Consider the following 57671-nt stretch of genomic DNA (forward strand, 5'->3'; position numbering starts at 1 on the left):
AACTTATATTTAACTCACCTTGAATATATCGATCGCTCCTGCTAGTGGTCTGCGATCAATTATTCAGCAAACCCTATGATATGATAGAGAGTCTGTCTATAACTAAAACAGATCGTCCCATCTCCAAATCCCCCCCTCAGCCGTCGCTCTCAAAAAAATCAAATTTAGGAAAAAAAATTAAGGCAGAACTCTACATATAGAGGCAACAGCGCAACAGTTACTGCTATCAGTAGCGTTTCCAGCTTGTACCCGCCTAAATTTTAAAATTAAGTAGAAATTTCCACATAGTAATTTTTAGCTCAAAGGATTAGCATATAAGGGTGACAGAACATTATCATCCCCTAAACTCATTAAAAGATGGCCATTGGTTCAAGCTGATCTGTGGGGCGAGCTTTCAACACCTGCCTGCTGTACGGAATCTCACCTTGGCTTACACCTTAGCAGGCGCTGACTGTATCGATGTCGCGGCCGATCCCGCCGCCGTCGCCGCAGCGAAAGAAGCCCTACAAGTGGCCAGCGACTTACAGGCAAGAACTCAAAACCGCAGGTTTGGCGGCAAAGGGTTGCCGTTGCTGATGGTGAGTTTAAACGATGGGGAAGACCCGCATTTTCGCAAAGCCGAATTCAACCCAGCCGATTGTCCGGCGGACTGCTGGCGGCCGTGCGAAAAAATATGTCCAGCCGAAGCAATAGTTTTTCAGAGTGCTGGCAGTGGTTTTTCCGGGGTGATAGACCAGCAATGCTATGGCTGCGGTCGCTGTTTGCCGATTTGTCCGAGCCAACTGATTTATACTCGTTCTTACGTGTCTGCTCCCGCCGCGATCGCACCTTTAATCTTGCAATCCGGTGCGGACGCCCTAGAAATCCACACGCAAGTAGGCAGAGAGGCAGATTTTGCGCGACTTTGGTCGAGTATAGCTCCTTGGGTCGCTCAACTCAAGGTAATAGCAATTAGTTGCCCGGATGGAGACGGTTTGATTGATTATTTGCGGACACTGTATCAACTAATTTCCCCCCTTCCTTGTCCCCTAATTTGGCAAACAGACGGTAGGCCAATGAGCGGAGATATCGGAACAGGAACTACTAGAGCCGCGGTCAAACTCGGTCAAAAAGTTTTGGCTGCCCAGTTGCCGGGATACGTGCAACTTGCAGGCGGCACTAATGCTCACACTGTCAGCAAATTGAGAGCCGAGGGACTGATCGGGGAGCATGGGAAAAATTTGTCAATTCCTGATGCCCCAAAAATTGCAGGTATAGCTTACGGCAGCTATGCCAGGGTTTTGCTATCGCCAATTTTAGAACAGTTAGAAACAATGCAGACCGATCGAGCCTATGCCGTTCCGGTGGCAGTGGCGCGGCCAGGAGCCGGAGTTCAAACATCTCGGCTACCTCAGCTCGAAGCCGTCCCAGAACTTCTCTCACAGGCCGTGAGTTTAGCTTGTTCTCTAGTTTCCCAGCTCAAAGAATTTTAGTCCGTAGTCATTAGTCAGTAGTTAGTGGTTAGTAGTTCGTGGTTAGTAGTTAATTCCAACAACAACTGGCAACTGACACATAACAACTGGCAACTGGCAACTGACAACTGACCAACTGACTAAAAAGTTGAAAACGTCACCGAACACATCGAGGCGAATGCAGATTACAGACGACCTCAACAGATTATTAGACATCGTGCCAGATGAGATCCGGCAGCCCTTAGAGCAGCACCCGCAGCGCAACAATCTCATTGAGATTGTCATGGATTTGGGCCGCCAACCAGAAGCTCGTTTTCCATCCTTGGCCGAACCTCTTTCTCAAACGCCAGTTTCCAAGGCAGACCTCAACTATTGCATCGAGCGAGTCGGCCACTTCGGCGGCGACAATCGAGCCGGTATCGAGCAAACCCTGCACCGAATTAGCGCCCTTCGCAACCGCAGCGGCGAGATTATCGGCTTGACTTTGAGGGTCGGCCGCGCTGTGTTCGGGACGATCGGCATTATCCGCGATTTAGTGGAAACCGGTCAGTCAATTTTGATGCTCGGCCGCCCTGGGGTTGGCAAAACCACGGCCCTGCGGGAAATTGCCCGCGTCCTCGCCGATGACTTGGAAAAACGGGTGGTAATCATCGACACCTCCAACGAAATTGCCGGAGATGGAGATATTCCCCACCCAGCGATCGGTAGAGCTCGCAGAATGCAAGTTTCCCGTCCCGAACTCCAGCACCAAGTCATGATCGAAGCAGTGGAAAACCATATGCCGCAAGTGATCGTGATTGACGAAATCGGCACGGAACTCGAAGCTTTGGCGGCTCGGACGATCGCCGAAAGGGGCGTGCAGTTGGTCGGTACCGCCCACGGGAACCGGATCGAAAACTTGATGAAAAACCCGACTCTGGCAGATTTAATTGGGGGCATCCAAGCGGTGACGCTGGGAGATGACGAAGCAAGACGGCGCGGTTCTCAAAAGACGGTTTTGGAGCGCAAAGCACCGCCAACTTTTGAAATTGCCATCGAAATGCTGGAACGCCAGCGCTGGGTAATCCACGAGCGAGTTGCAGATTCGATCGACACTCTGCTGCGGGGACGCGAACCGAGCCAGCAAATCAGAAGCGTCAGCGAGACTGGAGAAGTAATTATCGAGCAGGAGTCGGCCACTCCCCCCGTCCGGTTTCCGGGGATGGCAGCTTCCAGCGGCCCGGCTGCGGTATCGGCAATCCGGCCCGTCACACCGATCTCAGGGTGGCGGAGTGCTGGCAAAATGGTGCCGATGCCCGCTCCCAGCGAGAACTTCGCTGCTAAAAGCGCGCCAGTTTCTGAGACTCGGTATTTCGAGCAACTGCTCGAAGAATCCCTGTCCGTCGAGCCGGTACCTAAGCCCGGACGTTTTTCCCAGAATGTCGGCCCTAACGGCGAAGATTTGCCCCTCCACGTTTATCCTTACGGCATAGCTCGCCACCAGCTCGAACAGGTGATTTCTACCCTGAACCTGCCGGTGCTGCTGACGAAGGATATTGAGAGCGCTGACGTGGTTTTGGCTTTGCGATCGAACGTTCGGAACCAGTCGAAATTGAGGCACTTGGCCAAAACTCGCCAAGTTCCCCTGCACACAATTAAGGCAGGCACTATTCCCCACGTAGCGAGAGCTTTGCGGCGGCTGTTGGACATGGATGATCCGGGTACCCCGGAAGTGGCAGACCTCGCCTTATTCGCCCGCAGCGGTTCTTCTGACGAGCTCGAAGCTCTCGAAGAAACCCGCTTGGCAGTCGAGCAAATTGTCATTCCCAAGGGACAGCCGGTGGAACTCCTGCCTCGTTCTCCCAACGTCCGAAAAATGCAGCACGAACTTGTGGAACACTATCACCTGAAGTCCCACAGTTTTGGGGAAGAACCCAATCGCCGCCTGCGGATATATCCAGCTTAAAGTTGGAGATTAGTGCCTTTGAAGGCAGAAGGTAGAAGGCAGAAGGGATATTCTTTTCCTGGCTTCTACCTTCTGCCTTTTGCCTTTTTCCTTTAAGTAGCTGGCAAGTTTCTGATATGATGTGGTGTAACACTGTTCTTGTTAAGGCGATCGGCTAAATTCCCGATTTATAATTCCCAATTCCCCAATTCCCCATTCCCAATACTTCTACTACACGAGCTTACAAGTTCCCCAATTTCCAATAGTTCAGCTACGCACTTCCTTCTGCTCCCTGCAGCTTTGCGAACTGACGAGCCGCAGGCTAGCAGCTATCCTCAGCCCAAACTCAGCACCAGCTCAGTAAAAGTTTCCACTTCCCAAATTATTAAATGAATGATTCCATAATTCAGCTATTTATTAACTTAATTACTACCGAAATTGGTGTGCGAATTAGAACCCAAGATCGGGCTGGTTTGTCTCATAAAATCATGACTCGAATGAGAGAAAAAAAAATTGCAGAACCCGAAAAATATTATCAACTTTTAACCGCCAAAACTTTTGAAAGTATAAATGAATGGGCAAAATTAGTATTGCTATTAACAACAACTGAAAGTTATTTTATGCGAGATAAAGGACAGTTTGCTCTGTTAAAAAGAGTAATTTTTCCTGAATTGATAGAGCAGAAAAGAAAGTTGCACAAGACCTTGGGAATGCAGCCGACACTGCGAATCTGGAGTGCGGGCTGCTCCACCGGTGAAGAACCTTATTCTTTAGCTATTGTTTTAAAACAATTGATTCCCGATTGGGAGCAATGGAAAATATTAATTTTAGGTACAGATATCAATGAAAAAGTAATCAAAAAAGCCCCCCAAGGAGTTTACAGTCATTGGTCGTTTCGCTTGGTTGAGCCGGAGATACAAAAGCAGTATTTTCATCAGAGGCAAAATGATTGGGAAATTAATCTAGAATTGCGCGAAAGTGTCAACTTTAGCTGTGTAAATTTAATCAAAGATGAGTTTCCTAATATTTACCAAAATCTTTATAACATAGACTTAATTTTGTGTAGAAACGTTTTTGTGTATTTTGAACATAAGTATATTTCACTGGTACTGCAAAAATTTTCCAAGACACTTAGACCTGGAGGATATTTAATGACCGGTCACGCTGAAGTTTACGGTCAAATTATGAACGAGTTTGAACCCAAGATTTTCCCGGAGTCGGTGGTGTATCAGCGTCGGGATGCAGTAATGGAGGAAGGCTCTCAAAAAGAGTCTAGGGTGGCAACGGTAGGGGAAGCCAACTCGGCATTTCGAGAATTCCCGAAAGCAGATACTATGGGCGATGATAGTGGTGAGTTGCTAACAGGGGAAACGATGCCACCTCGTTTTACTACTAACAGCAATTTTCCAGAGATAGAGATGCCGCCCGTATTAAACATAAGTAATCCGCTGGGGAAGATGCTGCCCTCTCCCTATCTGGAGGGCGGTTTGCCGAAAACTGCCGTGTCAGTTACAGAAAAAATAATAGCAGAAAATACTCAAACTAAAACGCCTCAAATGCTAATTTTAGAGGCTAAAAAATCCTTTAAAAATAAAGATTATGCTGAGGCTATCAACAAGGCACAAGAGGCAATAGACTTGCAGGGGCATAATTTTGATGCTTATTTTTTAATCGCTCAAGTTCAGGCAAATGCCGGCAATTATTCTCAGGCAATAGAATACTGTAATCGAGCTAGAAAAGTAGAGCCTGGATCAGTATATACTGATTATTTACAAGCTCAAATTGCTGAAGAACAGGGTCAATTAGAAACAGCAAAGAATTTATTAAAGAGGACTATTTATATGTGTCCATCTTTTGTTTCAGCTTATATAGAGCTAGGGAATATATACAATAAAGAAGGCCAAGTAAAAAGAGCTCTTAAAATGTACCATTCATCTTGTGAAATCCTGAAAGCGCTGCCGCCAAACACTCCCATAGATTCCCAGGGAAAAATGACAGCTAGTCAAGTGCTGATGAATGTTAAAAAAAAATTGTTAAAATTATACAGTAAAGAAACTGTACACTAAAATATGGAAACTAAACCGTATCTTATCTTTGAACAGAACGGTTTTCTCTGCGGTATAGAAGCCTGCTACGTTCGGGAAATTTTCTTTCTGCCGGAGTTGACAGCAATTGCAGAAGCACCTCCAGATATTGTTGGGGCGATCGACCTTCGGGGCGAAATTCTGCCCGTGATGGATCTGAATCTGCGTTTTGGATACGCTTGGCAGGAGTATGCTGTGACAGATAGTACGATCGTCATAGAGTGGCAAGAATCGAAAGTTGGTATAATTGTCAATCAAGTTCGCGAAGTTAAGGAACTCTCAGAAGAGGCCATTACTCCGCAGCTATCTTACGGGCGAGAGAATTCAGAAGCCTCTCATTATTTTGTAGCTGGACTAGCCCGCAGCGAAGCCGATATTATCATGCTGCTGAATCTCGATCACTTAATTAGATATTCTCCCGAAAAGGGAGAGGAAAGCTGGCCTGTTTCTCCAAGCAATGCAGGTAGTGAAGCAGCAGCAGGTGAGGCAGAGACGGAAAATTTACACGGGCAAATAAGTTCAAAATTGTTAGGTAAAAATCCTAAAAATTGGAGCAAGCGTCACGTTTTTTGCCCGCAGGCTACCCCGGAAGAAAAAGCAACTTTTAAATCGCGGGCTAATAATTTGAGGCTGCGAGGCGAGGGGGAAAATGATGCTGCAATTAATATGTCCCTGGCGGTTTTTGTTTTGAATAGCGAATACTTTGGTATTCATTTAGATCTAGTCCGGGAATTTACTGATATCAACCAAGTAACTCCGGTTCCTTGCACTCCCGATCGCATAGTGGGAAATATAAATTTACGGGGAGAAATTGTGACGCTAATTGATATTCGCAGTGTTTTAAATATGTCTTTAAATATGTCGGAGACTGCAAATTATCTCTCTAAGGCGATCGTTGTTGAAGTGGCCGATTTTGTCGCTGGTATAGTTGTTGACGAAATATTAGATATTATATACTTAAATGTGTCGGAAATTGCGGCTGTTCCGGCAGCACTGCATTCTGCCAACCGCGAATATCTACGGGGGACAGCTATTTACGGGGAAAAAATGATGGCTATTCTCAACTTGCAAAAACTGCTGACAAAAGGAGGAGTAGTTGTTGATGAAGAGGTTTGAATCCAGAACAGGACTTACGCAAAGTATATCTGTCATGAGTGCAGTGAACCATCTGGCTTGATACTTCATTTCCTTCGCAATCCCGATCCAACGCAGAGATCAAGACTGGTAATGAGCGGGACTTAGCATGAGAGAATTATCTTGAAATGCGTCCAGGACTAAAGAAGTTAGTTATACCACAATACGCTTGGGTTAAGCTCGATCTCCCTAACGAGCGGGCGGGCACGGGGGCACCGCCCCTACTAAGGCGGGGACAAGAACTTACTCAAAGTCCTAGCAACGATGCGGGGGATGCTGCAAGGAATCTCTGAGGAATAAATAGTTTTAACCCAAGCGTATTGAGTTATACCAAATCCGCTTTTCAAGCGAGATTTGACTAAGCAATCTAATTCGTGTATCTACTTTCTTAAATTAAGGAGAGAAATATGTTTTCTAATTTAATAAAATTAAATATTAGAAATAGGATGCTGCTGGCTTATGTAGCACCAGCAACTATATACTTGGGTTTTCCCGTCCTAGTTTATACAACTACTAATCAGGTTTTGAATAATTTTGCAGAAGTAGAAAGGATCGAAAATGTGATCAGACACACAAGTGATATGTCCGCAGGTGCTGAACAAATGGTACGGGGAATGCGCGGGTATTTAATTAATAAAAATCCGCAGTTTTTAAATGATTTTCAAACAGGTGGAGAATTAGCTCGCCAGTCGGGTAATAGTGCGGAGTTGAAGATGGAAAATCCTGAACAGAAAATTCGTTTAGAGAAGATGCTACAACTCTGCAACGAATATTATGATGGTTCTAACCAAATAGTTGTTTTATTACAACAAAATAAGAGAGCCGAAGCATTGGCTATATTTAATACAGGAAAACAGACAAAATTTGTGGATGAATTTGTGGAAGTAAATAAGCAATTTCGCGAAGTAGAAGTAAAAGCGATTAAGCAAGCTACAGAAAAAACGAAGCAATCTTTAGTTTTTTTGATATCGGCATTGGTATTTGGTTCCGTGTTTTTATTGGTGTTAGGTGCGGTTATAGCTTGGCTGATTTCATCAGGAATTGCCCAAACTATCGATCGGGCAATTAGCTCGATCGCCACTTCTTCCACTGAGATTGCAGCCACCGTGGAAGAACAGGAACGCATGGCAAGTCAGCAAGCAGCTTCCGTAAATCAAACTACTACTACAATGGACGAATTGGGAGCCTCTTCCAGGGCGACATCACAGCAGATAGAAACAGCCGTGGTTCAAGCAATGCAAGCTTTGAATTTAGCTGGAGGTGGCACAAAAGCTGTAGAACAAACTTTAGAAGCAATGGCAACTCTGAAAACTAAAGTTCAGGATATCCAAGGACAAATTATAGAGTTGAGCGAACAAACAGATCACATTGGTAATATCTCAAGTGTAGTTAGCGAGTTGGCTAATCAAACTAATATGTTAGCACTCAATGCTGCTGTTGAAGCAGTGCGGGCAGGAGAACACGGCAAGGGGTTTGGCGTGGTAGCCTCAGAAATTCGCAAACTTGCCGATCGCAGTAAAAAGTCAGGAGCGCAAATTAATCTATTAGTTGCTGATATTCAAAAGGCGATTAACTCAACGGTAATGGTGACAGACGAAGGAACTAAAACAGTGGAATCGGGCGTGAATATTGCCTCAGAAACCGCAGCGGCATTTGCAGGAGTTGCCAATGCCATTAACAATGTGGTTTTGAGTTCTCAGCAAATTTCGCTGAATGCCAAACAGCAATCGATCGCGATCGAACAGGTAGTGCAAGCTATGAACTCTCTCAATCAAGCCGCAGCCCAGACCGCTTGCGGTATAAGTCAAACTAAAGTCGGTACTCAAAAATTGAATGAAGCAGCCTTAGATTTGAAAGCAGTTTTGTAGGAGAGCAATGAATTATGAGTAGTTCCCCAAAAAGGTCAAATATATCCTTAAGAATTAAAACAATTGCTTTGGCGATCGACCTCGCTACAATTCCAGCGATATTAACGGGAGTAATAACTTGTTTATGGGCAAATGCAAATAAAAACCTAATATCAAATCAGTAGTGTAGTGAGTTGTGAGCTATTATTAGGGAGTTGTTATTTTTTCTTTATTACCACTTCCCAATCTTCAATACTTCTACTACCCGATCATACAATTTTCCAGTTCTCTATACTTAGACTATGCGAGCGTACAAGTTACCAGTAACCGATTCCCAGTAACTAATGATTAACAATTTTTTCCAAAAAATGCAGCATCGACTGTTGCTACTCCTAATTTTAAGTACCTTGATTCCCGTATCTATTGTTGGTTGGTATGGAATTTCTTCTTCAACAGAAGCACTGCAAAATTTAGCATTAATAACCCTTAGTGACAGTGTTAATTCCACCGCCAATCAAATGAGTAACAAATTGGAAAATCTGAGAGCCGATATTTTGTTTCTCCGCAAAACTCCCCCTGTTCAGGGAATGATTAGAGCTAGAGAAGGAAATGGATTAGACAAACAAACTAATTCAACTTATAAAGATTGGGTTTATCGAATGCAACTCACATTTTTATCCATGATGGAAGCCAAGCCATATTATATGCAATTGCGTTATATAGATAACAGTGGTAAAGAGATCGTGCGCGTAGATTCTGACGGCACAAATATCAAAGTTATTCCAGATTCTCAACTACAAAATAAAGCAGACACAGATTACTTCTCGGCAACTATGAAGCTAAAATCAGGAGAAGTCTATGTGTCTTCCTTAAATCTGAATAAGGAAAGGGGGAAAATAGAAATTCCTTATAAGCCAACAATTCGCTATGCCACTCCAATTTTTAATCCCAAAGGAGAAAGACAAGGCTTTCTCATTACGAATGCTCTGGGTAGCACTCTGCTCGATATGGTTAAAAATTTCAATCCTGAACTATCAGACAAATCTTTTATCTTAAATCAAGATGGGTATTATCTGGCTCATCCCAATCCTAAAAAAGCATGGGGATTTGAACTTAAAACTAAGGAAAATGTCAAAAATGATTATTCTGCAGACATTGTTGCTAAAATACTCTCAGGTGGTCAGGGAAATATTGATAATAGGGAGCTAGTGATTAGCTATAATACAGTTTTCCCCAGCAAACAAAATACAAATAATTTTTTAGTAATTGTGGATAGTTCACCCAAAAAGTTGCTATTTTCTTCCATCGATTCTCTTCAAAAAATAGCAGCCCTGATTGCTATTGTTTCCCTGGCTGTGGTGCTGGGATTGGGATGGTTTTTTTTGCAAAAAATTGTTGCTCTCATTCGGGGGTTGATTTACCAAATATCGTCATTTTCACTGCAAATAGAATCTAATATGAACCGACAAGAGCAAATAGCAAATAGACAATTTGTCTCGGTTAATCAAACAACTATAACTCTAGAAAATTTGGGCCGATCTTCTCAGCAAACAGCCGAGCAAGCTGAGTCTGTTGCCGTTGCTGCTCGCCAAGCTTTAAATCTAGCCGAAGAAGGTACTAAAAAGGTAGATCAAACTCTCAATCAAATGCTGAATCTTAGAGAAGCTGTGGTGGCAATTTCTAAGCAAAATCATCGACTCGACGACAGCACGAGTCAGATTGGCAATATATCGACTCTCGCAAGTTTGGTTAGCGATTTAGCTAGCCAAACTAATATGCTGGCTCTCAACGCCGCTGTTGAAGCAGTCAGAGCCGGCGAGTACGGTAAAGGTTTTGCGGTGGTAGCAAGCGAAATTCGTAAGTTAGCAGATGAAAGCCAACAAGCTGCACAAAAGATTAATGGTATTATTCCAGAAATTAAGGGTGCGATCGACTCCACGGTGAAAGCAACTGAAGATAGTCGCAAAACGGTTGCAGAAGGGGTGAAAACAGCACAAGATACGGCAGAAGCTTTTACGGGTGTGAGGGAAGCTTGCAATCTGGTGTTTGCTAGCAACCAGCAAATTTCATTTAATGTTAAACAGCAGGCGATAGCAATTCAGCAAGTAGGTGATGCCATGAGTTCTATGAAGGAATCCGCGTCTCAAACAGTCAGTGGCATTACTCAAGTTAAAATTGGTACTCAACAACTCACAGAAGCTGCATTTAATCTTAAAGAAGTAGTGTAGTCATGAGTCATTAGTAATGAAGGGAGGAGTTAACGAATTATCATTACCCTTAAGCCATAACCAATCAGCTATTACTTAATAACCTATATGATGATTGAAGATCAAGAACTTCGAGATGTATTTAAAGTAGCTAGTCAAGAACACTTACAGAAACTCGACGACGGATTGCTGTACTTAGAACAATATCCGAGCGACTTAGCTAAGTTAGAACAATTGTTGCGGGAAACCCATTCTCTTAAAGGTGATGCTGGGATGCTGGGAGTAAAAAATGTAGCATCTTTAGCTCATCAAATGGAGCATATTTTGGGAGCTGTCAAACGGGGAGAAACTCAACTGAATTCGGATATTAGTGATCGACTTTTGCAAGGTTTAGACGCCATGCGGAAACTCGTTAACGAAGCCGTTACAGGCGAAGATTCCGGCGTTAATACTTTTTACATCCTCGCTAGCATGATGGGTGCTTCTAGTCAGCCACAGCCACACGCTGCTGCCTCAATAGTAGATCCCTCATCTTCACAAGAATCAGAACAACCCTTGGTAGAAGCGCAATTTACTGAGCCTTCTACCAAAGAACTAGAAACAAATGTTGAAACTTCTGAAGTCCTTAACTTAGAGAAAAATTTTTCTTTTTTACCCCTACAATCCAAGCCAGAATTGCTACTGGAAGCTCAAAACTTGCCTGCACCTTCTGGGCCCGCCACTGAGTCGGCTTCGCAGTCGGCAGTTACTGCATCCTCAACCTCATCTTACCGCATTGAAACCATTCGCGTTGCTACTCAAAATTTAGACGATTTAATGACTCAAGCAGGGGAACTTACTGTCACAAAAACTCGGCTAGGACACCGAGTTGCAGATATCGAACAAATTACAACTTTGTGGGAAGAGTGGAGCAGAGAATATTTTGTAACGAGCTTGACTGTTGATCGGATGCAAATAGATGAAAACGGTATTAAAGCCAGCGGTAAATTTAGCCAATTGCAGGATTACTATCAACGTACAGAAGAACGTTTAGAACGTCTCGGAACTTTAGTCAACCGCTTGAGAAATCGAGTTTATGAAGATACTGCTAGACTCGAATTAATCACTGAGGCATTAGAATCAGGAATTCGCACTCTGAGACTTCTGCCTTTGTCTACTATTTTTAATTTATTTCCTCGAACTGTTCGAGATTTAGCAAAACGGGAAGGTAAAGAAGTTGCATTAGTGATTGAAGGAGGCGAAACTACAGCAGACAAACGCATTTTAGAAGAAATGAAAGACCCTTTAATGCACATGATTAGAAATGCGATCGACCACGGTATTGAAACTGTTGAGGAGCGGAAAAAATTAGGTAAACCTCCCGTGGCTACTCTCCGAATTAAAGGCTATAATATTGCTAGCAATATTATTATTGAAGTTTCTGATGATGGCCGGGGACTCAATCTAGAGAGCATTAAACAAACGGCTGTAAAACGTAATGTTTGTACGCTTGAACAACTGGCAGAAATGACCGATACTCAAGTACAATCTTTAATTTTTACTCCGGGTTTTTCGACCAAAAAATTTGTTACCGAAGTATCGGGGCGCGGGGTGGGTTTAGATGTAGTTCGCACTAATGTTGAAGCCCTAAAAGGTAGTATTCAAGTAGAGTCTTTACCGGGAAAAGGATGCACTTTGAGGCTGCAAATCAGCACGTCTTTAGCTACAGCAAATGTATTAATTGTCACAGTTGAAGACATTCCTTATGGTCTGCCAGTAGAGTTTGTAGACACGGCACAACTGGTGTCTCAGTCTGAGATATTTGCTATAGAAGGTAAGGAAACTATACTTTCAAAGGGTCAGCCTCTGTCAGTTGCTCATCTGACAGATTTACTAGCATTAAACAATAGAAAAGGGTGGCAAAAAAATCGGTATTTGATACCGGAAACCGGAAGCGAAATTTCGACAAAAAATCAAAACTACTTCCGAAATTCAAGTTCTTCAAAAATGCCTTGTATTGTTTTGAAAGTTGGGGAGGAAAGATTGGGATTATTTGTAGATGCTTTGATAGACGAACAGGATGTAGTTATGAAACCTCAAAGTCTATTGCTGAAACGGGTGCGAAATGTTTCGGGTGCCACAATTCTCGGTACTGGGGAAGTTTGTATGGTACTCAATCCCCACGATTTGATAAAATCTGTACGCCAGCAAGTTTCGTCCCGTGGGGTTTCTGGTGCGAGATCGCAACTTGAGACAGCCAGCAGAAAACAAGTTATACTATTAGCAGAAGACTCGATCGCCACGCGCACTCAAGAAAAACGCATCCTGGAAGGTGCGGGTTACGAAGTTGTGACTGCGGTAGACGGATTGGATGCTTTCCATAAATTAAAAACTCGCGATTTTGATGCTGTGATTTCTGACATACAAATGCCCAATTTAGACGGTTTGGCCCTGACTATTAAGATTCGGGAGCAAAAAGAATACAGTGAGTTACCGATAATTTTAGTGACATCTTTGGCATCGGATGAAGATAAAAAAAGAGGTGCTGATGCGGGGGCAAATGCTTATATTCCTAAAGGTACTTTCAATCAAGATGTGTTGGTAGAGACACTAAAAAGGTTAGTTTAGTCATTAGTCATTACTCCTTGGTTACGAGACATTTGTTATTTACTCCCAATTAGCAAGACCAAATATCCAGTGCCCAGTGCACCATTACCAGTGCATCGATGCCCAATGCCCAATACTTCGACTACGCGGTTACTGAGCGACTCGTGCTGAGCTTAGCCACTCGCCCTGCGCGGTTTGCCCGCTAAGCTTCGCCGAAGGAAAGTAAGTCGAAGGGCAGTACAAATGCCCTATTCCCCATTCCCCATTCCCCATTTCCCAGCAAACTGATGTTATCGCCCATTAAACTATTGTTAGTTGAAGATTCTCCAGTCGTTACGCTCGTCCTCAAACGAATTTTTGAGTCCTCGCCAGACATCCAAGTTGTAGGAACCGCTTGCAACGGATTAGAAGGACTAGAATTAATCCCCAAACTTCAGCCCCAAGTAATCTGTACAGATTTGAACATGGTACCAATGAACGGGTTAGAATTTACGGAAGAAGTAATGAAGAAATATCCGCTACCAATTTTAGTAATTAGTGCTTCAGTGCAAGCGAATGATACTCAGAATGTATTTCAACTGTTAAAGGCTGGTGCATTGGATGTTTTTCCGAAACCGATGGGCGGGTTGGTATCTGATTACGCTCGCCTAGCCAATCAATTAATAGCTAAAGTTAAAATCCTCTCAGGAGTTAAAGTATTTACACGGCATCAAAAAAAGATTCCAACAGAATATAATAATCCCATTGTGAAAATCAACCAAGCACCAGTTCCTAATTACAAATTCTCCCACGAAAATGTTAAATCTCCAACTATTAAAGTCTTGGCTATAGGGGCTTCGACAGGCGGGCCGCAAGCACTGTACGCGATTATTTCTAAACTCCCGGCTAGTTTTCCCGTGCCTATAATTTGTGTCCAGCACATCAGTGAAGGTTTTTTGCAAGGATTAGTTGATTGGCTGGGTAATGAATCGAAACTGCCTGTTAAGATAGCTTCTTTTGGGGAATTGCCACAAGCAGGGACTGTTTATTTTCCGCCAGAAAAACGTCATTTAGAATTGGACTCTCAAGGGAGATTTGTTTATTCAGAAGCTGCTCATGCTGCGGGGCACTGCCCTTCTGTAACGGTGACATTTAAGTCGGTAGCTAATTTTTATAGTCGGGCAGCAGCGGGGGTTTTGCTGACAGGAATGGGTAGAGATGGTGCTGACGGAATGTTGGCTATCGCCAGAGAAGGGGGGTTGACAATCGCCCAAGACGAAGCTAGCTGCATTGTCTTCGGAATGCCCAAGGAGGCGATCGCCCTTGGTGCCGCCCAATATGTTTTACCTGTCAGTGCGATCGCTCCCCTACTCCTGGCTAAATTAAAAATTTAGGACTTACCTCGCAAATAGTGCAGAATGCCCCGCCCCTCGACTTGTTAAAGAAGTCGAGGATCACAGAGCGCGATCGCAACTTTTTCGTTCATTCATTACTCAAATTACTTGATTAATTACTCAAAACAGACTTTTTTTCCTAAGTCCGATTATTTGATTTTGATAAACTTACCAATTACCTCGCGCAACTTATCGGCATCAAACGGCTTAGTTAAATACTCTGTTGCTCCCGCCAAACGCCCCTGTACCTTATCAAATGCTCCATCTCGCGCTGTCAGCATTACGATTGGCAAATTCTGAAACTGAGGCAAGCTCCGCACCGTGCGGCAGAGTTCCAATCCGTCAATACCAGGCATCGAAACATCCAGCAACAAAACAGAAATTTGTTCGTGATAAATCGTTGACAAAGCATCCACTGCATTGTCGGTTACGAGAACTCGAAACTCTTTGCTTAAGGCCTGTTTAACAAGTCCTTGCATTACGACGCTATCATCAACTGCCAAAATAGTTGGTACTTGACTGCTACTTGCAGACATATTCTTCTCCCTGTTTATTTATAGTTCTTGAAAATACAAAACATACTTCGTTCAGTTATTTTTTGAGCGTTGCCTCTACCCAATAATTGTCAACTCCGTTGGAGCGTTAGTTGAAACTTTACCCCCGTTTTTTTACCTCAAACTCGAAAAAAGGGATTGGGAGAGTGGTCGATCGGCAATTACAACAGTTGCAAAATGTGCATCCGGGCCCAGAAACCCTAAAAAGTCGAGTTTGAACAACTATTGTTACAAAGTTTAACATCTTACCAATCTTTTGTAATTAATCTCCTAACTGTAGTTGAACTCCCGGCTAAGGCACAGCTCGGTAAAGGACACTGGTATTGTGGCACAAACCCCTGATTTAAATCTACCAGCAAGCCAGCTACCCACGATTAGACAAGTCTGTTAAAATACAATTAAACTGATAAAAAAATTCTAGGTAAGCAATCGTCATATATTTTGGAAACCTGCTTCCTCCCAACAGAGGCTCTTAGATTTAGAGAGCCGGAGGTATTCAAAAGCATAGTCAACTGGAAGTATAATTTATATAGTCTTAGATTTGGCGTGATCTAACTCCCATAACTCAAAAGTTTCCAGATCAGTCAAGAGGTTAGTCTGAATTCGGCGCAAGCAACCTGCGCTGAACTTGCGCCCAGAGTCTCCCAGCACAGAATTCATAGCTTGTTTTTCAAGGGAAGTATTGAGAAGGGCGGTTGCCAGCAACTAGACGGGCAGTTACACATGATGAAATCACCCTTGCCTCTTGGTAAAAAAGTGTTCAAGCTCCATAACATTGACTTGTATCAGCTTCTCGGCTCTACTCCAGACCCTTGCTTGGACAATTTGGTAGGTTTGGCAGCTCAAATCAGCCGAACTCCTATTGCTTTCTTGAGCTTGATTGACAGTAATCGCCACTGGTTGAAGTCGCAATTAGGTATTGATCGAACTTTGGCTCACCGTTACCTGAATTTTTGCGCTCGCGCCCTGGACCCAACTCCCGAAGAGTTCGCCCAGAGTTCAAACTCAAACTCGGAATTTGACCGGGCAATTTCCCTACAACAACCGCCAGTTGCTCCCGAATTTGCGATCGAACTCCCTATAAATTCCTTTAAAGAACTGCCTGCCGCCATTGTTCGAGACGCTTCCACAGATATGAGATTTGGCGAGCATTCGCTGATCGTTTTCTACCCCTTCGTGAAATTTTACGCCGGCATCCCAGTCATGACCTCAGAGGGGCAGATGCTGGGAGTGCTATCCGTCATGGACTCGGTGTCGCGAGACTTGACAAAAGAAACTATAGAAGGTCTGCAAGCTTTGAGTCGGCAAGTTGCGAGTTTGGTAGAGCTGCGCTGGCAATTAGTCAAAGCCCAGAAACATTTGCCAGAGGTAGAAGATATCACTTCGGACAGCCAGAAAATCTCGGAGTTAGTTCCTGGCTCGAACCGATCGAGCTTGTCTGCGGTACATACGCCACAGAGCAGCATGACAACAATATACGGAACAAAAAAGCTCCAGACGCTCGGAGAAACAGGCAAATCTCAATATGTGTGGGAAGGTTCAGCGGGCATCGGGCGCGCGGATGATACCCAACAAATCCGAGAAATCGTTGCCGGTCCCCGCGACACATCCGATCGCCAACTAACGGCAACGTCCCTACAAGAGCGAGCTCGCTTGGGCTCCCTGCAAGCTAAAGTCGGTGCAGCCCTCGGACAAGGCGGGAAAATATCGGTCATCCTCAACCGCTGCACCGAGGCAATGGTAGAGTATCTCGACGCCACAGGGGTGAGCATCTGGACTTTTAACCTGCAGACAGAGCGGTTAGAATTGCAGGCCAATTCAGGACTTAGCAGCCAAGAGTGGGCAAAAGAAATAGAAGATTGGGTGCGAACAGAAGCGGGAAAACTCCAAACTGCTCCTGTGTGCCTAATGTCGAACCCGTCTCTGTGCACCATTGCCTATCCGCTGATTGTGGAGGAGCGACTGGTGGGAGTGATGACGCTGTGCAGTAGCGCTTTGGCAAGCGAGGGAGCGCTAGAAGTTCTGAGTTGCATGGCTAACGCCATCGCCGTGGCGATTGATCGCCACGCAGCCCGAGAAGAATTGTTGAGCCGCCGGGAAGGCTTGCTCTTCGGCCTAGCCAGCCAGATGCGGAATTCCCTCGACCTCGACAAAATTTTAGATACGGCTGTCAACGAAATTCGCAGCTTGTTGCAGGTTGACCAGTGCTACTTTTTGTGGTACTCCATCTCGCGAGACGGGCAGCCCAGCTTTGCCATCACCCACGAGGCGGCAAATCCCGAACTGAAAGAGCGGCTCACAGAATACCCGATCGAACAAGTAAGCCTGCTGGCCGAGAAAATTTGCCACCGCCAAACGCTCCGGATCGGCGACGCTGCAACAGCACTGTGCATCGAACCGCCCACGCGAGCTTTTTTGAGCAGTATCGGGATTGTTTCTAACCTGCTGCTGCCAGTCAAGACTCGCTCCGGTCAAATGGGTGCTGTAGTTTGTAACCATTACAGCAGCCACCGTTCCTGGGCGACGAGCGAAGTGGAATTGCTGCAAGCGGTGGTGGATCAACTGGCGATCGCGATCGACCAAGCCGAACTCTACGCCCAAACGCGGGCGGCAGCCTTAGCAGCCCAAACTCAAGCCCGCCAACTAACGGAAACTTTGCAGCAGTTGCAGCAGAAAGAAGCTCAGCTCATCCAAAACGAAAAAATGTCCTCTCTTGGTCAAATGGTCGCCGGCGTCGCCCACGAAATTAACAATCCGGTTAATTTTATTTACGGCAACTTGACTTATTGCAAGCAGTACATGAAAAATCTGCTGGATTTGCTGCACTTGTATCAAAAGCATTACCCGGAGCCTTGCCCCGAAATTCTCGACAAAAACGAAGAAATCGATGTTGAGTTCCTAGTGCCGGATTTGCTGAAAATTCTGTCTTCAATAGAAATGGGAACTGAACGCATCCGCCAAATTGTCCTGTCTCTGCGGAACTTCGCGCGGCACGACGAAGCCGAGATGAAGCCGGTGGACATTCACGAAGGGATTGACAGCACGCTGCTGATTTTGCAGAGCCGCTTGAAGTCAAACGGGCTAGTGCCGGGAATTGAGGTAATTAAAGACTACGGCGACTTGCCGAAGGTAGAGTGTTATCCCGGACAGCTCAACCAAGTATTTATGAATATTTTGGCGAATGCGATCGACTCTTTGGAAAATCAGCCTCCACCTAAGACGATCAAAATCTCGACGGCGGTGGTGAACCCAGACTCGGAGGCTGATGAGTCAGGAAAGTCGAGGGGTCAAGTTGTGGTGATTCGGATTCAAGACAGCGGGCCCGGATTGGCCGAAAAAGCTAAATGCCACTTGTTTGACCCTTTCTTTACCACTAAACCTGTGGGCAAGGGTACGGGACTCGGCTTGTCTATCAGCTACCAGATTGTGGTGGAAAAACACGGAGGAAGCTTGAACTGTATCTCGAAACCTGGACAGGGAGCGGATTTCAGGATTGAAATCCCCGTTGATCGCCCCCGTGCGATCAAAGGATAAACCTGCGGGCGATCGGTTCCAAAAACATTTTTTAAATTTTATTGTCAAAATGCTTGACAGATTCCCGTGTCTGGGTGTTACTATATTAAATGTTGAGACGTTGGGGCGTCGCCAAGTGGTAAGGCAGCTGGTTTTGGTCCAGCCATTCAGAGGTTCGAATCCTTTCGCCCCAGTTAAATTGTATCCAGTAAGTCAATTGTTAAACTCACCGTTTAGAGTTAGCGCTTGGCAGACTAGAGAAAAACTACTTCATTACGACAAACTTAATTAGCACTTGCTCATATCATGTCTGATCGAGCGATTAAAAGGGCGGGTTTTTGAGATTGTCAATTATTGGCAGATATTTTTCGTGAACCCGCCCCTACCCTATTAAGGGTAATGGACCGGACATAGTATCATAGGATATCAGAAACCGGGTTTATTTATGCGGGTTTTACCTCACCTAAAAGCATAGAGTTGTGGTCAAGAAATTGTTTTTTTTGGCCGTCAGTACCCATTTTTTGCAGAAACAGTTGTTTGTGCATAATCTCACTTCTGACCGCGCCGGAATTGTAAAATCGAGTCAACATTCAACACTCATATCAAATCCGGTTGCAGTGGAATGATTAAGCCACTGTTGACGCAGAGAAAACAGAGGAAGAGAACAGAGAGATGAATAATTCCGATGCAACCGGATTTGATATCAACCATCCTTCAGGTTTTCGACTAACAGTCAACAGTCAACAGTCAATCTGCCCTACTCCATATCACTGCAAAGTGCTGGGGCCACGAGCGTTTAGCCGATCGAAAACGTATCGAGAAATTGCCGGAAATGTTGTTTCGTCCTTGGCATAAGCCGGATCGTCTGCAAAAACAACTAAGATATAAATCGCGCGATCGTCTAAAGTTCTGACAAAGGCCGCTTCGCTGCGGGATTTGGAAGTATAGCCTACTTTGGAACCAAAATAAATATTAGTTGGTAAAGATTCGCCAAGAAATCCTTTTATTGAATTGCTAGGGTCATTTTTCCATGCCTTGGGGTCTAAGTCTCTAGTCAGCAAGTAAGCCATTTTGCGACTGGCGACGCTGGAAACGGCTTGCCTAGTATAGATTTCATATATTAATCTGGCCGCTTGGTCGGTAGTTACTTGATTGCGAATCGGCTGAGAAGCATCGCCCCGCAATTGCAAGTCGCGACCGATTGGCCCTTCTTGTCTTAAATAGTATATGGGATAATTTTTGGTGCTTATACGAAGATCATTGTAGCCTGCGGACTGGAAAAATGTGTTAATTTGAGTGCGCTTTTTCAGCCATGTTTGCAACTCTTCTCCTGAGAGCCTGCCGCCGGATTTTGTATCTGTGATTTTGTCTAAAAGTCTGCTGGCAGCATCGTTGTTGGAGATGCGAATCATTTGCTCTAGGTCGTTTTTAAAGGCAGATTCTCTTTGCGTAATGATGCCTTTTTCTATGGCTGAGTAAAACGCTACCATCCAAAATAACTTGGCAACGCTAGCGGGAAATCGGAGAGTTTGATTTTGATATCCGGCAAAGGTGTGACTTTTGGAATTGCTGACATCAAATAAGGTAATTGATAGCCGTTCTGCGGGCATTCCTTTGGTGGTTGCAATCTTCACTGCTTCATCAACAATCCCTTGCAATTCTTGAGAGTAAACTGGATTGGGAGGTGTTTTTATGTTGTAGCTAAAGGTAGGCTCGCTTTGACGATCGCCTAAATTGTCCGATGGTTCAATTGTCGGAGGCGAGAGTGTTTCTTGAGGCGAGACGGCCTGTTTAGACAAAATGACTGGCGGTTCTGGGGGACGGCGAATTCTGAACGGTATTGTGACAATCCAACCGATCGCGATCGCCCCGGCAATTAAGCACAGGATGTTACGGTACTTTAAGCGAGAAAATTTCGTCCTGACTCGACGACGAGATTGAACAGGACGCTGGCTGCTTTGGCGTCGTGGCCCGATTGGGCCTAGGGGCTCGATGGGGCGTCGGGGGGAAATTGGGCGTGGGCGGCGTCGGCGTTCTACTTGCATTACAGTTTTGTGCTATCAAACTCGCACGATCAGTTTATAATAGGGCGGCATCTAAATGACAAGTGTATCCATCTAGTCCGCTGTTGCCAATTTTATCTGTCTACTAGGCTGATTGAGAATTCTAGTAATTGTAAAATTTTCAGGATAGCACTGAGTTGAAGCAAAATCCTTGGAAAAACATGAAAATTTTTTGGAGTCTGGCTGTTTTGGGATTTGCGATCGTGGGCGTGAATAATTCTTTGATCCCTGATGTTTGGGCATTTCAGTCTCAATCTGCTACGGGATATGTTGTCGATCGACAAACAGCAGCACAGGGGGCGGATCTAGCGTTTTCCTTGACGGGAGAAAGCGAAAATCTGGAAATAACAAACAAGCAAAGTGTTTCCAGTTTTCCGAGTATGTTGTGGGACTTCAAAAATTTAGGGAAAATTTCCTATTCCGAATTGCTGAAGGTGCTGGCGAGAGGATCGGACTCCAATAATACCGAGAAAGAAACCGTTGCACAGCCTCAAGACATAGCACGTTTTGAAAAGGTTGTACAGTATGCAAAACAACAAAATTTGCACGATCGCTCGATCGGAGAAATCGTCCAGGCGATCGCCGATAATTTCCAAGGATCGCCCTACGCCGCTGGTTTGCTGGACAAATCCGGCGAAGAAAAGTTGATCATAACTTTGAATAAATTTGATTGCGTTTTATTTGTAGAAACCGTTTTGGCGATCGCCAGGGGCGTAGCAGTACAAGATTACGACTATCAAAATTTTGTAAATCGCATAGAAGAACAGCGGTATTTAAACGGTAAAATTAACGGTTATTGCAGCAGATTGCATTATTTTTCCGAATGGATTAATGACAATCAAAAACGGCAAACAGTGGAAAATATCACCGCTGAATTAGGCGGAGTACCCATGAATAAAACACTAAATTTCATGAGTCAGCACCGCAGCAGTTACCCGCAAATGGTGAAAGACGAAACAACTTATCAGTGCATAGTCAGCCAAGAAGCAGAATTAGCCAAAACTCCTGTTAATTACATCCCCACAAATCAGATAAAAAGTGTTTATTCTCAGTTAAAACCAGGGGATATTGTAGCGGTAGCCACGGATGTTAAAGGATTGGATGTCACCCACACAGGTTTAGTCTACCGCAATGCTGACGGCAATATGGGCTTAATTCACGCTTCGCCGGCTGGGCAGGTGAGGGTTGCTTACGACTTGCACAGATATATTAGCAGAGTCGAAAGTGCGATCGGGATTGTAGTCGCTAGGGCGAAAACTCCTAATTAAATTGGTTTGTACTGGGAGGGTGCATCAGCTTGCATTATTTTAGCTGCAAATTCAAAATCTCTAGACTTATTGCATAAATCTTTGATATATCAAGAAACCGCAGATACAAGGCAGATAAACGCAGATGAACGCAGATAATTTCCAGAGATTTTGGCACTTTGGTAAGAGGTATTCTGTGCTGACGAACTGTACAAACTCTGTTGTGGGGTGGGCAGGCGAACCCACCCTGAATAGACAATTTAAATGCACAACAGCTTATTGAACAATTTCGCTGCGAGATACCTTACTACTTCTAGCAGGATTTGGCGTTAATTCGGGTGGCGAAACTTGAACACTTCCCCACTCATTCAAAAAGCTTTTCAACAAAACCTCTTGCTGAGTGCGAAATGTCTCGACATTTGCCCCGCGATTCATAATCACAAACCACACTGTTTCTTGTTTTTCAGTGGGCAGGGCTCCGCCCAAAGCGCTAACATTATCCAACGTGCCAGACTTGAGCACTGCTAATTGGGGAAGCGGCCGTTCTGATAGTATTCCTTTATCTTTCCCAACTACAGTTAAGACATCAGCAACTGTCATGCTGTAAGGTTGAAGATAGCGTTCTAAAGCTATAAATAACGCGCAAGCAGCCCGGGGAGAAATCAGATTTTCTTCGCTCAATCCCGAACCGTTGACGAGTTGAATTTCTGCGGGAGGAACTCCGGTTGCTGCTGCTGCTTTTTGGGCGACTTTTTTGGCGCCACCGACAGTATCAGCTAGCATATCTGCCATGAGATTGTTGCTGTACTGATTCATTTTTTTGATCAATTCAGCAAGGGGCAAAGAATAATGTTTGACTAAAGGCTGCACGTCATTGGGAGATGCTGGCAAAACTTGTACAGTACCCTCAATTGCTATTTGGGGTTTTGGCGTATTTGGAGGCAGTGTTTGATACTGGGCGGCGGCTTCGCTGGGCCAGATTTGACTGTTCAATCCTTGTTTGAGCAATTCTCCCGATTTGAGGGGATCAAGTTCAAAGTTCATGTAAAACTTATCGACAATTATCAAATTGCCACTGACTTGCTTGATGCCTTTTTGATTTAAGGCGTTACCAAGGGCGATCGCCTCTTCCCATACAAACAACGGGTCGGCGTTTCCCTGTACAATTAAATCGCCTTTTAATACGCCGTTTTCAATTTTTCCAGTTGTACCAATTAAGGTGATAAATTCATGTTCCGGCCCGAATTCTTGCAGTGCTACCAGAGATGTTGCTACTTTGGTAATAGAAGCGGCCGACATAGGAACGGTACCTTGATGATTGGCTAGCAAAGTATTGCCAGATTGCATCCATACGCCTTGGTTTTCTTTGGCAAAACCTTGGGCAGCCAACCCGTTGAGATATTGCTGGATTTTGGTATTTGTGGCTGTTTCGGGATTGCTAACAGAGACTATTAAGGGCTGAGGCTGATTTGGTTTAACTGGGGGCGGGGAAGATTCAGCTACAGGAGAGGGAGATGTAAGTTGAGGTGATTCACTAGCTGCACATCCGGCAATAATTGTGAGAAGGGCGATCGAACTTACAGCAGTCAAGTAGGGGTTTTTCAGCATTACCTTAATTGTTTTCATCCAATGTACGATCGTCTGTTCGGCACGCCCGATGGAAAGTTTAACATTAACACGCGCGTTTTGGAGCATCCGGATCTGCGTTACCAGAATCCCGAACCGCTAACATTAGCTATCTTCTTCTCCATCTTCCTTCGCGTTCTTTGCGTCTTCGTGGTTTGTTAAATAGAGATTGTTTAAAGACTGCGGAATTTTATACCAATAGTCCGGACTGTTTTTAGTTAGTAGTCTGAAACCCTCGATTTTTCGTTGGTATCTCGATTGCCTTGGAGCCGGGAAACCCTTATTCTACGGTTGGTAATCAAAAACTGTTTGAAGTATTGAAATCTAAAATCTAAAATCTAAAATAGTCTGATCTTCAGCGCCTGGGGCCTTCACCCCAGGCCGATCGCTCTCACAAATTTTCGATAAACTGGTTTATCCAGCCATACTCCCTATACTCAGTGGCACCATTTCGCCGTGCATCGTCAGGCCTAATAACATCGCCCCGCCCGGTCGAATCAACTCTCCTGTAAGCGCGCAGCGTTCCTCCTGCTGTGCTGTAGCATTAATGCTGGCTCGAATATCCGATCGAGAAAACATCTGCCGATACTCTCCAGACTTCTGCTGCACGTAATTCCAGAGCAAATCTCGAATCAAAGCTTGATAGCCTTGATTGCCCGCGAGCTCTTTAAGTCTCTCCTTGAGTTCTCTTTCGAGTCGAATGCTGGTGACTTCCATTTCGGTGGTTGAGGTTCTAGGTAGGGTATGCATAATTTTTTCTCCGTGACGGGTGGACATATGTGTAATATCAGTGTAGTATGTTTACAGCTAGATTGAAAGCCTCTTAACCACCTTCTGCCGACAGTGAAATTTCTCCCCACCTACTCCACCTATCAACTGAAGTGCGATCGCCCCACGGGTCACTCCGAGTCGTTAGAGCACGTCTTTAGCACGGGTTTTGCGACTGTCGCAGCGACCTCGTGGGCGGGCTTGGGCCTAATTAAACCCGGTTATAGTGGATTAGGACAAATTGCAGAAATTAATTACAACGAGATAGACCGAGACGGTCTGCAAGTGGCACAGCCACATCGAGATACGCGAAGCGGGAGGTACAGCTAAACGACTGTACCAAGACAGGATGAAAATTTGCATGAAAGCAGTTTTTCTAGCCCCCGCTTCTAAGTAAGAGAAGCGGGGGCATTTGATTGGATATTTGAGAAATTCGATCCGCTTGGGGAACTGGGAAAAAACCAGATGTAGCCAATGTAGGCGTTGCACCGAAAATCCCAAATCCCAAATCTAAAATCTAAAATCTAAAATCTAAAATCTAAAATCTAAATGAGGAGGAGCAAGCCGTGACCGTAGTAACTGATGTATTGAGGCAATCTGTGGTGGTGTTTTCTCAAAATTACCTACCAATGAGCCGTGTCAACATCAAACGGGCGATCGTACTGTTGGTAACAGGCAAGGCTGAACCTCTTGATTTTAGCATTGGCAACGGCTGGCTGGTACGATCGCCCAGCACCAGCATCCACGTACCCGAACAAATCCGCTTGACTTTTGGTAACAGGGAACGCCTGTGGAAAGTGCCCCCGGTCAATCGCCGGGAAGTTCTGCGCCGCGACGCTCATTCTTGCCAATACTGCGGTAGCAATCGGCATTTGACGCTGGATCACGTGATGCCTCGATCGAAGGGCGGCCCGCATACTTGGGACAACGTGGTGACGGCTTGCGAACGGTGTAACTCTCGTAAGGGCGATCGAACTCCCGTAGAAGCTGGAATGTCTCTGCGAACTAAGCCGAAGGCCCCCATACACCCCACTGTTGCTTTTGCCGAACTGTTTTGGCACGAATATCAAATAGGGGAATAGGGAATGGGAAGAATTTTAGATTTTAGATTTTAGATTTTAGATTTTAAATTGAGGCGTAATTCTCATCTAAAATCTGCCCTAAATCGCAATTCCAAATTCCCGATCGCCAATTTTCAATTACCAATTTTAAACTTTCAATTCCAAATTTAGGGCTGTCAATATGCTGAAGTTGACTTACACTGAAACGGGCTTTAACCTAGAGCGTTTGGCTCAATCTCCCGAACAGTTAGTGGCGCTGCGAGTTGTGCTGGCTATGCGAGTTGGCCAAAGCATCAGCGTCGAACCGAGCACTGCGGCATTTTTGCTGCCCGCGAATTTGCCGGCGCTGTCTCTGTTGGAATCTGAGGCCCGCCGAAACGACAACGATGCGATCGAGCTTTGTGTTGCTGATGCTGACTTTGTAGAAGTGACACTGCGCGGTACGTGGATTTCTGAGGCGTCTGAGGAGGCTGACGGCGTGTTTGCGACTGTGTTGGGCGATCGGGCGGAGCTCTTGCTGCTCAATCTCTGGCTCGAAACTCAGGCTGCTGCGGAGGTTGTCGGGGAAGTCGGCGATTAATATCGGATGTGGAAGGAAGAGAGAACAAGCAAGAGGGAAGAAGCAAGAAGGAAATATTTTCTTCATATCGCACTCCCCCACTTTTTCCCCTTCTGGCGATGTCAGTGGCGCACTCAATTCCATTCTCCTTGCAGCCCAAAAGCAGCCCAATAATAAGGAGATTGCCATTTTGGAAGCTGTAGCACTTCGATTTGCGCCGATCGCAGTGCCGCAGCAGGCGGCAATTTATCTTGGAGCATTTTTTTGTAAAATCGTGTCATCAGCTCAGAAGTTACTGGATCGTCAACACTCCACAGAGAAACCACCACACGCGGCGCCCCCGCATACATAAACCCTCTCGTCAAACCCACCAACCCTTCTCCTTTAATGTCTTTTCCCAAACCCGTCTGACACGCACTCAGCACCACCAACTCAGCCGGTAAATTGAGATTAAAAATATCATTCAGTCGCAAGTAGCCATTTTGTAACGTACCTTTCTCATCAACCAAAGAAAGCACCAATCCCGATAATTCGGGATGTTTGCTATTAGCAAATCCGTGCGTAGCGAAATGAACAATGCGATATTGAGATAAATCAGGATCAGTTGTTGTGGTACGATTAGCCGTAAAGTCAAGCGCTTGTTTTTCCAAATCATCAGGAACCAAAGCCAAGATTTGCTGAGCTTCTGTTCGCGTGAAAGGTAGGCGAGTCCAATAAATGTTAGCCTCAGAGGCCGATCTCTGTAATTGTTGCGCTTCCACTGGCAGATTTTCAACAGTTTGATTCTTGGTTGCAGGCGATGTACTTGTGCCTTTGAGCCGTTCATCGTCAGTGCTAAAAACTGGATCTGCAAACAAGGCGATCGTCTTTGGAGCCGGTTGACGAGTCGCCATATCCCGCCGCAGAATAGCTAAAGTTGAGGCAGAAGGCAGATTAACAATTTCATGCTTAACTATTAGCGGCGCTTCAGATTTTTCCAGAGTAAGGGCGCCAAAAGGGATGTATTGCAAGGCTCCATCCGCAACAATTAGCAAGCGCTTGTTGCCCAACTCAGAAGCAACTGGAGCGAGGATCATTTGGCTTATAAGTGCAGCAGATTCGGCAACCATTTGAGGAGAGGTTCTCGTGGTCTCTTTGGTTAAAGTATCGCGGAAATTCTTAGCCGTAGCTTCAATCTCGGTGCGAGAAGGAAGTTCGTAACTGGTGAAAGAAGTTTTCGTCACCGCCCACAAATAACTGCGCTCCTCACCCAAAGAATATTCTAAAAGTAGCGTTTTGTCATCGATTACCTGTTGTTGAATTTGTTGCAAGTTGAGAGGTTCGGGATATTTGAGAGCAGCGTAACGAGGACTACTGGCGCGAATTTTAGCTTCTATTTGAGCGAGTTCCTTGAGAACTGTGTCGATTTTTTGTTGAATTTCCTCCCGAGCTTCTTGCGTAGATTGAGCGATGACAATTTGGTATTTGCGAGTCTGAAAATCACTAAGTTGTTGTTGCAAATTTTGTTCTTGTGCTAGCAGTTGCGGGTCAACACCTTGGCGAATATTTGCGCTGGCTTCGCTGAGGAGTTCAAGCAGACTGCGGGCACGGGCACGTTCGCTAGCATGAAAGGCTTGTGCGTCGTAACCTCGATCGGGATTTTTCTGGTGCAGTTGCATCAACAAATCGATGTAAAACTGGTAATAATCTTGGTTGCGGGCAAAGTAAGACTGGCGCAGTTCTTGGCTACCGATTTGAGTGCGGAGGTTTTCAATAATATTAATTGCGGTTTCAATTTCGGTTTGGGCAACTGTGAGGTTATTTTGTTGGCGGTTTAAGATGGCAAGATTGTAGATGATGTGCGCTTCTTCTGTTTTGTAACCGAGTTGTTGGGATAGAGATAAAGCTTGGTTATAGTTTTCAATGGCGATAGAATTCTGACCTAAAGCAGCTTGTATTTTTCCCATTTGGTTGAGGACTGTGGTTTCTTTTACTTTGTCGTTTAAGTGTCGGGAGATGCTAAGGGCTTGGTTGTAGGCATTCAGGGCCGTTGACCATTCTTTTGAAGCGATGTAGGTGCTACCAATGCCAGCTAAGGCAGTAGCTTCTGCTGCTAAATTACCTGCGGGTCGGGAGATTACCAGGGCTTTGTTGTAGGAGTCTAGGGCATTTTTCCAGTTTCCTGTAGCAGCGTGAATATCACCAATGTTGTTGAGGGTGTTGGCGACTGTCGCTTGGTCATTTAATTGATAAAACAGGGGCAAAGCTTGGTTATAGTAATCCAGGGCGCTTGTCGGGTCAGCTAAATCGGTGTAGAGTTGACCAAAACTGTTGATAATAGCGGCTTCTTCGGCTTTGGCACCGGCTTGTTTTGATAAGGGTAATGCTTGATTGTAGGAGTCTAGGGCAGATTGAAATTGTCCGAAATTGGCGTAAATTTTACCCATTGAAAGGAGAGTACGTGTGGCTTGGGCGTAGTTTCTATCTGCACGATAGAGTGCGAGGGCTTCTTCTAATTTTGCCAGTGCAAGTTGTTTAGATTCGACTGTGCTTTGACTAGAAAGTTGATTTCCTTTGATAAATGCTAATTCAGCAGCAGAAACTTTTATTCCAAGTGATAAGTCCCACAGGCGAGCAGTTCTATCACTACTAGCAGTGAGGATTTGGCGACCATCGGGGCTAAATACTGCACTGTTGACCTCTTCCTCATGTCCCCGGAATATGGCTAGAAGATTACCTTTGGTATCCCACAGACGGACGGTTTTATCAAAACCCGAAGTAATGATTTGCCGGCCCTCGGGACTAAATACGGCACTTTTGACTCTCAAATTAGGCTCATGGAATTCTGCTTTGAGATTACCTTTGGTATCCCACAGGCGAACGGTTCCATCCCCACCGGCAGTGAGGATTTGACTACCATCGGGGCTAAATACTGCCGTGTAGTCCGTAATCGACCAGGGTACTTTATCCTTCCTGCGCGGGAACTCGACTAGGAGATTGCCTTTAGTATCCCACAGGCGAGGAGTTCCATAAAGATAAGAACTCTCAGTCAGAATTTGGAGACCATTGGGACTAAATTTGGCACTCTTGATCAATCCCTCCAATCCCTCCTTCCCCCGGAACAGCGCCAGGAGATTGCCTTTGGTATCCCACAGGCGCGCGGTTTTATCATAGCTGCTAGTGAGGATTTGGCTGCCATCGGGACTAAATACGGCAGTTCTGACATCATTCTCATGTCCTTGGAATATAGCCAATACATTACCTTTGGTATCCCACAGGCGGGCGGTGTTATCACTACTAGCGGTGAGGATTTGACGACCGTCCGGGCTAAATACTGCACTTTCAACATCCTGCTGGTGTCCCTGGAGCTCGGTGAGGATATTACCTTTGGTATCCCACAAGTGGGCGGTTTTATCACCACTTGTCAGGATATGGCGACCATCCGGGCTAAATACTGGTTTTCTGACCTTTTTCTTAGGGACTTGAAACTTGGTTAGAAGAGTGCCTTTGGTATCCCACAAGCGGATGGTTTCATCCCAACTAAGGGTGAGAATTTGGCGACCATCCGGGCTAAAGACTGCACGCTCGAATCCATACTTATCGTCCCGTAACTCTGCCAGTTGAGCGTTATTTTTAGATACGCTTTCCCGAAAAGTTTGCAGCGCTGCCATTTGCTGGGCTTGGGCAGCAATTGCTACTGATACATCCCACAGACGGGCGGTGCCATCTCCACTGGCGGTGAGAATTTGACTACCATCGGGGCTAAATACGGCACTTCCGACACCTCTTTCTATGTCATGCCCTCGGAACACAGCCAGGAGATTGCCTTTGGTATCCCAAACTCGCGCAGTTCCATCATAGCTAGCGGTGAGGATTTGACTCCCATCGGGACTAAATACGGCACTGGTGACTCCTTTCTCATGCCCCCGAAACTCTGCCAATAGATTGCCTTTGATATCCCACAGGCGAGCAGTGTCATCCAAAGTGGTGGTGAGGATTTGGCGACCGTCGGGGCTAAATATGGCTGTTTCGATCCGCTCCTTATGCCCCCGGAACACGACTAGGAGATTGCCTTTGATATCCCACAGGCTGGCGGTTTCATCTCGACTAGCGGTGAGGATTTGGCGACCATCCGGGCTAAATACTGCACTTCTGACGCTCCCCTCAAGCCCGAGTGGGAACTCGGCCAGGAGATTGCCTTTGGTATCCCATAAGCTGGCCGTTTTAGACCCACTGATTGTAAGGATTTGGCTGCCATCAGGACTGAATACTGCACTATGGACTATCAACTCCAAAACCCCCACTGGCATTTTCTGAAGCACCGAGAACTGAACGAGGAGGTTGCCTTTGCTATCCCAAAGGCTGACCGGGTAGCACTGGCAATCGCTGGGGATGATTTTGCTACCATCAGGGCTAAATACTGCATTGATGGAACTGTGCCCTTGCAATACAGAGAGGAGATTGCCTTTCGTGTCCCACAAACGGATGTTCTTACCATTGGTGGTGAGGATTTGGCGAGCATCGGGGCTAAATATTGCTCTATAGACCCCTTCCTCATGCCCCCGGAACTCGGTTAGGAGATTGCCTTTGAGATCCCACAACCGTGCAGCTTCATCTAGACTAGCGGTGAGGATTTGCTTGCCATCGGGACTAAATACGGCACTGGTGACAAAACTATTGTGTCCTCGGAATATTGCCACTTGAGCGTTATTTTTGGACACGCCTTCCTGAAAGGTTTCCCTGGCAGCTATTTGCTCGGATTGGGCAGTAATGGCGGCTGACACGTCCCACAGGCGGGCGATTTTATCCCAACCGCTGGTGAGGATTTGCCTGCCATCGGGACTAAATACTGCCCGTACTACCTCCTCATGTCCCCGCAACTCGGTTAGTAGATTGCCTTTGGTATCCCACAGGCGGGCGGTTTTATCCATACCGCTGGTGAGGATTTGCTTGCCATCGGGGCTAAATCCTGTTGTCCTCCTGACAGAACTCGTGCGGAAATCATGCTGCCCAAACACAGTCAGGAGATTGCCTTTGATATCCCACAGGCGCGCGGTTTTATCCATACCGCTGGTGAGGATTTGCCTGCCATCGGGGCTAAATATTGCACTTTCGACAAGATCTTCATGCCCCTGGAACTCGGTTAGGAGATTACCGTTGGTATCCCACAGGCGGGCAGTGTGATCCTCGCTGGCGGTGAGGATCTGCCGGCCATCGGGACTAAATACTCCACTGAGGACAGTAGCTGTATGCCCCTGGAATTCTTTGAGAAGATTGCCTTTGATATACCACAAGCGGGCGGTTCTACTCGAACCGACGGTGAGGATTTGGCTGCCATCGGGCCTAAATACTGGATTGTCCCCCTGGAACTCTGCTTTGAGATTGCCTTTGATATCCCACAGCCGGAGGGTTTTATCCCTACTGGTGGTGAGGATTTGGCGACCATCGGGGCTAAATATTGCATTGTTGACCCCCGTCTCATTCGCCTGGAACTCTACTAGAAGATTGCCTTTGACATCCCACAGCCGGACGGTTTTATCCCCACTGGCGATCAGAATTTGTCTGCCATCGGGACTAAAGACGGCACTGCTGATACCATCCTCATGCCCCCGGAACACAGTCAGGACATTACCTTTGATATCCCACAAGCGGGCGGTTTGATCTCGACTAGCAGTGAGGATTTGGCGACCATCAGGGCTAAATACTGCACTTCCGACCATCTCCCCATGCCCCACAAACATGGCGATTTGCCCGCCAAATGCTTGCACGGGTTGCTGCGTTCCCGATGCGCTTGGTTTTTCTGTTGTCGGTGACTGGGATGGTGTGGGAATCCTGGGTTGGCCGCTGATGGGGATGCTGTAGGTAGTAGCGAATACAACTCCCATCACCAGAGGGAGACAGCGATGCACTTTTCGGTATTTGTCTGGCAGCATAATTGTTTTTTGGGAGAGTTAAGAATTGGGAGAGGGGGGTCAACTAAACCTGTCTCTAGCGAATCCCTAAAAGCCAAAAGCTATAGTTTTTTGGATAGGCAAATCTGCTTAGCGTTGGCTCTTTTTTTTACCGAGGTCATCAAAATTAAGATGGGCTGGGGGTTAGTTGTCAGAAAAAATTATTTATGTTAAGGACAAACTCTATCATTTTTCATAATCTTTGTCTGTCATTGGCTGCGTCAAGGATGAGGAAAAGACGTTAAGGGCAGTAACTTGAATCGGCGGCGGGGCGTTTGCTCGTCGATGTTATTATCTTTTCACTGGTTGACTGTGGTGTGTAAAGCGAGCTGATTTTTCTCAAGGGACAGCTACCTGGGTGTAATACCAACTCCGGTAGCGTGGGAATTAATATTACCCCCAGTCAGGACACCGCGAGTGCCTAAGTCCTCATAGGTTGCAGCATTATCAATTAGCTTTTTAGGAACAGGCTGTCCGGCCTGTTCCACAATAAAATTTATATTCTGTGGAACAGGCCGGACAGCCTGTTGCTGACAATGCTGCCAGATATCAGTAAGTCCCTTTATACCAATTTTTTATGAGGTTGCATAGAATCCGATCGCCCCTAGCGAGCGGGCGGGCACGGGGGCACCGCCCCTACTAAGGCGGGGACAAGATTCTTCTCAAAGTCCCCCAACAATCAGGGGGATGCGAGGGGGATCGAGATATGTGCAACTTCACATTAAATTGGTATTAGGGTGTATAAATTATGTTGAAATAAAGACCGTTATCTTGCAGATTGTCGCCTTTATCGCTAATCCTCACCAAAGGAAAAGCGTAATCTACTCGCAAGTTCACCCGCTGTATCGGTTCCCAGATTACCCCCAAACCCACACCTGCTAAAAATGTCTGATTAGTTAATGTATTAGGATTGTTCGCAACGTTCCACACCGTACCCGCATCCAAAAAAGGAGCCAATTGAAGTTTGGGATTTCCCGAAGCATCGCGCTGCAAAGTAATCCGATCTTCGATGGAAACTCTGAAGCCGTTATCCCCAGAACGGACATTTTGGCGGTAGCCACGCAAAGATTGCCCGCCGCCAATTACAAATTGCTGGGAAGGCAACAAACTATTAGCTGATAACTGTAAGTCGGCCTGCAAAATTAATAAATGTTTGTCATTCAATCGCTGTACTCGCTGCACTTGACCCAGCCAACTCAAAAATTGTCCGTCGGGATCTGAACCTTCGTTTTGAGTAGCATCAAACAAGCTAGTGCCGATCGTAAATTGCGATCGCAAGGCCCAAGCGCCCTGCGGGTCCCGCCGAATGTAGTCCTGTCCCAGCTTAATTGCACTCGTAGTGGTGACACCATTGGAGTCCGGGCCGATGCCAAAAGGAGTCGGTTCGCCGGCGACAAAAGTTCTGCCTGTCTGATAAGTAAAACCGGCAGATAAGGCAAATTCTTCGATCGGCGTTCTCCGCAGTGGCTGGCGGTAACTAACTTCAAATAAATGCGATTTTCCCGAAATGTCAAAAGTATCAAAAGGTTCTTGCACAATACTGTTGCGGTTCGGGGCCGCCCTCAATTGCAAAGTGCCGTTCATCGCATTTAGGGGCACGCGATAGCTGAAATCAAACACGTCTGAATCGCCGAGCGATCGATAATAAGCCCCTGCAAGTTCGTCGCCATTTCCTGTTATATTTCGGTGCCGCAAACTAACTCCCAATCTTTCTGAACCGACACTGGGAGGCGAGTAATTGTCAATGCTGAAAGTAGGTTGAAATGGATTAGCTTCCGAGATTCGGACTATCAGAATGCTCTCGCCTTCATTATCCCCAGCCCGCAGACTGGCTTCTACATTGTCAAATAAAGGATCGACTCGCAGCAGCCGGAGTTGGTCTTCTAATGAAGCTGTGCTTAAAGGCATTCCCGCACCGAGACGAATCCGGCTGCGGATGTAACTCGGATTCAATCTTTTAGTTCCTTCTACCTCAATTCGGGCTAGCTTGCCTTCGATAACTTGAATTTGGACTACCCCTGCGGTGATAGTTTGGGGCGGCAAGACTGCTCTCGAAGTGATGTAGCCACGATTGAGGTAAATTTCGGTAATTTTGTCGGCGATTTGTTTGAGCTGTTCTAGGGTGGTAGAACGGCCTTCTAAGGGGTTGACTAAGGCATTAATTTCATCTTGGCTTAAAATTGTGCTGCCAACTACTTGAATTTTTTGCACCTCAATTGGTGTATTCGGGAGGGTTGGGGGAACTGGCGACGGGGACGGCGGCGCTACTGTGGGTGGTACTTGGGGAGGTTCTGGGGAAGGCTGGGGGGCTGGTTGCAGAAATCGATCGCGATTTGGATCTGGTTCCGTCGGCGGCGGTGGCAGGTTTGGAGGCAGCGAGGGTTGGTTCTGGGCTAAAATATGATTGCAATGTAGCTGGTTCTGACATTGGGGATCGTTGTCAACGAGATTTGTTTGTTCGGGCAAGATGCCCGCACCACAAGCAGTTTCATCGATTGTGGAACAGGCTTCTGGGCTGTTCTCGGCGGGGTTCGATTGTGTTTCTGGTTCAGGGTTGGTCTCGATCGCATCGGGAAGCTGATTTAAGTTTGTTGCTGTTTCATCCTGCTTGATTTCGAGTTTTTGCAGTGCTAATACTTGATTGCCCGTATCTGCTGAGTTGTCAGCGGCGACAGGCAACAGAGAAATATCGTTTGTTTGGGATATAGCTTTATTGGCATAAAAGCAAGCCATCGGCAGTGCAGTTAGAAGTGAAATCCCCAACCGAAATAGTGCAATATTTGCATTCGGGCGCATAATTAATAATTTCTCTAAAATAAGTTTGTCGGCTGCTTCACTATGCCAGTTTATCATTTAGTATTAGGCGAAATTTGACCATCAAAATTTCCACCGTCCGCCTTTCAAGATGCCAGAAGTCCGAACTGCTAATCAGTACACAAATTTTAATTTATTTAGGACGATCGACCAAACAACCCGCAACAGGCAAAAATCATCTGTGGCGCTGCCAAATACCCTTTTAGGTTTTAGATTTTAGATTTGAGAATTGGCAATGACTTATGGCTATCAGGGTTTGGAGCACGGGCCTACCGTTACATTCTTTGCGTGAAACTGGTATTGAATTATTTTCTTGTGATCGGTGTTATTTCACTGGCGACTAAGGGTTCTTGGGCTATTTTGCCGAGTTCGACTGAGTTCAAAACTGCTGACCACTTGATCGCTAAACTGGAATCGCTGGGAGACTGGAGACGCAATTTAGCTAGAGTTGCCAGGTACTCGTACCAGAGATTTTGTTGGGCGAAGATGCTGAGCTTGGTGAGATCGGACGATCGATCCAACTCTGTTTTCACGCTTGAAGCGACAGCAGTGCGGTTGATCCACCCGGAAACGAGAACATCATCTTGTGTATTTTTGGGGTTGCATTTGATAGTAAAGTACCATTGATAGTTTTTGCCAACTTCCAGGGCTGGCGAGTTGTCGTCGGAGCCGAGGCTGACGCTAACGATACCTGCACGGCTAGTTACCATGCGAAAACTTTTTTTGTATAGTGTTTTGTCCCTTTGGTCTGCTAACTCAAACTGAACTGTTTTGTCGAGGGCTACGGGAAGGTAGTAGAAAAATGTTGGCTTTGCTGATATGGTTTGCCCCATAGTTGATTGGGGAATCAAGGCGGTTAAGGCAGTTGTGGCCGTGGGGCATTCTAAGCCGCGGGTTCCTCCCCCTTCCCGCCTTCCGGGTACTCCGTCCTCCGGCGGTTGAAAGCTATTCCACGCCGCTCCCAATTGCTGGCTGTTCGGTCTGCTTCCGCTGGGTTCAGGGGGTTGAACTGTTTGCCAGTTGAGGGGTAGCTGCGGTGGTGAGGCGCGCTGGACAAGGTTTGCGGGGCTTTTGAGAGCCTCTGCTGGTATTAAAAAACTACCGGCGGCAACTGCCTCTAAAGACAGAATTAAGGAAAGAGCACCGATATTTAGAGCAGACTTCAAAGCCATGACGAACCTGCCTTCTGATGAACCTAGGAACTTTATCGCACGGTTTTATTCTATCCAAGGTTTTGACGGATATCGTAATCTGTTGTACTTAATTTATATCTTCAGGCAGATACGATTATTTGGGTCGATCTGCTCAACATAGAATTCTCTGTCGCGTTTGTCAGTGGTAGCTTAGTAGTTATACTTACTTCCATTCACTGCTGCAGGTTGGGTTGAGCTTGTTAAACCCAACTTTGACAAAGACTAATATTCGGGGTCTTTTAACTCTAGCAAGAGGCTACAACGCCTCTTTTCGTAAAAACACCTGGTTGATGCGTCAGTCCTGGATATCAGGAAACTCGGCAATTTTGCTGGTGAACCTCAAGCGCTCGGCTACAAGTTACAAATCAGTTTTTCTGTACAATACCGGCAAGAAATTTAGCATGAATCTCGATTCACCTGTTCTCTCGGATAAACAGCCTTCGGGGCTGCGGATGGTCAGACCCATCGGAGTCTTGGCACTGCACGGCATTGCTTTTTTAGGAAATAGGTTGTTCGCTGTCGATCGCGCCGAAGGGCTGCTATTGGAGATCGATCGAGAAAGTGACAACACTACTGTTTTGAATCCATTTCAAACGGCTAAGTTTACCGGCGCAACGGGGCTGGCTATTTCGGAAGATACTCTCTGGTTTGCGCGGGATGAGGATATTTGTTGCTGTCGGGGCGCAATTCGGGACGGGGCGATCGCTGAACTCAAACCGGAACATTTTGTTTCACTTTCTTATCCTGCTGACGGGATTGCTGTTTGGAAATCTACGCTTTATGTGACTTGCCAGAGATTAAACTCGATTCTGGTTTTTGACCTGAAAAGTGGTCGGGAAATTACTCGGTTTTACGCTCCCGGTATTGGGGTAGAAAATATTACAGTCCGGGATGAGGAAATTTGGGTTTGCGACAAAACTGAGCAAACTGTTTACTGTTTGGAACGGGGAACTGGGGAGATTAAATTTAGTGTTTTGACTCCCTTTGAGTCGCCTTCTGGTTTGGCTTTTCACAAGGATTCCGAAACGGGGGAGGAGGTTCTGTACGTGGCTTATGCCGGGGATGAACTTTACATCCGGGATGACCCGAATTCGGAAGATCCTTTTCAGTTGACCAAGCGCGATCGCACTTTTATTCAGCCCTTGTCTTTTCACTACAATGAAGCTGACCGCTACGCTTTGTCAAACGGTTTTTTGATGGAAATGTCTTATGTAGAGGAACTGTCTCCTCTCGATGAGGTAGACATCGAAAATTTAGAGTGGCGGATTGCTTTGCCTTCGGAAACTCATCGGCAAAAGGTAAGGAGTGTTACGCCGATTGGAATGCCTTTTACTGAGGAAATTCAGGAAGGAGAACGGGTGGCGGTGTTTAAGTTCGATCGGCTGCACCCTGGGGAACGCCGAATTTTTGGCTGGAAGGCATTGTTAGAAGTTCGATCGATTAAGTATCAGTTGTCACCTAGGGATGTCGAAAAGATTCCTAAGCTGTCGCCGGAGTTTGCAGCTAAGTATTTGGTGGATAATGACAATTTGGCGATGGATACGGATATTGTGCGATCGGCTGCTGTGGCTGCCATTGGCTCGGAAACTAACATTCTCAGGCAATTGCTGAGCATTCGTAATTTTGTTTACGATCAACTTTCTTACGGAATTAGGCCTCACATTGACACTCCCGATATTGTGCTGCGCCGCGGTATCGGTTCCTGCGGCGAATACGTGGGAGTTTTGTTAGCTTTGGCTAGGTTAAACGGGATTGCTTGCCGCACGATCGGGCGCTACAAGTGCCCCGCTTTTGCTGACAGAAAAGGTGTGTCGCTGGAGCCGGATTTCAATCACGTTTGGCTGGAATTTTACATTCCGGGTTTTGGCTGGGTGCCGATGGAATCTAATCCTGATGATATTCAAGACAGAGGCCCTTATCCGTTGCGATTTTTTATGGGTTTGGCTTGGTATCACGTAGAAATTGGCAAAGGAATTCGGTTTCAAAGTCTCACGAGCGGTGGTCTTCCTTTAAATAAGGAGGAGGTTTCCGTGGGGAGTCTGGCAATTAATCATGTGAGGTTTACAATTTTGTCAGAGTTGCCAGCAGTTTGAAGAGAGTGTTAACAGTTAACAGTTAGCCGTCTATATTCAACTGTTAATTGTTAACATTTTTCATCTAAAATCGAAAGTAGAAAATGTAAAATCAGAGGAAGAGGGGTTGTGGAATTTTCGATTGCTAATTTTCTCGTTTTAGTTGCCTTTGTACTGCTGCTAACTGTGACTGGTGGGGTGGCTTATTTGACTTCTGTTGAGTGGCGCGATCGCAGGCGGTTAGATAAGGCTAAACGGAAAAAAAAGTAGCTTTTTGCTGTTGACAAAGTGCATCTTTTATGATATAGAATAAGGCGACCTGGTTAGGTCGCCTTATTTTTTGATTTGAGGTATAGCAGAAGGAAGAAGGAAGAAGGAAGAAGGAAGAAGGAAGAAGCAACAATCGCAATGGTTTCAGCAATTTAAAATCTCCTAACCGACTTGGCGGTTGCTATATTTTCACCGCAGATAAAAGAAAGTTCGCTAACCTAAACGTTGTAGGTTTGTAGTCAGGACTTGAGTCCTAGTAGTTTTATGAGGGATCAAGTCCTGACTACAAAACAATTTGATTGCAGTCGTTCGTTAGCGAAGCCCTCGAAGAGGATCGCACATAAGATGATTCACGGGCGAGACGCCCGCGCCACAACACACACACCAGAACAAACACACAGGAAAAAGGGGATTTGGGAGTTGGTATTTTAAGTCCACTGTCTGAAAAATGTATTTTCTTGCCAAGCGGTGGCGGTGCGTTTTTCAAGTGCTGCCATTTCTGTTGTGTTTAGGGGTTGGAATGCTTGGGCGACTTTTAAGTTTTCTTCTAATTGCTTTACTGAGTCGGCGGCGATGACGCAGCAGTGCACGCCGGGAAGTGAAAGCGTGTAGCCCATTGCTTGGTGCATTCCATCTAAAACACCGTTCTGAAATAATTTGCCGTAAGCGGGTATTTTCATGGCTATGACGCCGATATTTTTGGCTTTGGCAATTGGTAAAGCGCTGGTAACAAAGGAGCGCGGATGATGTTTTTCGGCGGCGTTGAGGGAGATTAATGTTGTGTCGAAAGGATAGCGCTCCAGGCCTGCCACAATGATAGCAGGTTCGTGGTGTCCGGTGATGCCGGAAAAACGAATTATTTTTTGCTGCTTGGCTTCTTCGATCGCCTTTATTGCTCCGTTGGTACTGAAAATTTGGTCTAATTCTGTTTGGAATGAGACGTGGTGGAGTTGCCACAAGTCTAGTCGATCGGTTTTCAATCTTTTGAGCGATTGTTCTAAGTCTCTCCACGCGCCATCTCTGTCTCTGGCCGAGGTTTTTGTGGCTAGGAATATGCGCGATCGATATGATGGCAAAACTTTGCCTAAGTTTTCTTCGCTGGGCCCGTACTCGGCCGCCGTGTCAAAATAGCGAATGCCTAGTTCGATCGCACGTTCAATTTGTACCCCCGCTTCTGCTTCTCTGCCCTTCTGCGACAGCGGTGTTTGTCCGCCTCCCCCCAAACCGAAAATCGGCACTTTCACGCCGGTGTTGCCTAACAGTCGTTCTGGCATTTTTACTGTGGCGGCCGCCTGGTTATTGGGTGCGGCTGCGATTTCCCGATCCTGCTGTTCGATCGCCTTAGCACCTGCAATGCCGCTGGCAACAGCTATACTGCTCAATATAAAATTGCGGCGAGTCTTTTTGCGGGTCATTGTTTCCGTCTCCTCAGAATATATGAGAGAAATTAACCGCGTTTGTGTTGGCACAATACATAAAATTTTACTGCAAATAAGATAAATTTCCCCCTCTCCGAGGAAGGAGAGGGCTGGGGGAAAATTATCTATGTGCCGATCGATTATTGGTCAATTATCCATGCGCGAATCAGTTCGTTTATCTGTTCTGGTACTTCGTCGTGGGGACAGTGACCAGCTTTGATAAAGTGTTCTGTCAACTGGGGATAGTGTTTGCGAAATTTGGCGCTTCTTTCTGCGGAATTCATCCACGGATCGCCTTCTCCCCACAGCATTAGCAACGGGCAGGTTAATTGACTAAGTAATACGTCAATTTTTTCGCCTTGGGGTGTTCGGAATACGGAAGAGAACACTTTGGGGGCACCGGGATCGCAGGAGGGAAGGTATATTTCTTCTACTAATTGGTCTGTGACTGCGCTTTGGTCGAGATATACTTTTTCTAGGGTTTTCCGAATTGTCGATCGCTGGCGCACGTACTGGAACAGCAGAAAACTTGCCCAATCTTGCTGAAATAAGGTTTTAGCTACTGCAGATATGGCTTTTTGCAAGGGCGGGGCTTCGGGTGCGGGCTGCGGTTCGCTGAAGGGGCCGGCGCTGTTGATTAATATGAGTCCCGCGGCTGATTCGGGGCGCTGGGCAGCTACACACAAGGCGGCGTAGCCTCCGAGGGAGTTGCCAGCTAGTACGGCGGGCCGGCCGATGATGTTGGTAATAAAGTCGTGGAGTTGGTCGCGCCAGAGGTCGCCGCTGTACTGCAATTCGGGTTTTGCCGATCGCCCGAATCCGATCAGGTCGATCGCCCAGACTTCAAAATCTTTGCTCAGGCCGCTGATATTTTTGCGCCAGTGGTCTGTGGATGCTCCAAAACCGTGAATTAACAGCAGGGGAGGGCGTTCTGGATGCCGATCGCTGGATCGAACGTAGTACACTGAATGCCCCCGCCACTGCCAGTAAGTGCCGGCTATGGGGGCTGCGCTGATGGCTGGGGTTGTTTGCATAATGTAAAGAAATAATTATTTACTTTAACTATTGTATCGCGATATTCAGATTTATATAGTGTGACCAACGCCTCGGAGTTTCGCCAGCAAAGGATTGGTCAATTTTGGCGAGTGCGGGAGAGCGCGATCTCCCGCACTCAGGATTAATAAGTTTTGTAACAAATATTGATTTTGGGAGGGGCGCAGCAATGGGAGATATTTTGCCCGATCGCATTTGGGAGAATAAATCGGGTTTTGGCTGCAACATACCTAGGTATGATGATTTGGCTGTTTGGCGGTCTGAGGAAGTTCTGGGCGATGGCGCTTGCCTAGGGGTGCGAGGGTCGAACCTGATTGGGGAGGGTCAAGGGATCGACTTTTTTATAGTTATTTGCGAGCTTTTCCAGGTGGGGATCGTTTGTTCAAGATGTGTTGACGGCTTCGGGGGTGCAGCTAGCCGTTTGGTTGCTAGTTGGCCAAAGCCGAGATCAAAAATTTCGCTGCTGGGAGAACCTATAAGTAAAATTACTGATGGTTCTCTGCAGAAGTTTCTCAGAATCGCTGAATATTTTGTGACGTGGTTTGCTGTTCTTAATTGCTTGGATACTCTAAGATAGAAGTAGAGCTGCGCCGCTCAATTAATTAGCATTTTGAATACTAGGGAGCCAACTATGCAGGGTGTGAACTTTATCCACCTGAAAGTTAGGGAGTTTTCTGAGTGATTGCTATTTCACCTCGTCCCGTCGGACGCAATTGGATTACGATTAGCTTCGCTTCTACCCTATACCTTTGTCCTATTTTGGATCTGCTCCTAGCAGAGCTTCCGGATCACTGGCAAGCGGAATTGCGGTTGGGGCTTCAAGAAGCTTTGGTAAATGCTGCTAAGCATGGAAACAAGTTAGACCCCGGTAAAACTGTTGGAGTCCGTTTTTCGATCGTCCAAAACCAATATTGGTGGGTGATATCGGATGAAGGTTCTGGCTTTAAGGCCCCTTGCAGTTGTAACCTTTATACCGATGATTGCGACAGTCTCCTAGCAGAGGACGTTGCAGATAACTCTGGACTACCCCATGTGGAACAGGAATGCGGTAGGGGGTTGTTTATTCTTTACCAAATATTCGATCGGGTAGAGTGGAATTCTCAAGGTACAGAGTTACGGCTGTGCAAAGAACTTCCCAGTCGCTATCGGCTGCCTCGCTTGCGCTAGAACTGCTATTTGGCAGCAGTTTTTACCTCAGCTAGACCTAGAAATTTTTTCGTTCCCGGACTGAAGTTTGCAGTGAGAATTTGAACTCTCTGGCTATTGATAGCTGATCATAATGCAAAATGTTAGTTTTGAGTTAAAAAAGTATAAATCTTTTGAACTCACAATCGCGCTGCTCGATCGGGCGGCGCGATTGTCTAATTTTTGAGCGACTAATCAAACCAAAACTCAAGACTCTATACTAAAAATTATTTGCCGTGGGTGGGACAGGGAGGAGCAGATATCGATCGATCCAGCCATCCTGCTGCTTGGTTTAAGCGCGGGAGAGCTTCTTCAGGCTGTTTTTTGAGCAAAAACACCAAAGCGGCCGCAGCTTGCTCGCAGGCCCGCGCAGAACGGTTGGCTTTGAGGCGGTGCCAATCTTTTTCGTGGATGGCGAGGCGCGCGGCTAGAGCTTGGGCTAGTTCTACCGTGCTCAGCTCGTTGAGGTTGACAGTTTGGGTTGTTTGTGTAGTTTCAAGCATAGGTGGTAAGGAAGAAGGAAGAAGGAAGAAGGAAGATGCGAGAAAATCAAGGGTTTCAGCAATTAAAAACGTTTTAAATGCCGATAAAGTTGCTATACTTATGTCTATTTGGCTAGAGTTCGTTAATTTAGAAAATATACTGCATATAATAACAATTTAATTGGAAATCGGTTTTTTTTATTATTGTCAGGTTTGCAGATCGAAATGCCTCAACAGCAGTCAGAGTTAAATCCGGAAGAGCAAGAAAGCGAGTTTGTTCAAGCGCTCGCAGCAGTGGAGCGCTCGCTCGCGGCAGTCAAAGAACGGTACACTCAAATTCAGGTTGATCGACAGCGCCAAGTCGAACTCGGGCATCGGCGCGAAGAAATCCGGCAGTCGGGACGCCGAAATCCATTGCCGCAACTCAAAAAAGAATTGCGGGAAATTGAGCAAGAATTGGAAACTATCGAGTTGAATTTAGAAAGCAGCCTGTTTTCTTGGGGAAGCATAAAACAACCTTTTTGGCAAGCAGTTCGCTTTGGGGGACTCGGCATTTTGATCGGTTGGATTTTGAAATCCTATGCAGGTTGAACAATGTTGGGATTTTTGATTTTTTTATTTACCGCAGAGGGCGCAGAGGGCGCAGAGGAAGAGAAAAGAGAGAAATATGGTGCAAAATATTAAATAAACAGGAGTGGATATTATGACAAATCAACGAATAGCAGCAATTTTGCGTTCAGGTGAACCCGACGAAACTGTAACTGTTCAAGGCTGGGTTCGTACTAAGCGCGAATTGAAAGAGTTTGCCTTTGTCGAAGTCAACGATGGTTCGGCGATAGCCAATTTGCAAGTAGTCATAAATTCCGATTTGCCAGATTTTGAAAATGTACTGAAACAACTGAATACAGGTGCATCTCTAGAAGTGTCAGGAGTGCTGGTAGCATCTCCGGCAAAAGGACAGCGAATTGAGTTGAAAGCCTCACAAGTACAAGTTTACGGTGATGCAGACCCGCAAACTTATCCGTTGCAAAAAAAGCGCCATTCTTTTGAATTTTTGCGGACAATCGCGCATTTGCGGCCGCGCACAAACACCCACGGTGCTGTCTTTCGAGTCCGCAATGCTTGTTCGGCGGCGGTACACCAATTTTTTCAAGAACGCGGTTTTTTGTGGGTTCATACTCCGATTATTGCTGCTAGCGACTGCGAAGGGGCGGGGGAAATGTTCGCCGTTACCAATTTTGATTTAAAGAATGTGCCGCGCACTGATTCGCAAGAGGTTGATTATGCTAAAGACTTTTTTGGAAAGCGCGCTTATTTAACAGTTAGCGGCCAGTTGGAAGCGGAAGTTATGGCGATGGCTTTCGGAAATGTTTACACTTTTGGCCCGACTTTTCGAGCGGAAAATTCTAATACTTCGCGACATTTGGCGGAGTTTTGGATGATTGAACCGGAGATGGCTTTCTGCGATTTGCAGGGAGATATGGATTTGGCTGAGGCGTTTTTAAAGTACATTTTTAAATACGTTTTGGATCGTTGCCCGGAAGATATGGAGTTTTTCAATGAGCGCATTGACAAAACAGTTTTGGCGACGGCTGAAAATATCATTAATAATCAGTTCGAGCGGATTACTTACACGGAGGCGATCGCACTTTTGGAAAAAGCCGACAAAAAGTTTGATTTTCCGGTAAGTTGGGGTTTAGATTTGCAGTCAGAACACGAGCGTTATTTGGCTGAGGACTTGTTTAAAAAGCCGACAATTGTCAGCGATTATCCCGTCGGGATTAAAGCATTTTATATGCGTTTAAATGAGGACGAGAAAACGGTGCGAGCAATGGATGTTTTGGCTCCTAATATTGGGGAAATAATCGGCGGTTCGCAGCGGGAAGAAAGGCTGGATGTGTTGGAGCGGCGCATGGAAGCCCAGGGTATGAATAAGGAGGAATTGTGGTGGTATTTGGATTTGCGCCGCTACGGTACTGTGCCTCACGCTGGGTTTGGTTTGGGGTTTGAACGGCTGGTGCAGTTTATGACGGGAATGGGTAATATTCGGGATGTGATTCCGTTTCCGAGAGCGCCTTTGAGCATTGATTTTTAGTTGAGGATTGTTTGTAGTGAGGACTAAAGTCCGAGCAAGTTTTAGGAGGACTTTAATTCTCACTACAAACACCTTCTTTTCCAATCTAAAATCTAAAATCTAAAATCTAAAATGGTATGATCTAATGGTTCTTCAAATCCCATCGAGTTCCAAAGCACCAACTGTCACCTGGGAAGCCTTACCATGCGACTTTGTATTACCGATCATCGCTGGTAGTAGTACGGCGCTCGCCACCCAGTAAGCAGCGATCGCCGTTTCGCTCATGCCTGGATTGTTAGGCTGCTGGCTCCATCTCGTTCGGTGCTGGCAACATTGAGAGTATATGCTCTTTAAGCGTTATAAGTTCTTTTGCCTTGACATAATATCCTAAGTGTGTGGGTATATTAGTTCTTGAAATAGGGGTTTTTGCTGTTGGAATTTCTACAATTTTTATGTCCCCATTAGCTGTAAATTGTGGACCAGCATACAAAACTCCTAAAAAAATCAAGCGGCTACCTATACAAAATCCATCTTGTGATGTGAATGATCCTTCGTTAATAATCAAAATTGGAGAACCAGAAGAACCGGGGAATGAAGCTATATCAGCTAAACCAATTGACTTTCCTTGAAAATCAACAATCGGATGTGATGCTGTAATTCCTCGACGCAAAACTGGGAAATTATTGACATCATCCCAAAGACCAATAGGATATCCCACCATAAGAATATCTTCTAATGCAGAAAGATTGCTAAGTATTTCTGTAGTAGGGAAATAATCTTCAGTAATTGGTTGATAAAAAATTTCTTGTCCTTGAGCCAACGCTTCCTGTCGCAGTGGTTCAAAGGGCATAGCACAAAGGTCTACATTACCAGGGTGAGGAATCCAACGGTTTTGAAAGTTCGATAGTGTTATTGGCTGTGAAGCAAATTTGGGTACGAATTGACCATTCTCGTCTTTGACTCCTAAATGAACAAAAAATGCTCCTAACCATGAATTCTCAACAACGTGCTTATTAGTAATAAGAACAGGTATTTCTATTGTTTCACTCACTCTGAAGTGAACAAAAAAAGCTGTTCCCGATGACTGATTACCATCATTCTGTTCTGTGACAATACGTATTGTCGTGAAAAGTAATTTCGATCCCAAACTATTTAGGTTAATCATGGACAGATATTAGAATGAAGAACTTTATACAAATTATCACCTTGCCTAAAAAATCAACAATATAAATTCATCGCAATTACCGAACCTTCCTGAGTTCGGTTGGCTATTCGGTTAAGGACAGCAGCCAAGCCTACGATCACCTTGTCTCTATCAGCATCAAAAGGGAGCAGAAGAGGAATGAGGGCTGGAGCCACAAAACAGGCTTTCACCAACAACCGAATTTCTCGAACGAACATAGTCACTCCTAACACTGTTGCTAAAGCCGTAGGGTGCGTCGCCATCGTAAATTCACAAAGTAGAGTGACAATCTCACAGCGAGGCACCTGACTATTGTCAGGTGCCTCACACTAATCTTCGTCAAGTCGCCGAGGGAATTGTGATATCAACAGATTGGACTTTGACCGAAGTTCCCAAACTCGATAACGGCGGTTGAATTGCCTCCGTATTTCCCACTACTAATGTTACCAAATTCTCCGGTTTCAAATAAGTCTTAGCTACGCGCTGCACGTCGGCAATTGTTGCTGCTTCGATGCTGCGACGGTAGCGAAAAATGAAATCTTCGGGATAACCGTAGTATTCGTACCGCATTAATCGCGACAAAGTTTGACTGGGATTTTCAAATTTGAAAATGAAAGAATTTAGGGTGGAATCTTTAGCAAAAGCTAATTCTGCCGGGGTAATTGGTTCGGTGCGGATACGATCGATCTCGGCGCGAATTGCCTGGATAAACGGTACTGTCGCGTCCGATCGCGTTTGGCCTCCAGCGACAAACACCCCCGGATAGTCATATCTCGGACTCCAAGCGGCGTATACTGAATAAGCTAAACCTTGGCGCGATCGCACGTTATTAAACAAACGGCCACCGAAACCATTGAGAACCCCATTCATCACGTCCAAAGCACCGTAATCTGGGCTGCTGAGCATTCCGCCCAAATGTCCCATTTGTACGTAGCTTTGACTTAATTGCGGCTGATTTACCAAAAATACGCCGCCTCCATTTGCTGGCGCTACGGTTGGTAGTGCTGGCACTTCTGCACTTTGACTCGGTTGCCAGTTGCCAAATTTTTGCTCGACGAGCGATCGCATTTTAGCTGTATCAAAATCGCCAGAAATACCCAAAATCATATTTTTGGGATGGAAATATTTCTGGTAGAAACTCACCAAATCGTCGCGGGAAATATTGGCGAGGGTTTTGTATTCTACCGTGCGCGCGTAAGGACTGCGATCGCCATAAATTAATTTTTGAAACTCGCGGCCGGTAATACCATCAGGATCGTCATTGCGGCGGGCGATCGCACCTTGAGTTTGGTTCTTCGCTAAATCCAACTTTTCCTTAGCAAATATTGGCTCCCGAATCACTTCTGCAAATAAGTCAAATACGGGTTCCAAATCTTCAGCTAAAGCACTAAAATTAGCGCTGCCAGAACTAACATCAATCCCTGTTTCTACCGAAGCTGCTCGCTGTTCTAGCAACTGATTTAATTCATCAGCCGTATGCCGACTCGTGCCGCCAGTTCGCATCACTTCTCCCGTCAAACCTCCCAATCCAATTTTATCGGCAGGTTCAAAACGCTCGCCCGTGCGAAATAGCGCCGTTCCCCCGACTAACGGGAGTTCCCGGTCTTCCATCAGATACACCCGGATGCCATTTTTCAGCTCGAAGCGAGTGTATTTAGGCAGTTTAATTTCTGACAGCGGGGGAAATCTTAATTCGTCGTAGTGTTTGGGTGCCGCCGCCAAGGAAGGTAACAAATTAAACGTGCCAAGTGAAACAGTAAAAAAGCAAAGTGATAGCAGAAATAACTTTACTTTTTTCAGTCTCAATTTAGTCCTTTTCATTCTTTCTCCTAAGTTATACATTCAGACAAATGATGACTGTTGACTGTTGACTGTTCGCTGTTGGCTGTTTGCTCACCACTGACAACTGACAACTGACAACTGACAACTGACAACAGTCAACTGACTTCTTTACAGCGGCAAAAGCTTTCCAATCGTGCGATTTTCCGGGCGGAAAGTTGCCTGAGCGACACGCTGAATGTCAGCGGGAGTAACAGCGGCGATCGCATCCAATTCCTTGAACAAATTTCGCCACGAACCAGTTTTCACTTGATAGTCCACCAGCGCAAATGCCATGCCCATATTAGAATTGAGCGATCGCAATAAATCGGCTCTCGCCTGAGTTTTCACTCGCTCCAATTCCAAAGCAGAAACCGGCTCAGTTTTCAGGCGATCGATTTCCTTGCTCAAAGCTGCAGCTACTTCATCAACCGTGCGGCCCGGAGCAGTTTGAGCGTAAAATAACATCAAATTAGGATACTTTTCCCCCGGATAACCGCTGAAACCTTGAGCAGCCAGCGCCAATTGCTGCTCTTCTACCAAAGATTTGTAAAGCCGAGAAGTGCGGCCATCGCTGAGCAAAGAACCAATCATTTCATAAATGGCATTGTCGGGATGATTCATCGCCGGTTTGTGATACCCTTCCAAATACCAAGGTTGAGTTTTTAATTTCAGCGTGACTTCCTTCGTTTGCGTTTGGGGAGGTTCGACAATCTGCAATTCTGGAGGCGCTGGTGAGGCCTTGTAACGGCCGAAATAAATTTGAGCTAGTCGCTTCACCTCCGAAGCTTTCACGTCTCCTACCACCGCAACAGTCAGCTTGCTGGGGACGTAGTGAGTCTCGAAAAACTTCTGCACGTTGCTGCGGGTGAGGTTTTTAATGTCTTCACTGTAGCCAATTACCGGGCGGCGGTAGGGATGAACAGAGAAAGCTTTGTTGGCAAAAGCTTCAACCATTTGTCCGATCGGAGAATTCTCGGTTCGCAGCCTGCGCTCTTCTAAAATTACCTGTTTTTCCTTGTAAAATTCCCGAAATACTGGTTCTAGAAATCGCTCAGATTCCAGCGACATCCACATTTCTAACTTATTAGCTGGAAGGCTGTAAAAATACATTGTGGCGTCGGTGGAAGTAGCGGCATTTAGTCCGACTCCGCCTGCTTGTTCCACTATTTTCCCGAGTTCATTGCGCTTGACAAATTGCGAAGCTTCGGCTTCAACTTTGTCAAATTCTGCTTTTAATTGGGCGACTTCTTCAGTTTTGCCGCTGGCCTTGGCTGCTTGCATTTGCTCGAAGAGTTGGTCTTGTTTTTCTAGCAGCGGCTTTTCGGCTTGGTAGTCGGTAGTGCCGATTTTTGGCGTGCCTTTGAAGGCTAAATGTTCGAGATAGTGAGCGACCCCTGTTTGGCCGTCGGGTTCGTTTGCGCCGCCGACATCGGCGTGAATCAGAAACGATGCTACGGGCGCTCTGGGCCTTTCGAGTACGATAAATTTCATGCCGTTGTCGAGCTTAAATTCGCTGACTTGGCTGATTACTCGATCGAGTGATGGCTGAACAGAGACTGCTTGGGAGCCGCTAGCGGGGTTGGGGCGGGCGAGGGCGATTTCGGGAGAAAGTCCCCACCACAGCAGTACAGCGGCCAGCAGGGAGGCAATGAATCGAGTTTTGCTCACGGGCGATTCCCTACGGGATAGCTTCGCTTCACGGGGTTTTTGGAACTGCGGGGTCATTCGATTGTAGATTTTAGATTTTAGATTTTGGATTGTCAAACAAAAAAATGTTTGTGCTCGGTGGCCAGGCATTCTTTTCTAAGGATAAAGATTTTTGGGGGCATAAGCGATCTGTTGCGCTGCAGATGTTAGGCTGATACAGCAAATCTCAAAAAGGGTCTGGAGCCCGGCGAGGAGTTTTAAGTTTGGGATAAAAGCCGCGCACAACTTAAAACTTAACATTATTTAGCCATTTAGTCCCGAACCCGTAGTTCCAAGTTGCCAATTACCGATTGCAAAGCCATGCGAATTTTTAATCAGTCTCCTCCTTCTGAAACAGAAACTAAGAAGCGAATTTTACAAGCAGCTCAGCGGTTGTTTGCCCGCAGCGGATACGACGGCACGACAACTCGTGATTTAGCAGCGGCGGCGGGGGTAGCCGAGGGTACGCTATTTCGGCATTTTGATAATAAAAAAGCGATTTTGATTGAGGTGGCGACGGAAGGATGGGTGGAGTTGCTGACGGATTTGCTGACTGAATTGAGCGAGATGGGCAGTTACAAAGCAGTGGCTCAGGTGATGCGGCGGCGGATGCTGAATATCCGCGAGAATAGCGACATGATGCGGGTGTGTTTTTTGGAGGCGCAATTTCACCCGGATTTGCGCGACAGAATTCAGTTGGAAGTCATCGGAAAAATGAGCGATGTGGCTGAGGCTTTTTTTGAAACGGCGATGGAAAAAGGAGTTTATCGAAAGATGAATCCGAAGATTGTCGCTCAGGTATTTTTGGGAATGTTTGCAGTCGCGGGTTTCAGTCAAAATACGATTATGGAGCCGAATGCTTCTCCGCAAGAAATGCAGGAAATGGCTGAAGGACTCGCAGATATTTTTCTGAATGGGGTTTTGCTAAAAGATGAATAATTAGTTATCGGTTATTTATTGGTTGTTACTTATTGGTGATTATAATCAATAACCAATAACCAATAAGTAGTCACTACTACCCACTTACTCTATAAACTCGTACATCTTTTGCACCCACTTCTCCCGATAATCCTGCCATTCATCCGTCACTACTTCCCAAGTTGTATTGCTTTCAAGTTCCAGCAATAGACTTGATACTTCTTCTAGCGTCGATGCTATATGACATTCTTCTACCCAACTTTCACGGATCATTTTCCAGAGACTTTGTACTGCTTCTCGCTGAAAATTTGATTCTAATTCAACTAGCAATTTGGCGAGGTGTTTTTCGTCATTTGCTGCTAAAACCTCGCTCATCCAACAGTTGCGACGTTCTTTCCATTCTTCCGTCACTGCGTCCCTGTTTAGGTGGGATTGAAACTCTAACAGTAATTGGTTTAGTTCTACCATATTAAATTTGGTCTTGTTTGCAGTTTGTGCTAGGATTGTACAAATTTTATTCATTTAGACTGTTGGTTTTTTATAATGAGCGATGTGGCTAAGGTTTTTTGGAAAACTGCTATGGAAAAACAAGTTTATCTAAAGATGAATCCGAAGATTGTCGCTCAGGTATTTTTGGGAATGTCTGCAGTCGCGCCCTTCAGTCAAAATACGATTATGAAGCCGAATGCTTCTCGGCCGCAAATGCAGGAAATGGCTGAAGGACTCGCAGATATTTTTCTGAATGGGGTTTTGCTGAAATATCAAGAATTAGTGATTAGTCACTAGGAAATTTTAGAGCCTGGAAACGCATATTTGCAGGCTCTTAACCCTCGAAACTACTCGTTAAACTTGTGCATTTCCTGTACCCATTTCTCGCGATTCTGCTGCCATTCATCTGTCACCGCTTTCCAATTGGTATTGGTTTCAAGTTCCAGCAATAAACTTGATACTTCTTGAACAATCGATGCTGCCAGACATTCTTGTACCCAACGGTCCCGACGCTCTTGCCACTGAATATCTACCGATTCCCACTGCAAGTTAGATTCCAATTCAACTAGCAATTCTGCTAGATATGTCAGGTTAACTGATGCTGCCACATCGCTTACCCAACTTTCCCGCCGCTCTATCCATTCTTTTGTCACTCCTTCCCATTTGAGGTTGCTTTCAAACTCTAACAGTAACTGATTTAGTTCTACCATCTTAAATGTTGGGTTTTTTGTAGTTTGTGCTACAATTATACCAAAATTTTCACTCAACAGAGTGTTAAGTTTATTTTTAGATTGCGGTCGCAGTGAAACTACAGAATAGATAACTGAAGAATGAGCGATGAATTTACTTTAGATATGCTAGACATTCCCAGCGGTTGGAGCCGGGGCGAAGGTGACTGGACTGGAGTGGCGGCGGCTCTTGCTAGAGGGGAAACTGTCGAAGTAATTCAAGAAGTTGGTTCTACTTTGTGGCACAACAGCCTGCCCGAAAAACATTCTTTGTATTGGGAGGGGGAAAATCTATCAACTATCAAAGCCCGAATTTGGATTAGTTTCACCCAGAGAAGATTTTCGCCGGAATCTGCTTTGCCAAAGGTTCAGTGGCATCCAAGAGTGTTGTGGATAGGGGTAGGTTGCGAACGCGGAACAGGGCGAGAATTAATCGAAACTGCGATTAAACAAGTATGCCGTGCTTATCATTTAGCGGAAAGTTCGATCGCAGGTATTGCTACAATAGACACTAAAGCAGGTGAAGTCGGCTTGCTGGAACTTTGTCAAGAGCGAAATTGGCCGTTAAAAACCTTTGCTGCTGACATTTTAGGTTCCGTAGAAGTCCCCAATCCTTCAAATATTGTAGTCAAACAAGTCGGGACGCCTAGTGTAGCAGAAGCTGCGGCACTTTGTGCGATCGAACTGATATCTTGTACCATTCTCAACAACAGGCAAGATGCCTGTTCCACAAAGAGTGAATCTGCTTGTGGGGTGGGTATCCTACCCGCCCGTGAAAGGCTTTTAGTCCCTAAACAAATATTTCGCAACAAAAATCCCCCCCTTTCACAAGGAGGGGTTAGGGCGGGTTCTGCGGTAACAGTAGCGGTTGCAGTTTCCCCGATCGAGTATCTGGGATAATGTATTACTGAGATAAAGTATTGGCATTCACAAATCGACCAATCAACCCAGAAACGAATGACAAAACAATCGAACCAAACAAAGCCGGCCAAAAACCGTTAACCGCAAAGCCGATATTGAACGCACCCGCCAACCACGAAGCCAGGGAAAGCGAAATTGCATTCACAACGAATAAAAACAAACCTAAAGTAATAATGGTCAAAGGCAGCGTCAGCAATGTAAGAATCGGTCTGACAACCGCGTTCACCAAGCCGATAACAACAGCAGCCACCATCGCAGCCGGAAAGCTAACCACCGAAATACCTGGTACAATGTTAGCGGTAATGATCAGCGACACCGCTGCTACTATCCAAGTTAAGAAAAAACTTAGCATATCTTTTTTTCCATCTCCATCACTATTAATTAAGATTGTACCTGTTTAGTCGATCGACCAAAGTTCGGGATACACTACGAAATATCCACCTTGCGAGAATATCAGATTTATGAAACTCCGGCAACTAGCAGCATTGCTCTTGGCGCTAACTATCTTCATCCTGCCGCAGCCAGCCCAAGCTCAATCTAAATATTACGCTCCGCCGTTGTCCTTTAGCAACGCCGAACTGACAAGACGCGATTTTTCCGGTCAAATGCTGCGGGCCGCTGAGTTTTCTAACGCTAATATGGACTTGACTAATTTTTCTAATGCCGATTTGCGGGGAGCAATTATGAGCGCTTCGGTGATGACTCAGGCGAATTTGCACGGCGCCAATTTAACTAATGCAATGATTGATCAAGTTAAATTTACTAATGCCGATTTAAGTGATGCAATTTTAGCGGAAACAATTTTGCTGCGTTCTACTTTTGACGGAGTTGATATCACTGGGGCTGACTTTACCGACGCAATTATGGACGGCTCACAAGTTAAAGAATTGTGCACAAAAGCCAGCGGTATTAATTCTCAAACAGGGATTTCTACTCGTGATTCCTTGGGATGCCGCTGATATAGCAGAAGCAAGAAGGAAGAAGGAAGAAGGAAAAAGGAAGAGGGAATAATAGCAAGGTTTCAGCGATAGAGAATGTCGTAACCCTCTTGGCGCTTGCTGATATCATGTCCGGTCAATTACCGCAATCAAGATGTTTGTAGTGAGGACTTTGGTGCTCACTAAAAATATGAAGACTTTAGTTCTTACTACAAACCTTGGAAATTAGGACTAAAGTCCTTACTACAAACCAAATTTACTAAGGCTTTGCTTTTTTCTGAGCAGCCGCATAATGCTCAGTCATTAACTGATTAACTTCTGGATTGTAAATCCGCAGATAATTCCAGTAATTCTCAAACACCGATTTCACGTATCCTTTCGTTTCAGGAAACGGAATCTTTTCCGCAAAAGCATCCGGGTCACTAAAATTAAACCTCTTCAACCAATCTGCTACTGCAGTTGGCCCGGCATTGTAACTCGCCACAGCTAACATCGAGTTATTCTTGTACTCGTCGTGAGTGTGATCCAAATACCACGTACCGAGTTTAACGTTATCGTCCACATTCTCCAATGAATACTTTTTGAGGCTGATTTGTCCAGCAACCCAAGCTGCTGTTTCCGGCATTACTTGCATTAAACCGGTGGCGCCAACTGATGATTTGATAGCGGGCATAAACCGCGATTCCTGCCGAATTAATGCTGTTACTAATACTGAATTTAGTTGGCGTTCTTGCGACCATTTGACAATGGTTTCTAAGTAGGGAAAAGGATAAAGTGCTTGCCAATAAATCGGTTGCTGTCTGAGTTCGAGGTATTGGGTTCTATCATCTGGTTTATCGCGCTGCCTCAAACTCCCAACCATCCACAAACCGTCTAAATTGTCTCCAACTGCAACTCGCATTAAACCGTCGGTAAACTGTTCGGCAATACTTGGTTCTACGCGGTCGATAAATTCTATTTGCCACAGCGTCCAAGCATCTTTATCTTGACCTAATTGATAGAGTTCTTTCAACGCAGGAGAACCCGCAGTTGGTTCGGGGCGCTGAGGGGGCCGCACTACATTGGGAGACAAATCTCGGACTGTGGTAAAGTCGCCGACGGGCCAGCCGAGAAGTACAGCCGATCGCCACGCAAAATATGATTCTGGATAGCGTAATATAGTGTACTCAAATGCAGTCTTGGCGTCTTGTTGCCGACCGAGTTGCTGTGCCCATTTCCCGACCCAAAATGCTGCTTCTGGAGCTTGTTCGCTGTCGGGATTGTGGGTGGTTAATTCTCTCGCCCACTGCCAAGCTGATTTTAAATCTCCGCCTTTGGCAAACTGTTGGGCGATCGTCCACCGCAATTCCCCTGCTTTATCAGAATTATTGTATTTTGTCAAGAGAAACTTACGGGTATCTGAGGCGGATTGACCACTGCGTGCTTTGTCGAGAAGTTGCGATTTATCTAACAAAGCTTCGGGGGCATAATTGGGGAATTTGCTAATAACTCGATCGAGCAAAACGATCGCTTCTTTCGGTTCGCTCAGCCGCGACAGCCGAATTAAACCCAAACCAGTATCTTCGGCATCAGGAAACTCGCGCACTAATTCTTGATAGGCAATTCTCGATTCCGGGATTTTTCCGTCGAGCCACAAACCGCGAGCTTTGCGGTAAAGATTTTTGGCGTTGCGGGGAGCTTTCCCGTAAGCAATAGCTCCTTTACCGTAATCTTGTTTTTCCCAATAGCCAAAGGCAATTTCTTCCCAATCTTCCGGTTTCAAACCGGCGCTGTTTCGCTGCACCAGTTGTTCCAAAATTGTCCCGTAATCTTTGACATAATGACCGTGTTTTGCTACGAGCAGCATCAACTTCGGCTGATTGGGATTTTCTTTTAACTTGCGGAGGGCAATTTCTACGCTGCGGGGATGACCCGGAAATTCATTAATTGCCTGTTGCCAATAGTCCGGTTTTGACTTGCCTAAAACATATAAAGCTTCCGCTGCTACCGGGTCGCTCGGATAGTTTTTGAGCAGTTCCTCCCAAGCTTTTTTAGTTTTGCCTTTGTCGCCGGTCAATTGGTAAGCTTGCGCCCTTTTTAGGGCAATGTGAGCAGCTAAAACCGGATATTCTTGCTCTAATTTATCCAATAACTTTAATGCTTTGGCCGCATTTCCTTGCTGGATTAAATCGCTGGCAAGCAGATAGCGGGCGCGGCTTTGAGGGGAGATTTCCTGCTGCGGGTTCGTACTTGCAGACTGACTGGTTGCGAGTTCAACTAATTTCGCCGATCGCTCGATCGGTGATAGCGATACCAGCATCTTGACTTGCGATTCGGAATTCGCTGCATTGAGCGGCTGCTCGGCCTTCTGGACCGAGCCAAAACCCATCCATTTCATCGCAGCAACCAAAGAGCCGATCGCAATAACGCAAACTGAAACGCTGATTAAAACAGAAAATCGGGTCCGGCGTCGTTTTAGCATGGGAAAATTTAAGAGAATAAGATATAAAGAACCGATCGTTTGTCAAGAGCTATCACAGGCAGGATGGGTGTTCCACGCCATCACAGGCAGGATGCCTGTTTAACGAGAAATAAATTTTAAGAGTGGGGCAAAAACGGACAGCCGACCCCCAAACAGATGATTGAGATTGGTGGAAGATCCGATCGCAGGCGGACTTGGCTGATATAGTAGCAGAATTTATTTTGATGTGGAGCGGAAAATTTGTGCGATCGATCTATTTCCCCGCACCAATGAAAAACCCCAAACCACCCACTACAAAGTACAATCAAAAATCTAAAATCTAAAGTGTAAATCAAAACATGGAATTTCTAGTCACCGATACGCCCCGCTCTGTTTGGACGGGAGACGCCCTGGCAATTGGTCTATTTGAGGACGCCCTGGAACTCACGGGCGAGCTGGCACAATTAGATGAAAAGCTTGCAGGCACTTTGAAAGAGCTGCTACTGGAAGTAGATTTTAAGGGCAAAGTGGGTACGAGCGCCATCACCCGCGTCGGCGGCAATAATCCCATTCGCAAAATTGCGATCGTCGGTTTGGGCAAAACAGAGGATTTAAAATTAGACACCGTGCGGCAAGCAGCAGGCGTTTGCGCCAAGTTAGCCAAAAAAGAGAAATGCAAAACCCTCGGAATTAGCTTTCCGGTGTGGAAAAACACGCCGGATGTTACAGCAAGCGCGATCGTCGAAGGTGTAGAACTCTCCCTAAATCAAGACAACCGTTTCAAATCGGAACAGGAAGACAAAAGCCCGCAACTCGAACAAATTCATTTGCTCGGTTTTGCCGGTACCGAAAGTGCGATCGCCCGCGCCCGCCAAATCACTGCCGGAGTCATTTTAGCACGCGAATTAGTCGCAGCGCCGGCAAATTTTGTCACCCCGATTACCATGGCAGAAACTGCTCAAAGTCTAGCTGCCGAATGCGGTTTAGAATTAGAAATATTAGAGCGGGAAGACTGTGAAAAACTAGGCATGGGAGCCTTTCTCGGCGTAGCCCTAGCATCTGATTTACCACCAAAATTCATCCATTTAACTTACAAACCCGAAGGCACACCGCGCCGCAAAATAGCAATTGTCGGCAAAGGATTGACCTTTGATTCTGGCGGTTTGAACATCAAAGGTGCCGGCAGCGGCATTGAAATGATGAAAGTAGATATGGGCGGCGCTGCGGCTACTTTGGGAGCGGCCAAGGCGATCGGACACATCAAACCCGATGTTGAAGTTCACTTTATCAGCGCCGTCACTGAAAACATGATCAGCGGCCGCGCTATGCGCCCTGGAGACATCCTTACAGCTTCCAACGGCAAAACAATTGAAGTCAATAATACCGACGCTGAAGGTCGTTTAACCCTCGCTGATGCTTTGGTATTTGCTGATAAATTGGGAGTTGACGCGATTGTCGATTTAGCAACTCTAACCGGGGCCTGCGTAATTGCTTTAGGCGACGATATCGCGGGTTTGTGGAGTCCTCAAGATAGCGTCGCCGCCGAAATAGTCGCGGCCTCAGAATTGGCAGGCGAAAAATTTTGGCGAATGCCGATGGAAGAAAAATATTTTGAGGGCTTGAAAGCATTGCACGCTGACATGAAAAACACAGGCCCACGTCCCGGCGGTTCGATTACGGCGGCGCTATTTTTGAAGCAGTTTGTCAAGGATACTGCATGGGCGCATTTAGATATTGCCGGCCCGGTTTGGACTGACAAAGAAAATGGCTACAATGGCCCTGGCGCTACCGGTTTTGGAGTTCGGACTTTGGTGCATTGGGCGCTCGGCGGCGCTTAATTGTGGATTCCCAGCGCAAAAATTGAGATTTTCTCTGCCTTAAAAGTCTGCTAGTCCATCTGTGAGCCAGGGGTTAAAAACCTCTGGCTCACTGCTTAAGTAATCTAAAAGAAAATTTAATAGTGATCATTAACAATTTAAATGTTTCTGAAGCAATCAGTAGGTGAACCTATCTATTCCGTCACAGGGAGCAACGTAAGCGTTGTAAGCGTTGCGAGCCG

General features: G+C 45.9%; 40 protein-coding genes, 1 tRNA gene and 1 pseudogene. 24 read left to right on the plus strand and 18 right to left on the minus strand.

The genetic code is table 11. The features are described from left to right. Positions 1-320: 320 nt before the first annotated feature. The 8 genes from ldpA to cheB all read left to right on the plus strand — a co-directional run bounded on the left by ldpA (position 321) and on the right by cheB (position 14606). A complete protein-coding gene (ldpA, locus tag QUA10_RS15330; protein WP_333083426.1) occupies positions 321-1472 on the plus strand; it encodes a circadian clock protein LdpA in 1152 nt (383 codons plus the stop codon). 157 nt (positions 1473-1629) lie between these two features. Next, positions 1630-3396, plus strand: coding sequence for a R3H domain-containing nucleic acid-binding protein (locus QUA10_RS15335; RefSeq protein WP_333083425.1), 1767 nt, complete (start codon positions 1630-1632; stop codon positions 3394-3396). Between the two features lie 476 nt (positions 3397-3872). After that, positions 3873-5441, plus strand: coding sequence for a CheR family methyltransferase (locus QUA10_RS15340; protein ID WP_333083424.1), 1569 nt, complete (start codon positions 3873-3875; stop codon positions 5439-5441). Between the two features lie 3 nt (positions 5442-5444). Next, positions 5445-6575 carry a chemotaxis protein CheW gene (locus QUA10_RS15345; protein ID WP_333083422.1) on the plus strand — a complete coding sequence of 377 codons (1131 nt, stop codon included), beginning with the start codon at positions 5445-5447 and terminating at the stop codon, positions 6573-6575. A 425-nt stretch (positions 6576-7000) separates the two neighbouring features. Next, a complete protein-coding gene (locus QUA10_RS15350; protein ID WP_333083420.1) occupies positions 7001-8461 on the plus strand; it encodes a methyl-accepting chemotaxis protein in 1461 nt (486 codons plus the stop codon). A gap of 323 nt (positions 8462-8784) precedes the next feature. Next, on the plus strand, positions 8785-10668 hold the full coding sequence (locus QUA10_RS15355; RefSeq protein WP_333083419.1) for a methyl-accepting chemotaxis protein: 1884 nt from the start codon (positions 8785-8787) through the stop codon (positions 10666-10668). A gap of 90 nt (positions 10669-10758) precedes the next feature. Next, positions 10759-13254, plus strand: a complete 2496-nt coding sequence (locus tag QUA10_RS15360; protein WP_333083432.1) for a hybrid sensor histidine kinase/response regulator — start codon at positions 10759-10761, stop codon at positions 13252-13254. A gap of 266 nt (positions 13255-13520) precedes the next feature. Continuing rightward, positions 13521-14606 (plus strand): chemotaxis-specific protein-glutamate methyltransferase CheB, encoded by a 1086-nt coding sequence (gene cheB, locus QUA10_RS15365; RefSeq protein WP_333083418.1) that lies wholly within the window; start codon positions 13521-13523, stop codon positions 14604-14606. 149 nt (positions 14607-14755) lie between these two features. Here the strand turns inward: cheB and QUA10_RS15370 are convergent, their stop codons facing one another. Next, on the minus strand, positions 14756-15142 hold the full coding sequence (locus QUA10_RS15370; RefSeq protein ID WP_015175702.1) for a response regulator: 387 nt from the start codon (positions 15140-15142) through the stop codon (positions 14756-14758). A gap of 741 nt (positions 15143-15883) precedes the next feature. Here QUA10_RS15370 and QUA10_RS15375 point away from each other — a divergent pair. Next, positions 15884-18694, plus strand: a complete 2811-nt coding sequence (locus QUA10_RS15375; protein ID WP_333083417.1) for a GAF domain-containing protein — start codon at positions 15884-15886, stop codon at positions 18692-18694. A 101-nt stretch (positions 18695-18795) separates the two neighbouring features. Beyond that, a tRNA-Gln gene (locus QUA10_RS15380) sits at positions 18796-18867 on the plus strand. Between the two features lie 573 nt (positions 18868-19440). Here the strand turns inward: QUA10_RS15380 and QUA10_RS15385 are convergent. Continuing rightward, positions 19441-20718 (minus strand): serine hydrolase, encoded by a 1278-nt coding sequence (locus QUA10_RS15385; protein WP_333083415.1) that lies wholly within the window; start codon positions 20716-20718, stop codon positions 19441-19443. A gap of 179 nt (positions 20719-20897) precedes the next feature. Between QUA10_RS15385 and QUA10_RS15390 the strand changes: the two genes are divergently transcribed. Beyond that, positions 20898-22004, plus strand: a complete 1107-nt coding sequence (locus QUA10_RS15390; RefSeq protein ID WP_333083414.1) for an N-acetylmuramoyl-L-alanine amidase-like domain-containing protein — start codon at positions 20898-20900, stop codon at positions 22002-22004. 255 nt (positions 22005-22259) lie between these two features. Here the strand turns inward: QUA10_RS15390 and QUA10_RS15395 are convergent, their stop codons facing one another. Then, entirely contained in the window at positions 22260-23591 is a 1332-nt protein-coding gene (locus QUA10_RS15395) for a D-alanyl-D-alanine carboxypeptidase (protein ID WP_333083430.1), read from the minus strand. A 432-nt stretch (positions 23592-24023) separates the two neighbouring features. Then, complete coding sequence (locus tag QUA10_RS15400) at positions 24024-24359, minus strand: hypothetical protein (protein WP_333083413.1); 336 nt, start codon at positions 24357-24359, stop codon at positions 24024-24026. A gap of 93 nt (positions 24360-24452) precedes the next feature. Here QUA10_RS15400 and QUA10_RS15405 point away from each other — a divergent pair, with 93 nt between their 5' ends. From QUA10_RS15405 to QUA10_RS15415, 3 genes are all read left to right on the plus strand, one after another. Next, positions 24453-24707 carry a hypothetical protein gene (locus QUA10_RS15405; protein ID WP_333086299.1) on the plus strand — a complete coding sequence of 85 codons (255 nt, stop codon included), beginning with the start codon at positions 24453-24455 and terminating at the stop codon, positions 24705-24707. Positions 24708-24943: 236 nt separating this feature from the next. Next, entirely contained in the window at positions 24944-25459 is a 516-nt protein-coding gene (locus tag QUA10_RS15410; RefSeq protein ID WP_333056402.1) for an HNH endonuclease, read from the plus strand. A gap of 160 nt (positions 25460-25619) precedes the next feature. Further along, positions 25620-26018: an alr0857 family protein gene (locus QUA10_RS15415; protein WP_333083412.1), complete on the plus strand. Its 399-nt coding sequence runs from the start codon at positions 25620-25622 to the stop codon at positions 26016-26018. Between the two features lie 113 nt (positions 26019-26131). Here the strand turns inward: QUA10_RS15415 and QUA10_RS15420 are convergent, their stop codons facing one another. From QUA10_RS15420 to QUA10_RS15430, 3 genes are all read right to left on the minus strand, one after another. Beyond that, complete coding sequence (locus QUA10_RS15420) at positions 26132-31909, minus strand: CHAT domain-containing protein (protein WP_333083411.1); 5778 nt, start codon at positions 31907-31909, stop codon at positions 26132-26134. Positions 31910-32659: 750 nt separating this feature from the next. Then, positions 32660-34780, minus strand: coding sequence for a ShlB/FhaC/HecB family hemolysin secretion/activation protein (locus QUA10_RS15425; RefSeq protein WP_333083409.1), 2121 nt, complete (start codon positions 34778-34780; stop codon positions 32660-32662). A 266-nt stretch (positions 34781-35046) separates the two neighbouring features. After that, complete coding sequence (locus QUA10_RS15430) at positions 35047-35913, minus strand: DUF928 domain-containing protein (RefSeq protein ID WP_333083408.1); 867 nt, start codon at positions 35911-35913, stop codon at positions 35047-35049. Positions 35914-36335: 422 nt separating this feature from the next. Between QUA10_RS15430 and QUA10_RS15435 the strand changes: the two genes are divergently transcribed. Together QUA10_RS15435 and QUA10_RS15440 are read left to right on the plus strand one after the other, a co-directional pair. Next, positions 36336-38027, plus strand: a complete 1692-nt coding sequence (locus QUA10_RS15435; protein WP_333083428.1) for a transglutaminase domain-containing protein — start codon at positions 36336-36338, stop codon at positions 38025-38027. Positions 38028-38135: 108 nt separating this feature from the next. Further along, positions 38136-38276: a hypothetical protein gene (locus QUA10_RS15440; protein ID WP_333083407.1), complete on the plus strand. Its 141-nt coding sequence runs from the start codon at positions 38136-38138 to the stop codon at positions 38274-38276. Positions 38277-38704: 428 nt separating this feature from the next. On the opposite strand, the gene QUA10_RS15445 is transcribed toward QUA10_RS15440, so the two are convergent. Further along, on the minus strand, positions 38705-39691 hold the full coding sequence (locus QUA10_RS15445) for an aldo/keto reductase (protein ID WP_333083406.1): 987 nt from the start codon (positions 39689-39691) through the stop codon (positions 38705-38707). A gap of 143 nt (positions 39692-39834) precedes the next feature. Beyond that, entirely contained in the window at positions 39835-40728 is an 894-nt protein-coding gene (locus QUA10_RS15450) for an alpha/beta fold hydrolase (protein ID WP_333083404.1), read from the minus strand. 697 nt (positions 40729-41425) lie between these two features. Here QUA10_RS15450 and QUA10_RS15455 point away from each other — a divergent pair. Then, entirely contained in the window at positions 41426-41914 is a 489-nt protein-coding gene (locus QUA10_RS15455) for an anti-sigma regulatory factor (RefSeq protein ID WP_333083403.1), read from the plus strand. Positions 41915-42159: 245 nt separating this feature from the next. Here QUA10_RS15455 and QUA10_RS15460 read toward each other — a convergent pair whose 3' ends face one another. After that, a complete protein-coding gene (locus tag QUA10_RS15460) occupies positions 42160-42435 on the minus strand; it encodes a DUF6439 family protein (protein WP_006631172.1) in 276 nt (91 codons plus the stop codon). Between the two features lie 204 nt (positions 42436-42639). On the opposite strand from QUA10_RS15460, the gene QUA10_RS15465 reads away from it, so the two are divergent. Together QUA10_RS15465 and asnS are read left to right on the plus strand one after the other, a co-directional pair. After that, positions 42640-43005, plus strand: a complete 366-nt coding sequence (locus QUA10_RS15465) for a DUF2203 domain-containing protein (protein ID WP_333083402.1) — start codon at positions 42640-42642, stop codon at positions 43003-43005. Positions 43006-43117: 112 nt separating this feature from the next. Beyond that, a complete protein-coding gene (asnS, locus tag QUA10_RS15470; RefSeq protein ID WP_333083400.1) occupies positions 43118-44509 on the plus strand; it encodes an asparagine--tRNA ligase in 1392 nt (463 codons plus the stop codon). Between the two features lie 274 nt (positions 44510-44783). Here the strand turns inward: asnS and QUA10_RS15475 are convergent, their stop codons facing one another. From QUA10_RS15475 to QUA10_RS15490, 4 genes are all read right to left on the minus strand, one after another. Next, positions 44784-45653: a hypothetical protein gene (locus QUA10_RS15475; RefSeq protein ID WP_333083399.1), complete on the minus strand. Its 870-nt coding sequence runs from the start codon at positions 45651-45653 to the stop codon at positions 44784-44786. 53 nt (positions 45654-45706) lie between these two features. Beyond that, positions 45707-45934, minus strand: a complete 228-nt coding sequence (locus tag QUA10_RS15480) for a hypothetical protein (RefSeq protein ID WP_333083398.1) — start codon at positions 45932-45934, stop codon at positions 45707-45709. A gap of 76 nt (positions 45935-46010) precedes the next feature. Beyond that, positions 46011-47492, minus strand: a complete 1482-nt coding sequence (locus QUA10_RS15485) for a pitrilysin family protein (RefSeq protein WP_333083396.1) — start codon at positions 47490-47492, stop codon at positions 46011-46013. 129 nt (positions 47493-47621) lie between these two features. Further along, a complete protein-coding gene (locus QUA10_RS15490; protein ID WP_333083394.1) occupies positions 47622-49217 on the minus strand; it encodes a pitrilysin family protein in 1596 nt (531 codons plus the stop codon). Positions 49218-49499: 282 nt separating this feature from the next. Between QUA10_RS15490 and QUA10_RS15495 the strand changes: the two genes are divergently transcribed. Then, positions 49500-50117: a TetR/AcrR family transcriptional regulator gene (locus QUA10_RS15495; protein ID WP_333083393.1), complete on the plus strand. Its 618-nt coding sequence runs from the start codon at positions 49500-49502 to the stop codon at positions 50115-50117. A gap of 84 nt (positions 50118-50201) precedes the next feature. On the opposite strand, the gene QUA10_RS15500 is transcribed toward QUA10_RS15495, so the two are convergent. Then, positions 50202-50564 (minus strand): hypothetical protein, encoded by a 363-nt coding sequence (locus QUA10_RS15500; RefSeq protein WP_333083391.1) that lies wholly within the window; start codon positions 50562-50564, stop codon positions 50202-50204. A gap of 75 nt (positions 50565-50639) precedes the next feature. Between QUA10_RS15500 and QUA10_RS15505 the strand changes: the two are divergent. Continuing rightward, positions 50640-50882 (plus strand): annotated as a pseudogene (locus tag QUA10_RS15505) (TetR/AcrR family transcriptional regulator); the annotation flags it as partial. A gap of 50 nt (positions 50883-50932) precedes the next feature. Here QUA10_RS15505 and QUA10_RS15510 read toward each other — a convergent pair. After that, on the minus strand, positions 50933-51295 hold the full coding sequence (locus QUA10_RS15510; protein ID WP_333083390.1) for a hypothetical protein: 363 nt from the start codon (positions 51293-51295) through the stop codon (positions 50933-50935). Between the two features lie 120 nt (positions 51296-51415). Here QUA10_RS15510 and QUA10_RS15515 point away from each other — a divergent pair, with 120 nt between their 5' ends. Next, entirely contained in the window at positions 51416-52213 is a 798-nt protein-coding gene (locus QUA10_RS15515) for a cobalamin biosynthesis protein (RefSeq protein ID WP_333083389.1), read from the plus strand. 4 nt (positions 52214-52217) lie between these two features. On the opposite strand, the gene QUA10_RS15520 is transcribed toward QUA10_RS15515, so the two are convergent. Then, a complete protein-coding gene (locus QUA10_RS15520) occupies positions 52218-52586 on the minus strand; it encodes a phage holin family protein (protein ID WP_333083388.1) in 369 nt (122 codons plus the stop codon). Between the two features lie 109 nt (positions 52587-52695). Here QUA10_RS15520 and QUA10_RS15525 point away from each other — a divergent pair, with 109 nt between their 5' ends. After that, complete coding sequence (locus QUA10_RS15525) at positions 52696-53193, plus strand: pentapeptide repeat-containing protein (protein ID WP_333083386.1); 498 nt, start codon at positions 52696-52698, stop codon at positions 53191-53193. A 238-nt stretch (positions 53194-53431) separates the two neighbouring features. Here the strand turns inward: QUA10_RS15525 and QUA10_RS15530 are convergent, their stop codons facing one another. After that, positions 53432-55633, minus strand: a complete 2202-nt coding sequence (locus QUA10_RS15530; protein ID WP_333083384.1) for a transglycosylase SLT domain-containing protein — start codon at positions 55631-55633, stop codon at positions 53432-53434. 338 nt (positions 55634-55971) lie between these two features. Here QUA10_RS15530 and QUA10_RS15535 point away from each other — a divergent pair, with 338 nt between their 5' ends. Continuing rightward, complete coding sequence (locus QUA10_RS15535; RefSeq protein ID WP_333083383.1) at positions 55972-57450, plus strand: leucyl aminopeptidase; 1479 nt, start codon at positions 55972-55974, stop codon at positions 57448-57450. Positions 57451-57671 lie beyond the last annotated feature (221 nt).

Origin of the sequence: Microcoleus sp. Pol8_D6 (assembly GCF_036700965.1) — a bacterium.
GTDB lineage: Bacteria > Cyanobacteriota > Cyanobacteriia > Cyanobacteriales > Microcoleaceae > Microcoleus.

Excerpts from the sequence above, each read along its gene's own strand:
- QUA10_RS15360 (WP_333083432.1), top strand. The coding sequence starts at position 10,759 with ATGATTGAAGATCAAGAACTTCGAGATGTATTTAAAGTAGCTAGTCAA.
- QUA10_RS15385 (WP_333083415.1), bottom strand. The coding sequence starts at position 20,718 with ATGCAAGTAGAACGCCGACGCCGCCCACGCCCAATTTCCCCCCGACGC.
- QUA10_RS15475 (WP_333083399.1), bottom strand. The coding sequence starts at position 45,653 with ATGATTAACCTAAATAGTTTGGGATCGAAATTACTTTTCACGACAATA.
- QUA10_RS15420 (WP_333083411.1), bottom strand. The coding sequence starts at position 31,909 with ATGCTGCCAGACAAATACCGAAAAGTGCATCGCTGTCTCCCTCTGGTG.
- QUA10_RS15450 (WP_333083404.1), bottom strand. The coding sequence starts at position 40,728 with ATGCAAACAACCCCAGCCATCAGCGCAGCCCCCATAGCCGGCACTTAC.
- QUA10_RS15395 (WP_333083430.1), bottom strand. The coding sequence starts at position 23,591 with ATGCTGAAAAACCCCTACTTGACTGCTGTAAGTTCGATCGCCCTTCTC.
- QUA10_RS15465 (WP_333083402.1), top strand. The coding sequence starts at position 42,640 with ATGCCTCAACAGCAGTCAGAGTTAAATCCGGAAGAGCAAGAAAGCGAG.
- QUA10_RS15445 (WP_333083406.1), bottom strand. The coding sequence starts at position 39,691 with ATGACCCGCAAAAAGACTCGCCGCAATTTTATATTGAGCAGTATAGCT.
- QUA10_RS15480 (WP_333083398.1), bottom strand. The coding sequence starts at position 45,934 with ATGGCGACGCACCCTACGGCTTTAGCAACAGTGTTAGGAGTGACTATG.
- QUA10_RS15345 (WP_333083422.1), top strand. The coding sequence starts at position 5,445 with ATGGAAACTAAACCGTATCTTATCTTTGAACAGAACGGTTTTCTCTGC.
- QUA10_RS15485 (WP_333083396.1), bottom strand. The coding sequence starts at position 47,492 with ATGAAAAGGACTAAATTGAGACTGAAAAAAGTAAAGTTATTTCTGCTA.
- QUA10_RS15370 (WP_015175702.1), bottom strand. The coding sequence starts at position 15,142 with ATGTCTGCAAGTAGCAGTCAAGTACCAACTATTTTGGCAGTTGATGAT.
- QUA10_RS15375 (WP_333083417.1), top strand. The coding sequence starts at position 15,884 with ATGATGAAATCACCCTTGCCTCTTGGTAAAAAAGTGTTCAAGCTCCAT.
- QUA10_RS15435 (WP_333083428.1), top strand. The coding sequence starts at position 36,336 with ATGAATCTCGATTCACCTGTTCTCTCGGATAAACAGCCTTCGGGGCTG.
- QUA10_RS15390 (WP_333083414.1), top strand. The coding sequence starts at position 20,898 with ATGAAAATTTTTTGGAGTCTGGCTGTTTTGGGATTTGCGATCGTGGGC.
- QUA10_RS15400 (WP_333083413.1), bottom strand. The coding sequence starts at position 24,359 with ATGCATACCCTACCTAGAACCTCAACCACCGAAATGGAAGTCACCAGC.
- QUA10_RS15530 (WP_333083384.1), bottom strand. The coding sequence starts at position 55,633 with ATGCTAAAACGACGCCGGACCCGATTTTCTGTTTTAATCAGCGTTTCA.
- QUA10_RS15350 (WP_333083420.1), top strand. The coding sequence starts at position 7,001 with ATGTTTTCTAATTTAATAAAATTAAATATTAGAAATAGGATGCTGCTG.
- QUA10_RS15515 (WP_333083389.1), top strand. The coding sequence starts at position 51,416 with ATGAGCGATGAATTTACTTTAGATATGCTAGACATTCCCAGCGGTTGG.
- cheB (WP_333083418.1), top strand. The coding sequence starts at position 13,521 with ATGTTATCGCCCATTAAACTATTGTTAGTTGAAGATTCTCCAGTCGTT.
- QUA10_RS15520 (WP_333083388.1), bottom strand. The coding sequence starts at position 52,586 with ATGCTAAGTTTTTTCTTAACTTGGATAGTAGCAGCGGTGTCGCTGATC.
- QUA10_RS15415 (WP_333083412.1), top strand. The coding sequence starts at position 25,620 with ATGCTGAAGTTGACTTACACTGAAACGGGCTTTAACCTAGAGCGTTTG.
- QUA10_RS15335 (WP_333083425.1), top strand. The coding sequence starts at position 1,630 with ATGCAGATTACAGACGACCTCAACAGATTATTAGACATCGTGCCAGAT.
- QUA10_RS15460 (WP_006631172.1), bottom strand. The coding sequence starts at position 42,435 with ATGCTTGAAACTACACAAACAACCCAAACTGTCAACCTCAACGAGCTG.
- QUA10_RS15495 (WP_333083393.1), top strand. The coding sequence starts at position 49,500 with ATGCGAATTTTTAATCAGTCTCCTCCTTCTGAAACAGAAACTAAGAAG.
- QUA10_RS15525 (WP_333083386.1), top strand. The coding sequence starts at position 52,696 with ATGAAACTCCGGCAACTAGCAGCATTGCTCTTGGCGCTAACTATCTTC.
- QUA10_RS15340 (WP_333083424.1), top strand. The coding sequence starts at position 3,873 with ATGAGAGAAAAAAAAATTGCAGAACCCGAAAAATATTATCAACTTTTA.
- QUA10_RS15500 (WP_333083391.1), bottom strand. The coding sequence starts at position 50,564 with ATGGTAGAACTAAACCAATTACTGTTAGAGTTTCAATCCCACCTAAAC.
- asnS (WP_333083400.1), top strand. The coding sequence starts at position 43,118 with ATGACAAATCAACGAATAGCAGCAATTTTGCGTTCAGGTGAACCCGAC.
- QUA10_RS15425 (WP_333083409.1), bottom strand. The coding sequence starts at position 34,780 with ATGATAAACTGGCATAGTGAAGCAGCCGACAAACTTATTTTAGAGAAA.
- QUA10_RS15510 (WP_333083390.1), bottom strand. The coding sequence starts at position 51,295 with ATGGTAGAACTAAATCAGTTACTGTTAGAGTTTGAAAGCAACCTCAAA.
- QUA10_RS15430 (WP_333083408.1), bottom strand. The coding sequence starts at position 35,913 with ATGGCTTTGAAGTCTGCTCTAAATATCGGTGCTCTTTCCTTAATTCTG.
- QUA10_RS15535 (WP_333083383.1), top strand. The coding sequence starts at position 55,972 with ATGGAATTTCTAGTCACCGATACGCCCCGCTCTGTTTGGACGGGAGAC.
- QUA10_RS15490 (WP_333083394.1), bottom strand. The coding sequence starts at position 49,217 with ATGACCCCGCAGTTCCAAAAACCCCGTGAAGCGAAGCTATCCCGTAGG.
- QUA10_RS15355 (WP_333083419.1), top strand. The coding sequence starts at position 8,785 with ATGATTAACAATTTTTTCCAAAAAATGCAGCATCGACTGTTGCTACTC.